The sequence below is a fragment of the Streptomyces sp. NPDC052496 genome, assembly GCF_040679095.1.
Classification (GTDB): domain Bacteria; phylum Actinomycetota; class Actinomycetes; order Streptomycetales; family Streptomycetaceae; genus Streptomyces.
Window position 1 is genome coordinate 295,522 of record NZ_JBFAUH010000003.1, and the last position, 57,388, is coordinate 352,909.

The following is a 57,388-nucleotide window of genomic DNA, read 5'->3' on the forward strand; positions in this document are numbered from 1 at the left end:
CTGGTCTATCTCTACAAGCGCGGCACGTTCTACCCCTTCGCCCCGCAGACAGGGCCGGGCGGGGCGGCCGAGAAGCGTGACAACGTGCTCGAACTGGAAATCCGGGCCATGCTGGCCAGCGACCTGGAGATCGAGTCGGACCTGAGCCGGTGGTTCCCGGTCTGGGGTGCGCCGGGGCTGTGACGTCTTGAGCATGCGGGGGCACGGCGGGACGAGGCGGGATGGGGTGGAATGGGGCGGGATGGGGCGGGGCGGTTCAGGGGCGGTGTACGGCGCCTCCGCCGGAGTCTGGTTCCGGCATGGCGTACCCGCTCGCGTACGTTGGCGGCATGGCTGAGGCAGTGGAGACGGCGGGGACATCCGAGGCACCGGTGAGGCGTCGCCGCGCGCCCGGAATGAGCGCCGACGAGCGCCGGTCGATGATCGTGAAGGCCGCGTTGCCGCTGGTGGCCGAGTACGGCGCGGGCGTGACCACGGCGAAGGTGGCGCGTGCCGCGGGCATCGGTGAGGCGACGATCTTCCGCGTCTTCGAGGACAAGGACGCGCTGCTGGCGGCCTGTGTGGCCGAGGCGCTCCGCCCGGACGCCCTGCTCGCCGCCCTGGCGGCCGTTTCCCTGCACCAGCCGCTCGCGGACCGGCTGGCTGAGGCGCTGGACGCGATGCGCGAGCACCTGTCCCGTATCGGCTCGGTGATCGGCGCGCTGCACGCGACCGGGCACCTACGGGGGCGTGAGGCGCGAGCGGCGGGTGACGCGGACGCGGGTGCGCCCGCACCCGGGAGCCGTGCGGAGGCGCTGGCGGCTCCGCTGGCAGCAGTCACCACCCTGTTCGAACCCGAGCGGGAACGGCTGCGGATGGCACCGGAAGCCTTGGCCAGGGTCTTCCTGGCGCTGAGCCAGGCCACGGCGGCGGAAGCGGGGGACGACGCCGGCAGGCAAGGGGCGCTCGGGACGCGGGAACTGGTGGAGCTGTTCCTGCACGGCGCGTTCGGTGGCGAGGGACGTTAGGACAGTTTGAACCGTCCTGGGTCCGTCCTCGGCCGTCCTTGAGCCCGTCCTTGGGTCCGTTCTGGGGCCCGTCCTTAGGTCCGCCCTTGAGCCCGTTCGGGGGCCGTCCTTGGCTTTGTCCCTGAGGGCTGGCTGGCTGCTCCCCCCGTTCTACTCCCCCTGCCCCTGTTCCGGATCGCCTCCCTGGGCCTGTTCCCTGACTGCCTCCCTGGAGCGGCGGGCCACGTCGGAATTGATCTCCTTGGCCGCCCAGTTGGCCCACTCCTCCACCATGGCGGTCTGGCGCAGCCCGAATTCCAGGGCGATCCGCCCGTACACAGCGATCATCTCTTCGTCCCAGAGGCCGGCGTCCGCCAGTTCCTGGTAACCGGCGTGGGCGCGGGCGGCCCGTTCCGCCTGCTGCAGCAGGTACGTACGTGCCTCCAGCGGTGTCAGGACGCCGAGGAAGAAGACGCGCAGCAGCCCGTCGTGGCGCTGCGGGCCGACCGGCTCCACCTCGATGAGCCAGTGGTGCAGCTCGGCCCGGCCCGCCTTGGTGATGGCGTACTCCTTGCGTCCGCGAGGGCCGTGGGCGACCACCTCGATGAGGCCTGCCGTGGTCAGTTTGTTCAGCTCCCCGTAGACCTGGCTCTGGGTGGCCGGCCAGACGTGCGCGAGCGACGCGTCGAACGTCTTCATCAAGTCGTAGCCGCTGGCGGGGGATTCGGCCAGCAGGCCCAGAACGGCGTGGCGGAGGCTCATGACCGCCACTTTACCTTCCAGTCTTGACACGTCAATGCAGGACGTTCTAGCTTCGACATGTCGAAGTTGGAAGGTCGGACGGTCGGGGGAGTCGAGACTCAATGACGTACTTGCGGGGGTTCTTGCCGTGGATCGCTTACGGGGCCGTGGCCTGGGCATCGTGGCAGTGGGCCGCGCTGCTGGCCCTGGTGCTCGGTAGCGTGCTGCTCTTCATGGACCGTGCCGACGGATGGTCGCCGTCGCTGCGGGTCCTGGAGTACGGCAGCCTCGTGTTCTTCGCGGGCATCACGGTCCTGGCCTTCTTCCGTCCGGACAGTGGCCTCCGGGTCTATGACGGAGCCTTGTCCTCGGGCTGGCTGGCGCTGGTCACCTGGGGTTCCATGGCGGTCCGTCGGCCCTTCACCCTCGCCATAGCCCGCCGCAAGGCGCCGCCCGAGGTCTGGCGGACCCGGCTGTTCCTGCGGATCAATTACGTGCTCACCGCTGCCTGGGCGGCGTCCTTCACGTTCGCCGCGGCAGGGCAGGCCCTGGTCACGGCTTACGGGCTGGGCCTGACCGGCATGATCTGCATCCACGTCAGCACTTTCGTCGTCCCGCTGCGTTTCACCGCGAGCTATCCGGAGCGAGCGCGAGCCCGCTTCCTGGAGAAGGCCGGCGGACACCCCTACGTACAGGAGGCTCGTCCCGCATGACGACACACGCTCCCGGTTCCGCCGTCCCGGCGCCCGGTTCACGTTCCGGTCCCGCTTCCGCAGCGGCCCCGCACCTGGCGGGGAACTTCGCCCCGGTGATGGAGGAGCTCACCACCTACGAGCTGCCCGTCTCCGGCGCGATACCGCCCGAGCTGACGGGCTGGTACCTGCGCAACGGGCCCAACCCCCGGGACGCCGCGTCGGCGCACTGGTTCTTCGGTGACGGCATGGTCCACGGCGTCCGCCTGGAGGGCGGCAAAGCCGTCTCGTACCGCAACCGCTGGGTCCGCACGTCGACCTTCACCGACGGGGCACCGGTCCGCGACGGGCAGGGGCGCGCCGACCTGACCGCCGGGGTCGCCAACACCCACGTCGTCCACCACGCCGGCCGCACCCTGGCCCTGGTCGAGTCGTCCTTCCCGTACGAACTCGACTGCCGTCCGGGGCACGAGCTGGAGACCGTCGGCCCGTACGACTTCGACGGCCGGCTGACCACCGCCATGACCGCCCACCCGAAGACCTGCCCGACCACGGGTGAGCTGCACTTCTTCGGGTACGGTGCCGCGGAGCCGCCGTACCTGACCTACCACCGTGCCGACGCTTCCGGCGCGTTGGTGGTGAGCCGCCCCGTCGAAGTGGGGGCGCCCACGATGATGCACGACTTCCACCTGACGGCCGGGCACGTCGTCTTCATGGACCTCCCGCTCGTCTACGACCGTCAGGCACGCGGTATGCCGTACGGGTGGGACGCGGAGTACGGCGCCCGGCTCGGTGTGCTGCGCCGCGACGACCCACACGGTGACATTCGCTGGTTCGCCATCGATCCCTGCTACGTCTTCCACTCCCTGAACGCTTACGACGACGGCCGGGGCCGCATCGTCCTCTACGTCTGCCGCTACCCGGCGCTCGAACTGAAGTCGCTGCCCACCCTGTGGCGGTGGACCGTCGACCTCACCTCGGGGAAGGTCGTCGAGGAGCAGGTGGACGACCAGTCGGGCGAGTTCCCGCGTATCGACGACCGGCTGGCGGGGCTGGACGCCAGGTTCGGGCACATCACGCGGGCCGGGGGCCCCGGGGCCGGCCCGACACCGGGCGCACTGATCCGGTACGACCTGCACACCGGCACCAGCACCCGGCACGACTTCGGTCCCGGCCGCACACCCGCCGAAGCGGCGTTCGCCCCGGCGGACGACCGGCCGGGCGGCCCCGGGTGGTTGCTCACCTACGTCTACGACGCGTCCAAGGACACCAGCGATCTGGTGATCCTCGATGCGGACGACATATCCGGGGGGCCGGTGGCCACGGTCCACCTGCCCCAGCGAGTGCCCTACGGCTTCCACGGCAACTGGATCGCGGACCCGGCTCGGTAGGGCCTCACCGGGTCTCGCCATCTGGCCTCACCAGGCTTCGCCACGTGGCCTCACCAGGCTTCGCCATCTGGCCTGACCGGGCCTCGCCACCTGGCTTCATCCCTCCCCGGCGGCCCTCGCTCGCCGGCCCCGAGTGGATGCGGCTGAATGGCGGCCGGGGGCGCGGCGGGATCGGATGAGGGAGTCCGTGCAGATGAGGAAAGAAGGCCCCATGCGCATACCTACCGCCACCGCCCTCGGCGCACTGTCTCTGACCGCTGTCGCCGCCCTGTTCACCACCGGCACGGCCGTGGCCGACAGCCACGGTGGCCGGGACGTCGGCGCCGTCACCTTCGGCAAGCACACCTACGCACCGTCCACCGCTTCGTACAACTGGGGAGGGCACAACTGGAACAGCAAGGTCGTATTCGGTGACATGATCCTCGACTGAGCCGGAGCCGGAGCCGCGACCGGAGCCGAAACCGGAGCCGCGACCGGAGCCGGAGCGGGGGAACCCGGCGTTCGGTGGTCAGCGGTCAGCGGTCAGCGGTCAGCGGTCAGCGGTCAGCGGTCAGCGGTCAGTGGTCAGTGGGCTGAGGTGCGGCGGGCGGTCAGCTCGTCCAGGGTGCGGGCGTGGACCTCGCGTTGGGCGGCTGCGGCGATGAAGGCGGCCACGTTCTCGGGTCCGACCAGGTCGCGTACGGCGTGGATGGTCTCGGCGGGGAGCGCAACCATGATCCGGTCGCTCGCGTCGGCCGCCGCACCTGCCCCACCGGCCGCCTCACCCGAGCCCCCATCCGAGCCCCCTCCCGATCCCCCACCCATCGGCCCACTCACGCATCCACCTGTCCGCTGACCGCCCCGTCCGCCCACCGAGCCATCGGCAGACGAAGGCGGCTTCCCCGGTGCTTCCAGTTCGCTGATGTCGCCGAGGTGATGGTGGATGTAGCGGGTGGCCAAGGTGCGCATGGCGCGGGCCAGTTCGGCGTCGACGGTTTGCTGGGCGAGGGGACGGAGGCGGCGTACGAGGCCGGCTGCCTCGGTGGCTTCGGCGTCGGTGGGCTGGTGGTCGAGGTAGGGGTGGAAGACGTACTCGGTGGTGAAGTCGAGGAAGCGGGCCGCTATGTGCTCGACCTGGCCGCGGAGTTCGCGCAGGTGGCCGGAGATGGCGGTGAGGGGGACGCCCGCGGAGTGCAGTTCGGCGGCGACGGCCAGTTCCTGGGGGCTGGGGACGCGGAAGGCGTCGTCGCTGCCGGGGAGGCGTTCGAGGACGCCGAGTTCGACGGCGTCCGCCAGGGCCTCTTCGTCCGGTGTGCCGCCGAACGCGGCGTCCAGTTCCTCGCGAGTGATGCAGGCCGCCTCCTCGTCGCTCCACGGTCCGTCTATCTCGGCGACCAGGCCCAGGACGCCGCCGAGGCCGCGGCCGGTGTCCCAGGCTTCCAGGAGTTCCTTGATGCTGGCGAGGGTGTAGCCGCGGTCGAGCAGGTCGGCGGTGCGGCGCAGGCGCTCCAGGTGTGCGTCGCCGTAGACATTGGCCCGGCCGCGGCGCTCCGGCTTGGGGAGGAGGCCGCGGTCCTGGTAGGCGCGGATGGTGCGGACCGAGGTGCCGCTGAGGTGGGCCAGGTCCTCGATGCGGTACTCGGCCGGCGGCGGCGACTGGTCGGTCAATGCGGTGCTCCTTACGAGATGGCCGCGCGGCCCACCGCACCCGCCGCGGCGCGGGCAGCCGGGGAGGACGCCAGGTATGCGACGGCCTTGCGCAGCGACCCTTCCTGCGAGGGATGGTACGACCGCTTCAGGTAGCGCGGTACGGCGGCGCCCAGCTCACGCCATGTCGGCAGGAGCTGGGCGCGTACGGCCCGGTTGTGCGCGCGCAGGGAGTAGCGCAGGCGGCCGGCGAGCTGCGGGTCGTGGCGTATCAGGTAGGCGGCGCCCCAGGCCCACAGGTACAGCAGGACGGGCGCGGTGACGGCCATGCCCAGGACACGGCGGGCGTAGCGGGGCAGGCCCTCGCCACCGGTGTGCTCGTACATGTCGAAGGCCACGGCGCGGTGCTCGACCTCCTCCGCGCCGTGCCAGCGCAGCAGGTCGAGCATGACCGGGTCGGGGCGGGCCCGGTCCAGGCCCTCGGCGTGCAGCACCCAGTTGCCGAGGACGGCCGTGAACTGCTCGATGGCGGCTATGAGGGACAGCCGGAAGCGCAGCCACTCCTGGGTGGGTATCGGGGCGGCGAAGGGGGGCTGCTCGCCGAGGAGGTACTCGAAGAGGAAGTCGACGTGCTGCGTGTAGGGGGCGGTGTCCAGGCCCTGGTGGGCGAGGTGTTCCAGGACGTAGGCGTGCTGGACGCTGTGGGTGGCTTCCTGGCCCATGAAGCCCTTGACGTCCTTGAGGAGGGCGGGGTCGCGGACCAGGGGCAGGGCTTCCTTGAAGACCTTGACGAACCAGCGCTCGCCGGCGGGCAGCAGCAGGTGGAGCACGTTGATGACGTGGGTGGCGGTCGGTTCGTCCGGTATCCAGTGCAGCGGGGTCTCGCGCCAGTCGAACGAGACCCGGCGGGGTGCGATCGTGTGGTGTTCCTCCGGTTCGGCGGGGTTCGTGCTCACGCTTGGGCTCCTGACGTGGGACGTGAGGGAGGGAGTCGCCGGGGCGGTGGCGCGTCCGCCCCGGTATGCCCGCACCGCGGCGCACGCACTCACACGGGCGGATCGACGCGGGCCAGTGCGCGCAGCGCACGAGGCATGAAGCGGGACAGCAGGTGGGCGCCGCGCGCTTCGGGTGTGACGGGGACGACCGCCTCGTTGCGCACGACCGCGCGCAGGATCGCGTCGGCGACCTTCTCCGGCGGGTAGTTGCGCAGCCCGTACATCCTGGAGACCTTGGCCTGGCGGCGCTTCTCCTCGTCGGCGGTCAGGCCGGTGTAGCGGGCCGTCGCGGTGATGTTGGTGTTCACTATGCCGGGGCAGATGGCCGTGACACCGATGCCCTGACCGGCCAGTTCCGCGCGCAGGCACTCGCTGAGCATCAGGACTGCCGCCTTGGAGGCCCCGTACGCGGACAGGATCTTCGAGGGCTGGAAGGCGGCGGCGGAGGCGGTGTTGACGATGTGGCCGCCCTGGCCGCGCTCGGCCATCTGCCGGCCGAAGAGCCGGGAGCCGTGGATGACACCCCACAGATTGACGTCCAGCACCTTCTTCCAGTCCTCGGTGGTGGTGTCCAGGAAGGCGCCGGACAGGCCGATGCCGGCGTTGTTGACCAGCACGTCGACGGTGCCGTACTCGGCGGCGACCTTGTCGGCCAGCTTCTCCATGGCGGCCTCGTCCGAGACGTCCACCATCTCGGCCCAGGCCTGCGGGGCGCCGACCAGCCGGGCCAGGTCGGCCGTACGGGCCGCGCCCTCGGCGTCCCGGTCGACGGCGACGACGCGCGCGCCCGCCTCGGCGAACGCGAAGGCGGTGGCCCGCCCGATGCCGCTGGCGGCACCGGTGACCAGCACCAGCTGCCCGCCGAACCGGTCGGCGTACGGGCCGGGGGCGACGATCTCCTTGGCCGGGTCGCCCTCACCCTCCTCCTTGGACGTCACGAACTCGCTGATCCAGGCGACCAGCTGGTCCGGCCGCGTGCGCGGCACCCAGTGTCTGGCCGGGAGGGTGCGCCGCACCAGCTGCGGCACCCAGTGGTCGAGATCGTCGTAGAGCCGCTCGGACAGGAAGGCGTCGCCGGTGGGCGTGATCAGCTGTACCGGGCAGTGGGCGTAGGCGTCGGCGCGCGGGCGGCGCAGCCGGGCACGGACGTTGTCGCGGTAGAGCCATGCGCCGTGCGCCGCGTCCGTGGGCAGGGACGGCGTCGGGTAGTCACCCGGCGGCACCTTCTCCACCCGCTGGAGGATCCTCGGCCAGCGCTTGCCGAGGGGGCCCTTCCAGGCCAGCTCGGGCAGGAGCGGGGTGTGCAGCATGTAGACGTACCAGGACTTGGCGCCCTGGTTCAGGAGCTGGGCGGCGCGGCGCGGGGTGGGGCGGGACGCGCGCTTCTTGATCCAGTGGCCGAAGTGGTCCAGCGACGGGCCGGACATCGAGGTGAAGGAGGCGATCCGGCCTTCGGTGTGCCGCACCGTCGCGAACTCCCAGGCCTGCACCGAGCCCCAGTCGTGGCCGACCACGTGGACCGGCCGGTCCGGGCTCACCGCGTCCGCGACGGCGAGGAAGTCGTCGGTCAGCTTCTCCAGTGTGAAACCGCCGCGCAACGGTTTGGGCGCGGTGGACCGGCCGCAGCCGCGTACGTCGTACAGCACCACGTGGAAGCGGTCGGCCAGGCCGCGGGCCACCTCCGACCACACTTCCTTGCTGTCCGGGTAGCCGTGCACCAGCACCACGGTGGGCCGCTCGGCGTCGCCCAACTCCGCGACACACAGCTCCACTCCACCCGTACGGACCCAGCGCTCGCGAGCGCCTGCGAGCCCGCCCTGATCCGCCCCCTGCCCCGGTCCTCGCCCCTGCCCCGGCTTGCTCATGCGGCCTTCTCCTCCTGCCAGCGCCGCACGTGCGGCAGATCGTCGTCCAGCCAAAAGGCGCTTTCCTGCGGGTCGGCGGAGTCCGTCACGACGAGGATCTCCTCGAACTTCGCGCCCGTCCCCCGGAACCCGAGGTGGGGTTCGACCGCCCACAGGCCCGGCTGCGGTGGGTGGTCGGAGAACCTGTACGGGCTCCACAGCGGCGACCAGCCGTCGCGGTGGCCGTGCAGCGCGTCGGAGGCCAGGCCCTTGAGGGACTGCGTGCCGAACCCGAACACGGTGGGGGACCAGCGGCGGGCCTTCACCCGGTCGATCTTGTGGGCTATGACGCCGAAGGGGTAGGCGCGGTGCCGGTTCACATAGCCCTGCCGGACCATGAGCCGTTCGACGTCCTCGTAGATCTCGCGCAGCGGGCGGCGTTCGCGCACCTCGCGCAGGATCAGCTCGCGATGGGCTTCGAGGTCCGCCAGCAGCCGGTCGTGGACCGGGTTGAGGCCCAGGCAGCCGGAGTATCCGATGTCGGCGGTGTATCCCTGGTGGACCGGCGCCATGTCGAGGATGAACGCCATCCCGGGCTCCAGGCGCCGGTCGGTGGGGAAGAACTGGAGCGGTATGCGGAAGCCCGTGAACGCCGTACGGTCGCCGAACCAGGCGAAGGGCAGGTGGAACCAGTCCCGGACACCGCGCTCGCGCAGCCACACGCGCTGCATCCGCGCCGCCTCCCGCTCCGTCACCCCCGGCCTGAGCTGCGCGGCGACCGCCTCGGCGCAGGCGTACGCCAGTCGCTGCACTTCCCTGAACCCCCGCAGCTCGGCGGGGAGTTCACGCCTCCCGCCGCCCCTCCGGGCCGCTGCGGCCCCTGTCGCTGAGGTCATCGCCAACCGTCCGTCCCGTAAACCGTCCATCGCGGTACGTGCCCGTAACTTGACACTGATGAATGTGACAATGCCTGGCGGCGACGTCAAGGGGTCGGTCCGCGCCTGTGGAAAACTCGCGCCTCCCGTCCACCGCGCCCCGGCCCGCACTCCAGGGGGACCGAAAGCAGGACCTCCCCTACGGGCCCCTACGCCTGTGGTCGGACCCCGATCCAGCCGCCAGGTCTGACGACCGCTGTGGTGCGCGCCACTACCGTCGATGACGTGACTGTGATCGTGACCGAAAGCCTGAGCAAGCGGTACCCGCGGGTGACCGCGCTGGACCGGCTCACCGTTGACATCGGCCCCGGGGTGACCGGCCTGGTGGGTGCCAACGGCGCCGGCAAGTCCACCCTGATCAAGCTGCTGCTGGGTCTCGCCCCGGCCAGCGAGGGGTCCGCGACCGTCCTCGGCCTGGACGTGGCCCGGGAGGGCGGCGCCATCCGGGAGCGCGTCGGCTACATGCCGGAGCACGACTGCCTGCCGCCCGACGTCTCGGCCACCGAGTTCGTCGTCCACATGGCGCGCATGTCGGGCCTGCCGCCGACCGCGGCCCGCGAGCGCACCGCCGACACGCTGCGGCACGTCGGCCTCTACGAGGAGCGCTACCGCCCCATCGGCGGCTACTCGACGGGCATGAAGCAGCGGGTGAAGCTGGCGCAGGCGCTGGTCCACGATCCGCAGCTGGTCTTCCTGGACGAGCCGACCAACGGCCTGGACCCGGTCGGCCGTGACGAGATGCTGGGCCTGATCCGCCGCGTGCACACCGACTTCGGCATATCGGTCCTGGTCACCTCGCACCTGCTCGGCGAGCTGGAGCGCACCTGCGACCATGTCGTCGTCATCGACGGCGGCCGGCTGCTGCGCTCCTCCGCCACCGACGACTTCACCCAGCTCACCGCCTCCCTCGCCATCGAGGTCACGGACACCGACGAGCATCCGGACGGCACGGCGGCGCTGCGCGCGGCCCTGACCCGCGCCGGGATCGCGGTGACCACCGCGGCCCCCGGCTCGGAGAGCGGCGCCTCCGCGGCCCACGTGCTGTACGTGGAGGCCACCGGCGAGGAGACGTACGACCTGCTGCGCGACACCGTCGCCGGTCTCGGTCTCGGCCTGGTCAGGATGGAACAGCGCCGGCACCGCATCTCCGAGGTCTTCCAGAGCGGTGACGCGGCGAGCGCGCCGGGTGCGGACGGCGCGCAGCCCACTGCGGCGCGCCCCACCGCACCCCACTCCGCCGCGTCCCACCCCACCGCCTCCGCGACGACCGCCCACCGAGCCACCAAGGACGGAGGCGCCCCCGATGCCGCCTGAGACCAGGAACCCCGCCACCGCCGCAGCGGCGCAGGACGTCATCCACGACATCGGTTACCGGCACTTCGACGGCCCCCGCCTGGGCCGCGCCTACGCCCGCCGCTCCCTCTTCTCGCAGAGCCTGCGCGGTGCCTACGGACTCGGCCGCTCGCCGAAGTCCAAGGTGCTGCCGATGCTGCTGTTCGCCGTCATGTGCCTGCCGGCGGCCATCATGGTGGCGGTCGCGGTGTTCACGAAGATGAAGGACCTGCCGGTGGCGTACACCCAGTACGCGATCTTCCTCCAGGCGGTCATCGGCCTCTACCTGGCCGCTCAGGCACCGCAGTCCGTCTCCCGGGACCTGCGTTTCAAGACGGTGCCGCTGTACTTCTCGCGCCCGATCGAACGTATCGATTACGTGGTGGCGAAGTTCGCGGCCATGGCCAGTGCCCTGTTCATCCTGACCGCCGCGCCGCTGCTGATCCTCTTCGTCGGCGCGCTGCTGGCCAAGATGGACTTCGTCGACCAGACCAAGGGGATGGCCCAGGGCCTGGTCTCGGTGGCGCTGCTCTCGCTGCTCTTCGCCGGCGTCGGCCTGGTGATCTCCGCGCTGACCCCGCGCCGCGGCTTCGGTGTCGCCGCCGTCATCGCCGCGTTGACGATTCCGTACGCGGCGGTGAGCGCCGTCCAGGGCATCGCCGCCGTACAGGGCCAGGAAGGGGTCGTGGGCTGGCTCGCGCTGTTCTCGCCCGTCACCCTGATCGACAGTGTGCAGGCGACGTTCCTCGGGGGCACCGCGTCGTTCCCCGACGAGGTCCAGCCGTCCACCGCGGCCGGGCTGGCGGCCCTCCTGGTCACCCTGCTGGCCATCGCGGGCTCGTACGCCCTGCTGATGCGCCGCTACCGCAAGGCCGGCCTGTGATCGCCCGCCCCGCGCCCCTGAAGGCGCACCCGACGCCCGCCACCAGCCCCCGAAGGAACGGGCCGCGCCCATGACGACCATCCAGATCGACCACGTCTCCCGCTGGTTCGGCAACGTCGTTGCCGTCAACGACATCACCATGACGATAGGCCCCGGTGTCACCGGCCTCCTGGGCCCCAACGGCGCGGGCAAGTCCACCCTGATCAACATGATGGGCGGCTTCCTCGCCCCGTCCGGCGGGTCCGTCACCCTCGACGGACGCCCCATCTGGCGCAACGAACGCATCTACCGCGACATCGGCATCGTGCCCGAGCGGGAGGCGATGTACGACTTCCTCACCGGCCGCGAGTTCGTCGTCGCCAACGCCGAACTCCACGGCCTGGGCCGGGACGCCGCGCGGCGCGCGCTGGCCACCGTCGAGATGGAGTACGCGCAGGACCGCAAGATCTCCACGTACAGCAAGGGCATGCGCCAGCGCGTGAAGATGGCGTCGGCGCTGGTCCACGACCCGTCCGTACTGTTGCTGGACGAGCCGTTCAACGGCATGGACCCGCGCCAGCGGATGCAGCTGATGGACCTGCTGCGGAGGATGGGCGCCGAGGGCCGCACGGTCCTGTTCTCGTCCCACATCCTCGAAGAGGTCGAGCAGCTGGCCTCGCACATCGAGGTGGTGGTCGCCGGGCGGCATGCCGCGTCCGGTGACTTCCGCAAGATCCGCCGCCTGATGACGGACCGGCCGCACCGCTACCTCATCCGCTCCTCCGACGACCGCGCGCTGGCCGCCGCCCTGATCGCCGACCCCTCCACGGCCGGTATCGAGGTGGACCTCCAGGAAGGCGCGCTGCGCGTCCAGGCCGTCGACTTCCCGCGCTTCACCTCCCTGCTGCCGCGCGTCGCCCGCGACCACGGCATCCGCCTCCTGACGGTCTCGCCCTCCGACGAGTCCCTGGAATCGGTCTTCTCCTACCTCGTCGCGGCCTGAAAGGAGCCTGAAAGCGATGTCAGCGACCTCATCGGTCCGGCCGGACCCGTCCCCGGCCCCCGCCACGGGCCCCTCGGCGGCCCCGTCGTTCTTCAACCCCACCGTCGCCCGGCTCACCTACCGGGCCCTCCTCGGCCGGCGCCGCGCGCTGATCCTCTTCGCGCTGCCCGCCCTCCTGATCGTCATCGCCGTCGCCGTACGGGCCCTGGCCGGTGCCGACGATTCCACGGCCAACGGCGTACTGGGCACGTTCGCGCTCGCCACGATGGTGCCGCTGATCGGCGTCATCGCCGGTACGGGCGCGATCGGCCCCGAGATCGACGACGGGTCGGTGGTCTACCTGCTGGCCAAGCCGCTGCGCCGGTCCTCGATCATCTTCACCAAGCTGGTCGTGGCCATCGGTGTGACGGCCGCCTTCTCGGCCGTCCCGATACTGATCGCCGGCTTCGTCCTCAACGGCAACAGCCAGCAGATCGCGGTCGCGTACGCGGTCGCCGCGGCCGTGGCCTCCGTCGCGTACAGCGCGCTGTTCCTCTTCTTCGGCACGGTCAGCCGGCACGCGGTCGTCTTCGGTCTGGTCTACGCCCTGGTGTGGGAGACCCTCTTCGGCAACCTCGTACCGGGCGCGCGGACGCTGAGCGTGCAGCAGTGGGCCCTCGCGGTGGGCCAGAAGATCGCTATGGAGGGCGCGATCACCTCCGAAGTGGGACTGCCCCTCGCGGTGATTCTCCTGGTGGCCGTGACCGGCCTGGCGACCTGGTACGCGGCCCGCAAGCTGCGGTCGCTGACGCTGGCGGGGGAGGAGTAGCCCGCGTTCCGCCTCCGCCGTCCGCTGTCCTGAACAGAGGCCCGGCTGTCTCCCGACGTACGGGGCAGCCGGGCCCCCGCGTTCACGGCCACGCAAGGAACGCGTCAGCTGCCGCTCACACCGCGCAGAACTCGTTCCCCTCCGGATCCCGCATCAGCCACCAGCGCCCGGCAGGCCCCTGATCGACCTCGCGGACGCGCGTCGCCCCCAACTCCTCCAGCCGGTCCACCAGCGCCTCAAGGCCGCCGGGCCCACTGTGGACGTCGATGTGCAGCCGGTTCTTGCCCGCCTTCTCCTCGGGCACCTCCTGGAAGAGCAGCCGCCGCCCACGCCCGACACCACTGGCCGCGTCGAACGGGTCCTCAGGGTGCCGGATGCCGGCATACCCCCGGAACGTCTTGCGGCCACGGTGCACGACAACCGCCTCGTCGCCTATGTGCCCCGCGGCCAGCAACTGCTCGACGAGAACGCTCGGGTTCTCGACCTCGTACTCCAGGGCCGCGGCCCAGAAGTCCGCGAGAGCGGGGGCGTTCGTGCTGTCGATGACCAACTTCCACGTCAGTGCCATGGGGGAGTTATATCCGGTGCCACTGACAACGGACCGTCACTGACGACGGACCGGTGCCCGTCACTGACACCGGGCCGGTGCAGAGAGCGCCCCGACCAGGCCGCCCCGTAACGAAGCGACCCCTCCCCTACGCCCCGATCCGCCGATCCCGCCCCGCGCCCATCCCCAGCAGCACCAGGCCCACGCAGACGGCCAGCAGCAGGACGATCGGCACCGTCCAGCCGTGTGTCGCCTGGTGGACTGCGCCGAGGACCAGGGGGCCGGCGGCGGCCAGGAGGTAGCCCCAGGTCTGGGCCATGCCCGAGAGGCGGGCGGCGGTGTGGGCGTCTCCGGAGCGGAGCACCATCATCGTCAGGGCCAGGCCGAGTGCGCCGCCCTGGCCGATGCCCAGGAGGACGGCCCAGATCCAGGCGCCGGCCACCGGGGCCACCAGGAGGCCGACGATGCCGCAGGCCATCAGGGCGGTGACGGCGACGGCCAGCAGCCGCTGCCGCCGCATCCGGCCGGCGAGCATCGGGACCACGAACGAACCGGCCATCTGCACCAGGGTGCTGAAGGCGAAGACCAGCCCGGCCGTGGCCTTGCTCATCCCGTGGTCGGTGAAGATCGTCGGCATCCAGGCGATCATCACGTACGCGATCAGCGACTGCGACCCCATGAAGAGCGTGACCTGCCAGGCCAGCGGCGTACGGCTCAGGTTGGGCCCGTCCTCGGTGGCGTGCGCCGGCGTCGCGGCGGCCTGGCCGTGCCGCGTACCGCGCCGCGCGATCACGGCCTGCGGGATCCAGACCACGGCGGCGACCGCGGCCAGCAGCGACCAGGAGGCCAGCGAACCCTGCCAGCCGCCCAGTGCGTTCTCCAGTGGCACGGCGGAGGCCGCCGACACGGTGGCGCCCAGGATCATCGCCGTCGAGTACAGGGCGGTCATGCCCGCGGCCTTCTCCGGGAAGTCCCGCTTGATCAGGCCGGGCATCAGGACGTTCAGCAGGGCGATGGACGTACCGACCACAGCGCAGCCGACGAACAGCGCGACGACCGGCGGGGCGATACGCAGCAGGATGCCGCCGCACAGCAGGACCAGCGCGCCGCAGAGCACCGTCTCGGTGCCCCAGCGGCGGGCCAGCCGGGGCGCGGCGATCGAGCCGAGGCCCATGAAGACGAGCGGGATGGTGGTCACGAGGCTGCTCGCGGTGGCGGCCAGGTGGTAATGGTCGCCGATCTCGCTCACAAGGGGGGAGACGCCGGCCAGCGCGGCGCGCATGTTCAGTGAGGCGAGCACGATGCCGAGCAGGACCAGGACCGGGTGGGCGCGCAGCCGGCGGCGGGCCGCGGCGACCGGCGGCGCCGGGGCCAGATCCTCCTCGGCGTCGATCAGTGGTGCTTCGGGCCTGGTCCCTGACATGGGTGGGTGACTCTCCTTGCGTGGGGTGGGGGTGGTTGGACGGGTGCGGTCCTTGGGGCGCGTCATGGGGGCGCGTCATGGGGGCGCGTCATGGGGGCGCGTCATGGGGGCGCGTCATGGGGGCGCGTCATGGGGGCGCGTCATGGGGGCGCGGAAACGTTTCTGCGAGAGGGGGTGGTGCGGGGACGGGCCCGCTCACCGCTCCGCGAGCAGCGCCTCCACCGCCTGTTTCGGCGGCTCCAGCAGCGCGCGGGCGGCCCGTTCGGCGGCTTCCGGGTCGCCGGAGGCGATCGCGTCGAGGACGGCCCGGTGGTCGCCGTGCACGATCCGCGGCATCAGCTCGTCGCCGAGCGAGGACACCAGCGCCTCGCGTACGGAGCTGCTGAACCAGGCGTACGTGGCGGTCAGCGCGGTGTTGTGCGCGGCCTCCACGACGGCCCGGTGGAAGGCGACGTCGTGATCGGCGTACAGCTCCAGGTCGCCGCCGAACGGCTGCCCGCCGGCGGCCTCCAGCGCGGCCTGGGCGTCCAGCGCGGCGCGCATCCGCTCCAGGTCCTCCGGCCGGTGCCGCTGGGCCGCGAGCCGGGCGGCCTCCGCCTCCAGGGCGATACGCAGCTCCAGTACGTCCCGGACCCCGGCCCGCTGGACGCCGCGCATGATGTCGCCCGGGTCGGTACGGGAGAGGACGAAGGTGCCCTCGCCCTGCCGGGAGCGCAGCATGCCGGCGTGCACGAGGACGCGTACGGCTTCGCGGACGGTGTTGCGGCCGACCTGGAGCTGTTCGGCCAGGGCGTGCTCGGTGGGGATGCGCTCGCCCACCGGCCAGGTGCCGGCGGTCAGCTGGGCGCGCAGGGCGTCCACGACGGTGTCCACGAGGGACTGCCGTCCCGCTGCCTGCAGCGCCATGCGTGTCTCCTGGAGTCCGGGCCCGATGTGGGCGGTTCAGGGCCTGATCCCGGGTGGGGGGCGCCCGGTTGCCCCGTCATCCTACAACTGATGAGTGCAGTGTGCACGGAGTTCTGGGCTCCGTGCTCTGTGCGCCGTGTTCTGTGCGCTGTGTTCTGTGCGCCGTGTTCTGTGCTCGTGCACACTGCGTACCGGATACGGACCGTCCGGGTGACTCAGGGCCTGGGCCCGTACGTGCCCCCGTACGGGCCCCGTCCGTCCCCCCCCGTACACGCCCCGTACGGCCTCACAGCCCGATGTCGCGCTCCTGGATGTCCGCCAGCGACTCCCGCCGTACGAGGACCCGCGCGTGCCCGTCCGCGACGGCGACCACCGGCGGGCGGCCGACGAGGTTGTAGCCCGAGGCCATGGACAGGTGGTACGCGCCCGCCACCGGTACGGCGATCAGGTCCCCCGGCCGCACGTCCCCGGGCAGCCGGACGCCGGCGGCGAGCACGTCGCCGGCCTCGCAGTGCCGTCCCACCACGTTCACCGGTTCGGGCGCGGCGGACGACGGCCGTCCGACCAGCCGGGGCGCGTAGCGCACCCCGTACAGCGCGGGCCGCGGGTTGTCGCTCATCCCGCCGTCGACGGCGACGAAGGTGTGCTCACCGGTCCGCTTGACGGACAGCACCCGGTACAGGACGACCCCTGAGGGCCCCGCGATGGCGCGGCCCGGCTCGACGGTCAGCCGGGGCACCGGCAGCCCGGCCGCCGCGCAGCCGCCCGCCAGCTCGGCCCGTACCTTGGCGCCGAGCGCCGCGATGTCCATGCTGTCCTCGCCGGGCCGGTAGGCGACGCCGTGGCCGCCCCCGATGTCCAGCTGCGGCAGCGTGACGCCGTGCTGTTCGCGGATCCGGGCCAGCAGCCCGACCAGCCGCCGTACGGCCGACAGGTAGGGCTTCACGGTGGTGATCTGCGACCCCAGGTGGCAGTGCAGCCCGACCAGGTGGAGCCGCGGCTGGCCCAGGATGCGGGTGATGGCGTGCTGCGCCGAACCGTCGGCCAGGGACAGGCCGAACTTCTGGTCGTCGGTGCCCGTACGGATCTTGGCGTGCCCGCCGGCGGCGATGCCGGGCACCACCCGTACGAGGACCTGCTGCCGGGTGCCGGCGGGCACCGCGGCGGCCAGCCGGGCGATCTCGGAGGTGCTGTCGATGACGATGCGGCCGACCCCGAGGCGCAGCGCGGCGCGCAGGTCCTCGGGGCTCTTCGCGTTGCCGTGCAGCACGATGCGGGCGGGCGGGAAGCCGGTGGTGACGGCGAGTTCCAGTTCGCCCGCGGAGCAGACGTCCAGGCCCAGGCCCTCCTCGCGTACCCAGTGGGCCATGGCGCGGCACAGGAACGCCTTGGCCGCGTACAGCACGTCGGCGTCGGGGAAGGCGCGCAGGTAGGCGCGGCAGCGGGCGCGCACCTCGGCCTCGTCCAGGACGTACGTGGGGGTACCGAAGCGGGCGGCGAGTTCGGTGAGGGGGACGCCGCCGACGGCGAGGTCGGCGTCGGGCAGTTCGGCCGTCGAGGCTGGCCATACGCCCAGGTCGGCGGGGCGGGTGCGCGGCGGATCGGTCCGCCGGCCGGCGGGGGACTGCGGTGTCGTGGTCGTCACGGTCATGGTGGTCGTACGCCCCTTCTCAGACGGCCCGCAGCAGCGGCGTACGGGGAGTACCGGGGGCGAGGCGCGGGTCCACGGTCAGGACGGCGGCGCCGAGCGGTTCGGTGAGGGCGCGCAACGCGGGCTCGGCGAGCCGGATCCACGGCTGGTCGCTGCCGAGCGCCGCGGCGAGCCGTTGCGGGGAGGTGAAGCCGACGGCGGTACGGCCGCCGAGCGGGGTGCGGAACAGGCGGGCCGTACAGCCCGCGGGGCCCGGCCGGACGGGGACGAACAGCAGCCCGGCCGGGACGGGTTCGGCAGGTTCGGGATCTTCCGCGTACAGGTGTTGCTGGGACACGGCGTCGCTCCTCGCGCAGGACTGGCCCCGGACCGGTGGAGTGATGAGAAGTGCCGGGGCTCCTCCTCGACGCTATGCCCGTACCGGCACGCGCACGGCGGCGTACTGACGCATCATTGACGGCCCGTGGACGCCCCTTGACGCGATGCTGGTGCCCCGGCGCACGCACCGGTGCACGGAAACGACGTGCGCCCCGGCGCGGGCCCGTGCATACGCCTGGGCATATGCCGATTCGCGGCACGTCGCCGCCCGGGATCCACGAGGATCGCGCTGACCGCTGACCGCTGACCGCTGACCGCTGACCGCTGACCGCTGACCGCTGACCGCTGACCGCTGACCGCTGACCGCTGACTGACCTGCACACCGTGGTAAGCCCTGTCGTGATCATGGGGCCCTGCACTGGGAGACGTCTTGTTCACCATCGGAGAGTTCGCAGGCCACGGCCGAGTGTCGGCCCGGATGCTGCGCCACTACGACGCCATCGGGCTGCTGCGCCCGGCCCGTACGGACCCGGTCACCGGATACCGCTACTACGAGGCCGGCCAGCTCGCCCGCCTCAATCGCATCATCGCCCTCAAGGACCTCGGCTTCAGCCTCCAGCAGGTGACGGCCATCCTGGACGAACAGGTCAGCGCGGCGGAACTGCGCGGCATGCTGCGGCTGCGCCGGGCCGAACTGGAGGCGGCGGTCACGGCGGCCGGCGCCCGCCTGGCCCGGGTCGAGGCACGGCTGCGGACGATCGAGAGCGAGGGGCGGATGGCCGCCGACGAGGTGGTGGTCAAGCGGGTGGAGGCGGTACGGGTCGCCGAACTGACCGGCACGGCGGCGAGCTTCGGGCCCGAGGACGTCGGCGCGGTCATCCGGCCGCTGTACGACGACCTGTTCCGGCGGCTGGCCGCCGCGGACATCGAGCCGTCGGGCCCCGGAATCGCGTACTACGAGGACGCGCCAGGGGGCGGGGACCGCATCACGGTGCACGCGGCGGTCGTGGTCGAGGCCGCGCCACGGCCGTCCCACGACTTCGCGATCGTGGACCTGCCGGCGATCGGGCAGGCGGCCACGGTGGTGCACCGCGGGCCCATGGAACGGGTGCTGCCGACCGCCCAGGCGCTGGCCCGCTGGCTCGACGACAGCCCCTACCGCTCGGCCGGGTACCCGCGGGAACTGACGCTGGAGTGCCCGGAGGACCGGGAGGGCTGGGTGACCGAGTTGCAGGAGCCGATCGTCGTGGAGTGAAGGGGGCGGGTGGGCTCCGGGGAGGCCCGAGGCCCAAGGGGCCGGAGCCAAGGGGCAGGGGCCGGTGGTCAGGGGCGGGGGCTGGTGGCCAGGGCCGGCGCCGGGGGCCAGGCATCGGGAGCCGCGGGTCACTTCGGCGCCGTATCGTGCGCTCCAGGTGCGCCGGCGCACGTAGGGGCGCGCGTGCTCCCGTGTGCCTCGACCTCCGCAGAACGTCGTGTGCGGGACCTTGCGCCCGAACCGCTGTCCGTTCGGGTAGCTGTACGCGATGCCGCCGTACCCACCGACGCATCCGCCCCGAGTGACCCGGTCACCGTCCCGAGCGTCCCGTTCACCGTCTCCAGCGTCCCGTTCACCGCCCCGAGCGTCCCGTTCACCGTCTCGGCGAACTCCACCGCCACCGGGCTCAGCGCCGCCCACTGCCGTACCGCCCAGCCGGCCGCCAGCGGCGGCAGCCCGGGGACCGGGATCAGCCGCAGTGCCGGATGCCCGGCGCCCCGCCAGCCCGGCAGGTCCGGTACGACCGCGTGCCCGACGCCCAGCTCCGCCAGCAGGATCGCGGTGTCCCAGTCGGCCACGCTGGTGGAGCTGGCGGGCGTGGCGGCCGGCCCGGGCCCGGTCTCCGGCCGCCCCAGGTGACCGTCGAGCCGCATCCGGGAGACGGAGTTCTCCGGCAGCCGGATGTGCCGGATGCCGGACAGGCCGCCCGCCAGCTCACCTGGCTCGATGTGGTCCCGGGCGGCGAGCGGGTCGTCGGACCGTACGGCGAGCACCCACGGCAGCTCCAGCACCGGGTGCTGCTCGATGCCGCGTACGGGCGGGCCGATGGTGATCCAGGCCAGTTCGGCGGTGCCGTCGGCCACCGCCTCGAAGCAGCGGCGGCCGGAGTTCTCGGTCTGGAACTCCAGGTCGACGTGCGGGTGACGGGCCCGGAAGGCGACCACCGCCGCCGACATGAAGTGCCGTACGGTCGTCGCTCCCGTGGTGATCCGCAGCGTGCCGCCGTGGCCCTGGCGCAGGTCGGCCAAGCGGCGCAGGGCGAGGTCCAGTTCGGCGAGCGAGCCGGTCGCGGCGCGGCACAGGATGCGGCCCGCCTGGGTGGGGGCCACGCCGCGCGACTGCCGCTCCAACAGGGCGATACCCGCCTCCCGTTCGAGCCGTTTGACGCGCTGGCTGACCGCCGACTGCGTACAGCCCAGGTCACGGGCGACGGAGCTCAGGCTGCCCGCTTCGCAGACGGCGACGAAGGCACGGAGGTCGTCGAGGGTCACCAACCCAAGGTATAGCTGGGGGGTTTGGAAGAAAACCCGAGGATTGACTTGGGTGCGCGGCCGGGGCGAGGATCGGTACAGGGCCCAGGGCGGCCACCCGGAACCGGTTACGGCGCCGTACGGTTCCGGGGGCCGACCCGACACGGGCCGGCCCCCGGGGCGAGGGTGCCGTACGGACCGGCCGCACGACTCGCCGTACGGGTGGTGCCGTACGGCCCCCGCGTCACTTCTGGCCGGCGCCTACGGGAACCTCGCCGCCTCCCGAGCCCGTGCCCTGCGAGCCGACCGAAACCGGACCCGCCGAACCCGGGTCTTCCGCGCTCGGTCCCGCCGAACCCGAAGCGGCCGGAGCGTTCCGGCCCCCGGCCCGCTCCTCGCTCCGGTTCCGTACGACAGCCAGCACCAGCAGTCCAGCCACCACCGCCACCACACCCGCGACCAGCGACACCCGGGTCAGGCCGTGCACGTACGCGCTACCGGGTGCGGCGTGCGCGCCCGCGGACCGCATGCCCTGGGTGAAGACCGTGCCGAGGATCGCGATGCCGAGCGCGTAACCGAGCTGGCGGAAGGTGTTCACCGCGCCGCTGGCCATGCCGGCGCGCTGGGGCGGGGCCGCGCCGAGCGCCGCCGAGACCAGCACCGGCATCGACATGCCGATGCCGAGGCCGCTGACGAGCAGGCCCGGCACGAGGACCGCCCAGCCGGAGTCGTCGTTCAGCAGCAGGACGTGCAGCAGCGGGCCCGCGCCGATCAGCAGGAGGCCGATGCCGATCGGCAGCCGCGGCGCCAGGCGGTGCAGGAACCGGCCGCCGAACATGCCCACGGCCATCGACGCCACCGCCATCGGCAGCACCGCGACACCGCCCATCACCGGGCTGAGCCCCAGGATGTTCTGCACCCACAGGCCCACGTACGTCAGGTACGGGAACGCCGCGGCCTGGAGCAGCAGCGCGGCCGCCATCAGTACGGCGAAGGTCGGGCGCCGTAGCAGCTTCAGGTCCAGCAGCGGCTGCCGCGCGCGGCGCTCCACGACGACGAAGGCGAGCAGCGACAGCAGGGCCACCGCCAGCGCCAGCAGGGTGCCGGACTCGGTCCAGCCCTCCTCACCGCCGCGCATCAGTCCGTACGTCAGTGCGCCCGCGCACAGCGTGAACGCGCCGGCGCCCGGCCAGTCGATACGCGCCGTGCGGTCGCCGTGCGACTCCTGGACCGACCGCAGGGTGATCCAGACCGCCACCGCCGTCAGCGGCAGGTTGACCAGGAAGATCGCCCGCCAGTCCACGTACTGGGTCAGCACGCCGCCCAGCACCGGGCCGACCGCCGCCGCGGCACCGCTCGTACCGCCCCAGATGCCGAACGCGACCCCGCGGTCACGGCCCTGGTACGCGGCCATCAGCAGCGGCGTGTTGGTGGCGAACATGGCCGCCGCGCCCACGCCCTGCACCGCCCGCGCGGCGATCAGCACGCCCTCGTCGGGTGCCAGCCCGCAGGCGAGCGAGGCCAGCGCGAAGAGCCCGAGGCCCGCCAGGTACAGCTTGCGGCGCCCGAGCAGGTCGGCCGCCGAACCGGCCACCATCAGGAGCGCGGCCAGTGCCAGCGCGTAGATGTCCATCACCCATTGGAGCGAGGTGAAGGAGGCGTCCAGACCGTCGGCGATCCGCGGCAGCGCGGTGTTCACGATCGTGACGTCGACGAGCAACATGAAGTTGCCCAGGGTGATGGCGACCAGTGGCCACCATCTGCTCCGCCCGTTGTGCATCAAGAACCTCTGTGGTCGGTGAGTGTGTCGTGTTTCCGTTCCGTCCCCCGCACCAGAGTCCGGTCCGTGCCCCGCCACTCCCAGCCAGAGCGTCGCGCGCGGCGCGATCCGACACGGGTTAGCCTTTGGTGGTGAAAACCGACGGCTTCGACCAGCTCGACCGGAGCCTGGTCCACGCCCTCCAGCTCGACGGCCGGGCGCCCTTCAGCCGTATCGCCGAGGTCCTCGGCGTCTCCGACCAGACCGTCGCGCGCCGCTACGGCCGGCTGCGCAGCGCGGGCATGATCAAGGTCCTGGGGCTCACCGACCCGGCCGCGCTCGGCGAGACCGAGTGGATCGTACGAGTCCAGTGCACCCCCGACGCGGCCGTCGCGGTCGCCGAGGCGCTGGCCCGGCGCCCCGACACGTCCTGGGTCAGCCTGATGTCCGGCGGCACCGAGATCGGCGTGGTCTGCCGCTCCGCGAGCAGCCAGGACAGCGACGCGCTCCTCCTGCAGAAGCTGCCGCGGACACCCAGCGTGGTCGGCGTCACCGCGCACTGCGTGGTGCACGAGTTCTTCGGCGGTGCGCTCGGGCTGGTCAACAAGTCCGGCGCGCTGACCGAGGAGCAGGCCGGACAGCTGCGCCACCCGGTGTCCGCGATGGCGCGCGCCCGGGCCGCCGACCCGCCCGGACGGACGGTGCCCGTCACGCTCACCGACGCCGACCGGCGCCTGCTGGACAGCCTCGCCGAGGACGGGCGCACCGGCCTCGCCGAGCTGGCCGCCGCCACCGGCTGGTCGCAGTCCACGGTCCGCCGCCGGCTCTCCGAGCTGCGTGCCCAGGGCGCCCTCTATTACGACGTCGACTACGACGCCCGGCACTTCGGGCTCGGCGTCATGGTCTCCCTCTGGCTCTCCGTCGCCCCCAGCGAACTCGCCGCCACCGGCACGGCCCTGGCCCAGCACCCCGAGGTGGCGTTCGCCTGCGCCACCACCGGCCCGCACAACCTCTTCGCGTCGGTCCTGTGCCCGGACGTGCGCTCCCTCTACACGTACCTGACCACCCGGATCGCCGCGCTGCCCGCCGTACGGAACATGGAGACGGCCCCGCTGATCCGCCGCCTCAAGGGCGCCGGGCCGTACGGGTACGGCCGGATCTTCTCCGGACCGCCCGCCTCCGCATCGGTCCCGGGCCGCGCGCGATGAAGCCGGTGCTCCCCTCCTCGCCCGTCGACCGGGTGGCCGCCTGGGTACGGGCCGCCCCCGGTACCCACATCTGGCTGCTGATCATCGGCGTCACCAGCCTGGTGATCGCCGGCGCCAGTGAGGGCCTGGAGGCCTTCCTCCTGCACCGCACCAGCAGCAACATCCACGAACTGGACCGGCACCCCCTCTCCTCCCTCCTCATCAGCGGCTTCTGGATCGAGAACCCGGCCTCCTTCCTCCTCTACGCGGTCCTCTTCGAGCTGGTGCACGCCAACGTCGAACGCTGGCTGGGCACTTGGCGCTGGCTGCTGACCGTCGGCGTCGCCCACATCACCGCCACCCTCGCCAGCCAGGAACTGGTCCTGCTCGCCATCGAGGGCCACCGGCTGCCGCGCTCCATGTCACACGTCGTCGACATCGGTGTCTCGTACGGCCTGGCAGCGGCAGCCGGCCTGCTCACCTACCGGCTGCCGCCGCCCTGGCGGTACCTCTACCTCGCGTCCGTCGCCGGCTTCTTCGGCGTCCCGCTCCTGTCAGGCGCCACGTTCACCGACATCGGCCACGCGATCGCCCTCATTCTTGGTCTCGCCGCTTGGGCCTTGACCCCGGATGCCGGTGCGGGCGGGGCTGGGGACGCGACTGCGGACGGGGCGACGAACCCGGATCCGGACGCGGACCCGAACGCAACTCCCGGACATCCTCCGCCAGATCACTGAGCCGTTCACTCATCGCACACACGACGCGGTTCGTAGCGTCCAGCCGCCGGTCCAGCCGGTCCAGCCGTACGGAGATCCGGCCGATCACCGGTCCCAGGTCCCGCAGGGCGGGCCCGATGTCGGCGAGCGACGACTCCACCCGAGTGACCCGGTGATCGAGCGACTCCAGCGTCGGCGCCGGCCTGGTCTGCCGGGACGACCGCACTTCCTCGACCCGTCCCCGCGCGTCCTCCTCGACGTCCAGGAGGTACGTACGGACCGCCCGCGCGACCTCGCTGTCGCGGAGGAGCATGGCGATGTTGAGGAGGGTTCGGCGGGTGTAGAGGGTGAGGTGGACGCGGCCCTGTGGATAACTTTCCGCTGAAAGCTTCACGTTGGAGCTTTCAAAGATCCGCAGGTCAGAGCCCTTGAGAACGTGCATCCCGTTCTCGGACAGCTCCGCTCGATGCCGCCGCATCAGGCTGTTGACGGCGCGGTCGCCCACCTCGAAATAGTCGGCGACCATCCGCGTCGTGACATGCAGCCCGTCGGGCAGCAGCACCAGCGCCTTCACCTTGTCCAGGACGCCGACGCGTCCCAGCCCCATCACACTGTCGCGCATAGCCCGCGACTCCAGCAGTACAGCTTCGGGTGGCATGTGCATGCCCTCCACTCAGACCAGAACGGCTCCGGAGGGACACTCTGTCCCCCTGGACTGAACGCCCGTATCCAGGGCCCAGGAGCGGAGGCTGCTCACGGATGCCACTACCTCTATGTCCGGTTCTCAGTCGTACGGCTGCACCGCTTCACGACCGTCGCCGGCAAACCCCAGCACTTCACGCACTCTCGACGCCTCGAACTCCAGTTGCCTCCACGCACAGGGGACAACGAGTCGATAAACGTACAGTTACCCCGTCCCGGGCATGACGTCGCGCGTACGTTCCGAAAAGACGATCGACGTGGCCGGGGCGGCCGGGGGCGGCTCAGGCCCCGTACAGCCGCTCCAGGACGACCGCGATGCCGTCCTCCTCGTTGGAGGCCGTGATCTCGTCCGCTACGGCCTTGAGTTCGTCGTGGGCGTTGGCCATGGCTACGCCGTGGGCGGCCCAGCCGAACATCGGGATGTCGTTGGGCATGTCGCCGAAGGCGATGGTGTCGGCGGCCTTCACGCCCAGGCGGCGGGCGGCCAGGGAGAGGCCGGTGGCCTTGGAGAGGCCGAGGGGGAGGAGTTCGACGACGCCTGCGCCGGCCATCATCACGCCGACCAGGTCGCCGGCGGCCTCGCGCGCGGTGCGGGCCAGTTCGTCGTCGCTCAGCGTCGGGTGCTGGATGTAGACCTTGTTCAGGGGGGCTGCCCACAGGTCGCCGGGGTTCTGGATCTCCAGGTTCGGCAGCGGGCCCTCCTGGACGCGGTAGCCCGGGGTGACCAGCACCTCGCCGTCCAGGCCGTCCCGGCTCGCGGCCAGGAACAGCGGGCCGACCTCCGCCTCGATCTTGGCGAGGGCCAGCCCGGCGAGCTGCCGGTCCAGGGTGACCGAGGTCAGCAGCCGGTGTTCGCCGGCGTGGTAGACCTGTGCGCCCTGCCCGCACACCGCTATGCCGTCGTAGTCCAGCGCATCGAGGATGTGCCGGGTCCACGGCACCGCGCGGCCCGTGACGACGATGTGCGCGGCCCCGGCCGCCGTGGCCGTGGCCAGGGCGGCGCGGGTGCGCTCGGAGATCGTGTCGTCGTGCCGCAGCAGCGTCCCGTCGAGGTCGGTCGCGACGAGTCCGTACGGCAGCGGGCGGGCCGGGTCGGCCCGGTGCGCGGGTTCGGGAGCGGTGGTCACCGGGCGACGGGCTCCAGGATCTCCCGGCCGCCCAGGTAGGGGCGCAGCATCTCGGGGACGCGTACGGAGCCGTCCGCCTGCTGGTGGTTCTCGAAGATCGCCACGATGGTGCGGGGCACCGCGCAGAGCGTGCCGTTGAGCGTGGCGAGCGGCTTGACCTGCTGCTTGCCGTCCTTGTTCGTCCGCATCCGGACGGACAGGCGGCGGGCCTGGAACTCGTCGCAGTTCGAGGCGCTGGTCAGCTCGCGGTACTTGCCCTGGGTCGGGATCCACGCCTCGCAGTCGTACTTGCGGGAGGCGGAGGCGCCGAGGTCACCGGTGGCCACGTCGATCACCTGGAAGGGCAGTTCCAGGCCGGTCAGCCACTGCTTCTCCCAGTCCAGCAGGCGCTGGTGCTCGGCCTGCGCGTCCTCGGGGTCGACGTACGAGAACATCTCGACCTTGTCGAACTGGTGCACCCGGAAGATGCCCCGGGTGTCCTTGCCGTACGTACCGGCCTCGCGGCGGAAGCACGGCGAGAAGCCCGCGTAGCGCAGCGGCAGCTTGTCCGCGTCGACGATCTCGTCCATGTGGTACGCGGCGAGCGGGACCTCGGAGGTGCCGACGAGGTAGTAATCGTCCTTCTCCAGGTGGTACACGTTCTCCGCGGCCTGGCCGAGGAAGCCGGTGCCCTCCATGGCGTGCGGGCGCACCAGGGCCGGGGTGAGCATCGGCGTGAAGCCGGCCTCGGTGGCCTGCGCGATCGCGGCGTTGACCAGCGCAAGCTCCAGGAGCGCGCCGATGCCGGTCAGGTAGTAGAAGCGCGAGCCGGAGACCTTCGCGGCGCGCTCGACGTCGATGGCGCCGAGCGCCTGGCCGAGCTCCAGGTGGTCCTTGGGCTCGAAGCCCTCGGCGGCGAAGTCGCGCGGGGTGCCGACGGTCTCCAGGACGGTGAAGTCCTCCTCGCCGCCGACGGGCACGTCGGGGTGGACGAGGTTGCCCAGCTTCAGCAGGAGGGACTGGGTCTCCTCCTTGGCCTGGTCCTGCTCGGCGTCGGCGGCCTTGACGGCGGCGGACAGCTCCCCGGCCTTCTTCAGCAGCGCGGCCTTCTCGTCGCCGGTGGCCTTGGGGATGAGCTTGCCGAGCGACTTCTGCTCGGCGCGCAGCTCGTCGAAGCGGACGCTTGAGGTCCTGCGCCGTTCGTCGGCGGAGAGCAGTGCGTCGACGAGCGCGACGTCCTCTCCACGGGCGCGCTGGGAGGCGCGCACACGGTCGGGGTCCTCACGGAGCAGGCGAAGGTCAATCACCCCACCAGGCTACCGGGGCACGGCCCGGACCTTCGACGCCATATTCTCCGCGTGGCGCTATGTCCGGTTTGTTGTTGTTTATTGTGTTTGGTGCGCTCGATTATTCCGGGCGGTACGGCACGGTAAGGCCGGGCGAGGGGGCACATAAGAGGCGCATAAGGGGTGTGGGGGGGAGTGGGTCGGAGGCGCACGCGGAGTGCGGGAAGTGCGGGCAGGGATCGTACGGGCGGGCGAAAAGTGGCGGAAAAACGCGCTGGGAAAATCTTGCGCCGGCGCCGGTGCCGGGGTAACCGCCTCGTGGGCGGCGGACGCGTTCCCTTGTGGGTGGGCGGAGTTGGCGGGCGGCGCGAGGCGGCGGGTGACGAGAGTTGTACCCAGGGTTGTCCACAGGCGCGGAAGGTTACGGAACTTTATCCACAGGCTGTGTGTGGAATCTGTGGAAGTCGGAAGAGGTGCTTCCGTTTCAAGAATGCGTTGCCAGGGATTCACCGACGAAACCCCGAGTGGACGCTCTTTCGTGTGGGATTTCCTCGCCCTAAAGGATTGTTCGCCCAATTTGCGCTGACGCGGGGCAGGGTTCGGCGCTGTGGAAGGTGCGGGCGGTCGGTAGAGCAATATGTCGACTCTGCCCGGGTTACGATGGCCGCCGTGTCGACTTATCCCCAGGTCGAGAACGGGGGCTGTGGATAACTTTGTGGACAACCTCAAGACCCCAGACCAGGCCCCCGGCGGAGCCCTCCGGATCGCCCTCCGGCCGCTCCGCCGCCCGCCGCGGACGCCTCAGGGACGCCCGCCGCCGCAACGCGTCGGCCAGTCCTGCCGGGCGCCTCAGCCCCGCCCGTCGAGGCAGCGCGTCAGCCAGTCCGCCGCGGACGTGAACGCCTCGTCGACCGTGTCCGGCCGTACGTTCGCCCGCACCTGGTCGGCGCGCGGGTACGAGCCGAGGAAGCGCACCTCGCGGCAGACCCGCTTGAGCGCCATCAGCACCTCGCCCACACGGCGGTCCGTCAGGTGGCCCTCGCAGTCCACCGAGAAGCAGTAACGGCCGATGCCCTCACCGGTCGGCCGGGACTCGATGCGCATCATGCTGACGCCGCGGGCCGCGTACTCCTGGAGCAGCTCCAGCAGCGCACCGGGGTGGTCCTCACGCAGCCAGAGCACGACCGAGGTCTTGTCGGCGCCGGTCCGCGCGGCCGGCCGGGCCGGCCGGCCCACCAGGACGAAGCGGGTGGCCGCGTTCTGCGCGTCGTGGATCTCGGTGACCAGCGGTTCGAGGCCGTACGTCGCGGCCGCGAACTCGCCCGCGAAAGCGCCGTCGTAGCGGCCCTCCTGGACCAGGCGCGCGCCATCGGCGTTCGAGGCCGCCGACTCCCACACCGCCTCGGGCAGGTGCTCCGCGAGCCACTTGCGCACCTGCGGCTGGGCGACCGGGTGCCCGGTGACCGTCTTGATGTCGGAGAGCTGGGTGCCGGGCCGTACGAGCAGGGCGAACGCGATCGGCAGCAGCACCTCGCGGTAGATCATCAGCGGTTCGCCGGCGGCCAGTTCGTCCAGCGTGGTGGTCACTCCGCCCTCGACCGAGTTCTCGATCGGCACCAGCGCGGCCGCTGCCTCACCGGCCCGTACCGCGTCCAGCGCGGCCGGCACGGACACCATCGGGACCAGCTCACGGGTGGCGGACTCCGGCAGCGTCCGCAGGGCCGCCTCCGTGAACGTTCCTTCGGGCCCCAGGTAGGTGTAGCGGCTGACCGACATGTCCCTCTGACTCCCTCACGCTCCGGTGGGGACCGCCTTACCGATCACCCGCTCGCCACGTTACCCGCCCCACCGTCCGGCCCGGCAGGGAAGCCGGAAACCACACACGGCCTGCGCGGCGCATCCGGCATCCGTCCGCCCCGTCACCCCTCCAGCAACGGCTGTCCCACGTACCCGCCCGCCACCGCGGCCGGCGGCACGGCGAACAGCCCGCTCGCCTCGTGCCGCAGGAAGGGCGACAGCGCGTCCCCGCGGTCCAGCTTGCGCTGGATCGGGACGAAGGAGCGCAGCGGGTCGGCCTGCCAGCAGATGAACAGCAACCCGGCGTCCGGGGCCCCGTCGTCGCGGAACCCGTCGTGGTACGAGAACGGCCGCCGCAGCATGGCCGCGCCCTGGTTGGACTCCGGCGCCGCGATCCGCGCGTGCGCGTCGGCGGGGATGACCGGCAGGCCGTCCGGGGCGTTCTTGTCCAGGTCCATCCTGGTGTGCTCGTCGCCGCCGGTCAGCGGCGCGCCGTCGGCCTTGCGGCGGCCTATGACCTTCTCCTGCTTGGCGAGCGGCTGCTTCTCCCAGTCGTCCAGCAGCATCCGGATACGGCGGACGACCGCGTACGAGCCGCCGCGCATCCAGGCGTACGGACCGCTGCCCGCGTCCCGGCCCACGAAGATCCGCTCGTCGAAGTCGGCGTCGGTGGGCTTGGGGTTGTTGGTGCCGTCCACCTGGCCCATCAGGTTGCGGGTGGTCATCGGGCTCGCGGTGGCGCCCGGGGTGCGGTTGAAGCCGTTCATCTGCCACCGCAGCCGTGCGGTGTCCCCGGCCTCCTTCTGGAGGGCGCGCAGCGCGTGGAAGGCGACCAGCGCGTCGTCGGAGCCGATCTGGATCCACAGGTCGCCGTTGCTGCGCCCGGCGTCCAGCACGTCCGAGGAGAAGTCCGGCAGCGGTTCGAGCTGCACCGGGCGGCGCGCGGTCAGCTGCGTACGGTCGAAGAAGGTGCGGCCGAAGCCGAAGGTGACGGTCAGCGAGGACGGACCCGCGTCCAGCGCGACCCCGGTGTCGGAGGCCGGAGTACGCCCGGCCATCAGCTCCTCGGCCGTACGGGACCAGCGGCGCAGCAGCGCGGCGGCCTCCTTGCGCCCCGCGCCCGGCGCGAGGTCGAAGGCGACGAGGTGACCGCGCGCCTGGAGCGGCGTGGTGATGCCGGCCTGCTGCTTGGCGTGTTCGTCGCGGAAGGCGACCGAGGCCGAGCCGACGCTGTTCAGCGCGGCGGGCGGGGTGTCCCGGGCGGCGGTGACACCGATCGCGCCGCCCGCGGCACCGACGACGAGACCTGCCGCGCCCGCGGCGCCGACGGTGCCCAGGAGGCGCCGGCGGGACAGTTCGAGGGTCTCGGGCTCGGTGCGGTCGGGCCCCGTGCCGGTACCGGCACCGGAACTGGAGGACCCGGAGGACCCGGAGGAAGAAGCGGTGGTCGTCATCAGTTGATCTTCACGTTCCTGGTTTCGGTGACCTGGTCGATGTCGGAGGTCCGTACGACCAGGGAGAGCTGCCACTGTCCGGGCACCGGCAACTGGACGTCGCGCGCGCTCCAGTGTCCCTCGCTGACGTGGTCGAGGGTGACCGGCAGCGGCCCGAGGTCCTTCTCCTTCAAGGTGAAGGACATCTTCACCTCGGGGACGTCCCGCGTCCGGCCGTCCGGGTCGGCGATCCGCAGGTGCAGGGCGTTGGCACTGCCGCTGCGGCCGGGGTCCAGATCGACGCGCGCGGTGCCCTTGCCGCGCGGGCCGCCGGTGTCGAACGGGATGTTCAGCACCTGCGGCTGGTTGGCGTCGGCCGACTGCGCGGCCCCGCCGACCGCCTTCACGGCCTCCTCCGTACGCGCCGGTTCGGTGGAGGTGAGCACGGTGGTGACGGCCAGCACCAGCACGGCGACCGTCGCCTCGGCGAGCACCGAGCGGCGCAGCCCGGAACGCTCCGGGTCGGCGTCGCGGATGCGCTTCGTACGGGCGGCGGCCAGCGCGGCGCGCTGCCGGGCGAGTTGCGCGGCCCGCTCGGGGGCGAGGCCGTCGGCCGCGATGCCGGGGGCGGCCGGGGCGCCGGGGGCGGGCGGGGCGCCGGGGGCGGGCGGGGTGTCCGGCGTCGCCGTACTCGCTGCGTGCGCCGTCGTCTCCGTACGGGCCGCCACGCTCTCCAGTACGGCGGTGGCTTCCGCCTCCGGCGCCGGTCTCTCGCTCAGCCGCGCCGTCCAGCGCCGCGAGAACCAGGCGACGCCGACGAGGACGGCCACCAGCACCACCTTGGCCAGCAGCAGCTTGCCGTACGAGGTGTCGGTCAGCGCCCGCCACGTGCCGACCTGCCGCCACGACTGGTACACACCGGTCGCCACCACCACCAGGACGGAACCGAACGCCAGCCGCGAGAAACGCCGGACGGCGGAACGGGGCACGGACGGGCCCCGGGAGAGGGAGACCAGCAGCGCGGTCAGGCCGCCGAGCCAGGTGGCGACGGCCAGCAGGTGCAGGACGTCCACGGGCATGGCGACGGCGGTCTGCAGGCCGGTCGAGGCGTGCTCGGCCATGGCCCAGGTCGCGGCCAGCCCCACGGCGACGACGGCCCCGCCGAGGCAGAGCCCGAAGGCGAGGTCCTTGCGGCGTTTGGATTCGGGCTCGGGGGCGGTTCCGGATTCGGCACCGGGTTCGGCACCGGCCCCGAACCCGACCCCGCCTCCGGTTTCCGTTCCGGCTCCGCCTCCGGTCTCCGATCCGGCTGCGGCACCAACGGAGTCTGGGGCGTCTGGGACGCCTGAGGCGTCCGGGGTGCCCGTCACGCCGTCCCCCGCGCCCCCCGCTTCCGTACGCCCCCCGTCCCGCTGCGCGCGGGCGTACGCGCCGAAGAGGACGGCCACGAACAGGGCCGCGGCGGCGAGCAGCAGCAAGCGGGAGACCAGTGCGGCTCCCGGCTTGGTCTCCAGCACCTGGCGCAGCCCGCCCAGGTCGAAGATGTCGGCGAGGTCGCCGGACGTCGTGTACGGGGTGCGCAGCAGCAGCATCGCGATCGTCGCGGCGGTCAGCGCCGCCCAGCCGCGGGCGACCAGGCGCTGCACGGACCGTACGCGGGCGGCGGCCGGCCGGCAGAGCAGTACGAACGCCGCCCCGCCCACCAGGACGACGAAGCCCGCGTACGCGATGTAGCGGGCGATGCCGTACAGCGCGCCCACCACTCCGCCGCCGGCTTCCTGCTGCGGCAGCGGGGCGCTCGTCCTGGACGGCGCGCCCACGGAGAAGGTGAAGGCGCCGGAGACCGGGTGGCTGTCGGCGGAGACCGCCTGCCAGGCGACGGTGTACGTGCCGTCCGGGAGCCCCGGCGGCAGCCCGACACCGTACTTGACCGTCTCGCCGCTGCACAGGTCACGCAGCTTGCCGCGGTCCACCCGCTTGCCCTGCGGGTCCAGGACCCGCACCGAGTCGTCGCCCATCGCGACGCCCTCGGAGAAGGTGAGCGTGACCTGTTCGGGTGCGCTCTGCACCACCGACCCCTGCGCGGGAGTGCTGCCGGTCAGCGCGGCATGGGCGGAGGCCGGGGCGGCGCCGCCGAGGAGCGCGCCGAGCAGGGCGGCCGCGAGCACCAGGAGGCGCAGCGCGTACGACCGGCCGGCGCGCGGTGCGCCGGCCCGGCGTGCGCTCGGAGCGCGGGCGCCGGAGCCCGGTGCGCAGAGGACGGTGGTGGTCATGGCGAGGCGCTCCCTACTTCTTGGAGTCGTGCTGCGCGTGGTCGTCCATGGATCCTTCGTGCTTCGAGCCGTCACCCTTCGAGCCGTCGTGCGGTGCCGAACCGTGGCCCGCGGAGCCGTGGTCCATCGAACCGTGGTCCATGGCGCCGTGGTCCTTCCCGCTCCCGTCGCCGTTCTTCGCCCCGCCGTTCTTCGGGACGTAGGTCGCGGACTCGACCGGGACCTCGACCTTGATCGGTTCGGCGGTGGCGAAGTGCAGCTCCACGCTGACCCGCTGGCCCTCGGCCGGCTTCCTCTTCAGTCCCATGAACATCAGGTGGTTGCCGCCGCGGGCGAGCCGCAGCTCACCGTTGGCGGGTATGTCCAGGGACGTGACCTGCTCCATCTTGTTGTTCTTGGTGGTGTGGATGGTGACGTCGTCGCTCAGGTCGCTGGTGACGGAGGTGAGCTTGTCGGCCGTACCGCCGGAGTTCTTGATGACCATGAACGCGCCGGCCATGTCCTGGCCGACCGGCTGCGGCAGGTACGCCCCGGAGACCTTCAGCTCGGGTGCGCTGTCCCCGTCGCAGCCCGCGAGGGCGAATCCGGCGGTCAGGGCGAGTACGGCGGCGAGGGTGGTGCGGCGGTTCACGGGTTCTGTCCCTTGACGATCTTCGGAAGTGCCTTGGAGTAGTGGTCGACGCCGGCGTCCTGCATCCCCATCCAGTGGATCTTGTCGTCCTTGGGGGAGCTGAGCAGGACCTGCGCGCCGTGGGTGGAGACCACGTCGCCGTTCTTCTTCTTGACGGGCTTCTCGATGCCGATGTTCACGCTGCGCGCGCCGGCCTGGATGGTGTCGAAGGAGCCGGTCAGGCCGACGAACTTCTTGTTGATGCCGCCGAGCCACTTCTTGAGCGCGGCGGAGGTGTCCCGCTCGGGGTCCGAGGTGACGAAGACGACGCGCAGGTCGTCCTGTTCGGCCTTGGGCAGCTGCCGCATCGCCACGTCGATGTTGTTCATCGTCAGCGGGCAGACGTCCGGGCAGTGGGTGTAGCCGAAGTAGACCAGGGTCGGATGGCCCTTGGTCTGCTCGATCAGGTCGTACTTCTTGCCCTCGGTGTCCGTCAGGACCAGGTCCGGCTTCTCCATCGGCCGGTCGAGCGTGACGATCGGCTCGGAGCGGGTGCCGCCGGAGACGCTGGCGGCGGGCTTGCCGCTGTCGCCGCCGCTGTCGCAGGCGGCCAGGGTCAGGGCCGAGGCCAGCGCGATGCCGGCGGCGGTGAGGTTCCTCTTACGCATGTACGTGTGTCCCGTTTTCAGGAAGGGTGTGCCGGCCCGGCGCCCGGGAGGTCGGGCGCCGGGGGCGGGCACGGGGTCGGATCAGGCGCCGCGGCGCCGGCCGGCGAGCACGCCGAACGCGACACCGATGATGCCGACGACGATGCCCGCGCCGCCCAGGACGCGCGCCGTGGTGTCGCTGCCGTCCGCGGCGGCCTGCTGAGCGTCGCCCGCGTCGCCGCCGGCCTTCTTCGCGTCGGCCGTGCCGGAGCCGTGGCCGTCACCCGACGCGGGGGTCAGTTCGAGCACCGGCGCCGGGTTCTCCGGCTCGGGGCCGCCCTCCTTGGTCGGCTCGATCCACCGTACGACCTCGTCGTTGTCGTACGTCTGGAGGGCCTTGAAGACCAGTTTGTCGGCCTTGGGCAGCTGCCCGACGGAGACCGGGAACTGCTGGAACTGACCGGGTGCGATCTTGCCGCCGTCCGCGGTCCAGGTGATCTTCGAGACGGCCTCGGTGAGCTTCTTGCCGTGCGTTTCGAGCGGCTTGTCGAGCTTGGACTTGGTGACCTCCACCTTCCAGCCCGGGACCGGCTGCGGCATGGCGGACGCCAGCGGGTGGTCGGCCGGCAGGGTCACTTCGAGCTTCACGGTCGAGGCGTTGTCGCGCTCGTTGGGGACCTTGAAGTTGATCGTCGCGTAGCCGCCCTGCTCGGCCTTGCCCGGCTGCACGCTGACGTGCGCGAAGGCGGGGCCGGCGAGCAGCAGTACACCGCCCGCGGCGAGGCCGCCGAGGACGGGCAGGCGGCGGGCGAGCCGGCCGCGGCGGGCGGGACGGCCGGGGAGGCCGGGGTGGCTTGCGTCCGGGGCCTGTGCGGCGCTCGGTGACGCTGCGGCAGGGGAGGGTGACGGTACGGCGGTGGTCTCAGACATGGCGGAAATGCACTCCACAGGCAGGAGGAACGGGGAAGGAACGGCTGGCGCGCGTGCGGTGACGACGGCGCACGCCGCCTCCGCCCGTGCGCCGGGGCGTGCCCGGTCGTGCTGCGGGGAGTGCGGTGCGTGGTCGTCAGGCCGCGAGGGCCAGGGCGGGCGGGCCCCGCCTGACGACACTGTGCTGGAGCGCGAGTTCCTTCGGGCGGGCTTGGTCATCCCCGTACGAAAAACGCGCCACGGGGCGTGCGTCCGCCGTCAGGAGCCCGGCGCACAGGGCGCGTACGAGCGCGAGCGCGCCGCGCAGCGCGCCCACGAGTGCTTCCGCCACCACCGACGCCTCGCGCGCCGCGGGCGCCGAGAGCCGTACCAGCCGCCACAGGGCCGCCTCACCGCGGCGCAGCAGCCAGCCGGCGGCGAGCGCCGCGAGCAGGTGCGCAAGCAGCATCGGCAGCGAGGGCAGCAGCCCGTGCGCGGCCGTGGAGGCCGAAGCGGCCATGGCGGCCGGGTCCATGGCGTGCCCGGCACCGCCACCCGCCGATGCGGGGCCGCCCGGGCCGACGACCGAGGTGTCCAGGATGCGGCGCGCTTCGGCGCCGTCCAGCTGCCCGGCGCCGAGGCCGCAGGTGATGTGCCGTGCGAGGGAGATGGCCGCCTGGTCGGAGAGCCCGCCGCCGGCCGGTGCGCCGGCGGCCTCCGCGGGCGTGGCGGCCAGCGGTACGGCCGCCATGCGGTGCTGCCCCAGCGCGAAGACGGTGTGCAGCGCGAGCTGGCCGACGGCCAGTGCCACGGCGATGCCGGGCAGCGAGCGTTCCCGCCCGGCCAGCGGCGCCGCGACGGCGAACACCGCCGCGCAGCCCACGCCCAGCGTCCACAGCGGGACGGCGGCGCAGGACCCGATCATGTGCCCGGCCGCGGACAGCGCGACACAGACCGCGGTGAACACCGCGGCCCTCAGCAGCCGCAGGTCCGCGGCGGCGCGCTCTTCGGGGTCGGACGGGGCAGTCATGGCCGCGCCATCATCCCACTGCCCCCATGGCCCGCATACGGCAGGTCCGCCGCCCGGCACCCGCCGGATCGCGCCATTCCGGTCCGGGCAGGTCAGCGTGGGGCGTGCGGAGGTGCCCGGCGCGGGGGAGGGTGCGGGGAGGGCGGGCGGACGGGGGCGGCGCCGGAGCACTGACGCCGCGCGCCGGGGCGTACGCGGGCGCACGCATGTCCCCGATACACCGGCGGGCGGCAGGGGCGCATCCGCCGAATGAGCGGAGTCACGCCCGGGGCACGCTTACGGACCATGCGCCCCGGCAATACGTATCGGTATGTCGAGCCGCGACCAGGAGGCTGCAGCGATGAGCATCTGGTGGTCCCTGCATCTGCGGCGCGAGGCCGCGAGCGTGCCGCTCGCCCGGCGGCTCCTGCTGGGAACGATGGAGACGGCCGGGGTCGACCCGGATGTCTCCCACGACCTGTCCGTCGCCCTCTCCGAAGCGTGTGCGAACGCCGTCGAACACGGTGGTGACGCCGCTACGGAGGACTACCGGGTCACCGCCTTCATCAACGGCGACACCTGCCGTATCGAAGTCACCGACTCCGGTCCCGGGTTCCGGGAACGGGCCCGCAGGTCCAAGCGCCCCGGGCGGAGCGCGCTGCCCGATCACGCGCCGCCCCCACCCATGGCAGCCCCCGCCCCGGCCCAGGCCGAGCATGGACGGGGGCTCTTTCTGATCGAGGCCCTGACCGACCACGTCCGCTACCGTAACCGCACCGGGCGGCGCGGCGCGGTGGTCAGCTTCGACAAGATCCTGAAGTGGAAGGAGGAGGTGCCGCTGATGGCGTCGTGAACGGGTGCGGGCGCTGCACGACGGACCGGTCAGCGGGCCCGGATCACTGTTTCCCGTACTTCGCCACCGCCTGCGCGTACGCCACCCGGTGGTCGAGACCGTCACCCGGGACGCGGAAGCGTCCCCGCGCGGACTCGGTCATGACCACCCGGCCGAGGAGGCCGCCCGGCCGCTTCCAGGCCGTCCGCAGGGGGGAACCGACCTCGTCGGCGGGCATGTCGGAGAGGGCCAGACCGATCAGGTGGACAAGGACGAACGGCAGCATCACCAGCCACAGGAGCAGGGACGGCACGGTTCCCTCCCGTCCGCGCAGCACCTCCCCGCCGGGCAGGCGGATCTCGTACAGGGGCCGCCGCAGCTTCTTGCGTGGTGACAGACGGAGCTCGGCCAGGTGCTCGTGATCCGGAGCGAGCACGGCGAGGTGGCCGTCGCGCTTCCTCCGGACGACGATGGCGAGTGGCCTGGCACCGGCCGGGTCGGCGGCGAGGGTGAAGCGCGGCTCGCACCCCTCGGGAAGGGGACGGCCGTCGGGAGCGCCAGGGTGCACGTGGACGGGGGCGGCGCCCTGCGGGCGCAGTTCGTAGCGCTCGGCTTTGCGGTGGCGGGTGAAGGTGAGCGTCATGGAGTGTCCGGTCTCCCCTCTCGTCAGGTCGGGCCCCTAACTGAACACCGCGCGCACCGTCGAGCGAGTGGCGGGTGCGTCTTGGGACGCACGATCAGGGCACGATGCGCCAGAAGGCTTTGCGCATCAGTGAGAACCACCGAGCGCATCGGCAGAGGCGGGCCGCGGACTCGTAGACGCCCTGCAGGGGCGGGGGTGACACGCCCGAGGCCCGGGTGGCGGCGGCGAATGGCGGCGTACGTGCCGGTACCGACCTGCCGAAGAAGCATCCGGTACCGGCAGCAGGCCGACTGCCGTCCCGGTGCCGGATTGCGCGGTCCCGCAGGGGAAGGACGTCCCCCGCCGCGTCCCCGACTGCCGCGGGACCTACGCACACCCGGCCTAACGCGAAGCGACTCGCGTTAGCGTGTTCTGGACGATACGTGGCCTGAACCCGCACTGCAATACGGAGCCGCCGTGAGCACAGCGCAGCACCCTCCCGGAGCGTCCCGCCCGGGAGGACGTACCGCGCGTACCAGACAAGCCGTACTGGATGCGGTCCGCCAGGAACTGGGCGAGGGCGGATACGCCGCGCTCACCATGGAGGGGATCGCCCGGCGCTCCGGCGTCCACGTCGCGACGATCTACCGCCGCTGGCGCTCCGTCGAGGGGCTCGTCTGCGAGCTGATGGCCGACCTGAGTGGCGGGATCCCGCTCCCGGACACCGGAACGCTCCGCGGCGACCTGCGCGCGCTGTCCCGTTCGATCGCCGCCTTCTACAGGGAACCGCGGCACTACGGGCTGCTGGAGGCGATGGTGTCCGCGGCGGCCCGCCAGGCGGAGGCCGCCGACGTACTGCGGCAGTTCTTCCACCAGCGGCTGCGGCTGGCCGGCAGCATGGTGATCCGCGCCGAGCGCCGCGGTGAGCTGCCCGCAGGAGCCGACCCGGACGAGGTCGTGGCCGCCCTGGGCGCGCCCTTCTACTACCGGCTGCTGATCGCCCGCAGGCCCGTGGACCACCGGCTGGCCGACTGCGCCGCTGAGGCCGCCTGGGTGGCGGCACGGGACGGGGTCTTCGCACCCGCCGACGAGAACGCCGAAGGCGGCCGGCAGCTCCCGTAGGAGCCGTCGGCCGCCTCCTGGCGACTGGGATCAGGCGCGGTGCCCCGGTACCGCGGTGCCGCGGTGCCGCGGTGCGGAGCCTGGCTCAGGTTCGGCTCAGGGCCCGGCTGAGGTCCGGCTCAGGCCCGGCGCCCGGTCAGCTCCGCCATCCACGCCTCGACCTCGTCCGCGCGGCGCGGCAGTGCCGCGGAAAGGTTTCGGTTGCCGTCCTCGGTGACGAGGATGTCGTCCTCGATACGGACGCCGATGCCCCGGTACTCCTCAGGGACGGTCAGGTCGTCCGCCTGGAAGTACAGGCCGGGCTCGACGGTCAGCACCATGCCGGCCTCCAGCGTCCCGTTCACGTACGCCTCCGTACGGGCGGCGGCGCAGTCGTGGACGTCCAGGCCGAGCATGTGGCCGGTGCCGTGCAGGGTCCAGCGGCGCTGCAGCCCCAGCTCCAGCACCCGGTCCACCGGGCCCTCGACGAGGCCCCACTCGATCAGCTTCGCGGCGAGCACCCGCTGGGACGCGTCGTGGAAGTCGCGGAACGCGGCGCCCGGCTTGACCGCCGCGATGCCCGCCTCCTGCGCCTCGTACACCGCGTCGTAGATCTTGCGCTGGAGGTCGTTGTACGTACCGTCGATCGGCAGCGTACGGGTGACGTCGGCGGTGTAGAGGGTGGTGGTCTCGACGCCCGCGTCCAGCAGGAGCAGGTCGCCGGAGCGCACCTGGCCGTTGTTGCGGACCCAGTGCAGCGTGGTGGCGTGCGGCCCCGCGGCGCAGATCGAGCCGTAACCGACGGCATTGCCCTCGACGCGGGCGCGCAGGAAGAACGTTCCTTCGATGTAGCGCTCGCTGGTCGCCTCGGCCTTGTCCAGGACCTTCACGACGTCCTCGAAGCCGCGCACGGTCGAGTCGACCGCCTTCTGCAGCTCGCCGATCTCGAAGTCGTCCTTCACCAGGCGCGCCTCGGAGAGGTACACCCGCAGCTCTTCGTCGCGCTCGGCGGTGACCTTGTCGGCCAGCGCCGCCTCGATACCGGCGTCGTGGCCGCGTACGACACGGACCGGGCCGGTCGCCGCGCGCAGCGTGTCGGCCAGCTCGCGCACGTCCGCGCAGGCCACGCCCAGCAGCGTCGCGGCCTCGGTCAGGCTGTTGCGGCGGCCGACCCACAGCTCGCCCATGCCGTCCAGCCAGAACTCACCGTTCTCGCGGTCGGAGCGGGGCAGCCGGTAGACCGTCGCGTCGTGGCCCTCGCCGTTCTCGCGGGGCTCCAGGACGAGCACGCTGTCGTCGGTCTGGTCGCCCGTGAGGTAGACGAACTCGGTCGAGGCGCGGAAGTCGTACTCGGTGTCGTTGGAGCGGGTCTTCAGGTTGCCCGCCGGGATCACCAGGCGCTCACCGGGGAAGCGGCGGGACAGCGCCGCGCGCCGCCGGGCCGCGTGCGGGGCCTGCTCGATCGGCTCCAGGTCACGCAGCTCGGTGTCGGCCCAGCCCGACTTCATGTTCTCCGCAAGCTCGTCCGACACGCCCGGGTAAAGGCCGTTCTTGCGCTGCTTGATCGGCTGCTCGTCGTCGCCCGGGGTCTCCGGCGTGAGCTCGTCGGTCACTATGCCTCCTTGTAAGACTGCACCGCATTCCATCGTAAGTGCGGACGGAACAGGGTCCAGGGGCCCGAAGCGGTGAGGTATCAGACAGTCCGGGCGGAGGGCGGAGGGCGGAGGGCGGGGTGCGGGGGCGGGAGCGGGGGAGGTGGGGGCGCGGGGACGGGTACGCGTGCTGCCGCCGCCCCTACTCGAAGTACGCCGCCAGCAGCACCACGTCCTCCGGGGACTCCGGGTCGTCGAGCCCGTCGGGCAGCAGGGTGCGCAGCAGGTGGTCCGTCAGCGCCTCCGGGTCGTGGCGGGCGGCCCGGGGGACGCCAGCGGCGGCGGCGTGCAGCCGGGAGAAAGCGCGGTCCATCGGCTCGCCGGTGCGGCGCAGCAGCCCGTCGCTGTACAGCAGAAGGGTTTCTCCTGGCACCGGCCGCAGCTCCATGCTCGGCGCTTCCCAGCACGCCAGCATGCCCAGCGGCGCGGACAGCGAGGTCTCCACGTACTCGGTACGGCGGTCACCGATGATCAGCGGCGGGCAGTGCCCCGCCCCGGCGAGCACGATCCGGCGCGCGGCCGTCCTCCCCGGGAGCCCGGACGCGCCCGCGTACGTACCGGGCCCTGAACCGGCACCTGGCCCCATGCCGCCGCCTTGCCCCATGCCGCCGCCCGGCACCCCCGGACCCCCCGGCACCCCCGGTGGCGCCTCCGCGAAGGCGAACAGGGCCGTCGCGCTGCGGGCGGGTTCGGTCAGCCGCAGCAGCAGTTCGAGGTCGGAGAGGACCGCGACCGGGTCCTCGCCCTCCATCACCGCGTACGCGCGAAGCGAGGCACGCAGCCGCCCCATGGCGGCCACCGCGCCCGGCCCGGAGCCGGTGACGGAGCCGACCGCCAGGCCCAGCGCGCCGTCCGGCAGCGGGAGCGCGTCGTACCAGTCGCCGCCGCCGAGCGGCCCGGAGCTGTGCCGTATCGCGAGCCGTACGCCGGGAACCCTGGGCAGCCTGCTGGGCAGCAGCTCTTCGCGCAGCGTCGCCACGGTCTGCCGCTGGCGGTGCAGTTCGAGGAGGCGGGCCAGGTGTTCGGTGGCGTACGCGAGGTAGCGGTCGATGAGATGGCGCTGCCGCTCGGCGGGCTCGGCGGGTTCGTCGTAGAGCCAGACCGCGGCGCCGAACCGGCCGACGGACCCGGCCTCCAGCGGTACGGCGTAACTGGCCGCGTACCCGAGGCGCGCGGCCACCTCCCGTAGGCGGGGGTCGAGACCGGGCTCTCCGGGGATGTCGGGCTGGGCGATGTGGCCGTGGCCGCAGGCGACGCAGCCGGAGCCGTCGGCGCGCCCGCTGGGTGCCGGCGGGCCGCCGGCACAGGCCCGGCACCGCTCATGCCCGTTCGCGGTGTCCACGGCGTTCGCGGTGCCCGTGCCGTTTGTGCCGTCCGTGACATCCGTGTCGCCCGTGACGTCCGCGACGGGCAAGCCGTCGAGGATCCGGCCGAAGGACAGCGCGCGGCGCGGCACGGTCTCGATGTGGCCGATGTCCGCCTGTCCGAGCCCGAAGCCGATGGTGGTGTCCGGCCCGTGCCCGTCGGACGGTTCGAGGACGACGAGGCCGCGCCGGGCGCCCACGAGGGAGGCGCCGGCACGCAGCAGTTCCTGGAGGGCGGCTTCGAGGGTCCGCGTACGGGCCAGCTGCTCGGTGAGGTCGTGCAGCGTCGTGAGGTCGGAGACCCAGCCGGCGAGGCGGTCCTGTACGGCCGTGGGGCGGGTCTCGGGCGGGGTGTCCGCAGGGGCTGCTGTGGTTGCGGACTCGGCAGTGTGAGTGGGGGCGGGAAGTGCTGGTTCGATTCCAGCCACTTTCGGAACGTGAGGGGTGGTCATGGCCGACGGCTTACGTAGCGCCGGGTGAATCCCCAGGTCAGGCCGCATGTTGAGGCGGGCTGCGGCGTTTTGTTGAGTGCTGTTGAGTAGTGTGCCGAACTGCGCATTTTCCTCAATAGCATCGCAAACCCCCATGTCATGCTGCTCCGCTATCAATGCCTCCACATGTACACGCCCCGGTGACACGATGTCCAGCATTGTCCCCATGGGGTTTGTGGTGTCAACGGGGTGAGGAAGTTGGCCGGAAAATATCCCCCCGAACGTCAATTTGAGGTCGACTGGCGGCGTTCGACAGTGCGTCATCACCACCATGGCGGGTACGTACTCGGAAAGGCGCGGAGTCAGTCGGGCCGCGCCGGAACTCTCCGACGGGCACGGGCGTCTAACACGGCGACGACCGCGCCGCACCGCACCCCCAAGTGGCGGATCTGCTTCACGGGACAGCAAGCGCCATGCGTGCGCCACCCTCCGCCACGTTCCACGCTCGGCGTATGGCGTGATGCGCTGCTCCGTACACGCAGTGACCAGAGATCCACGTGGCGTCAGGGGTTCGCAGGAGCCACCGAAGAACGCCACGCAGCGGCATGAACCGGCATGTAGTGCGATGGACATAGCCCTCGGCGTTAACGGAAAGGAACGAGCGCTCATGCGCGAGATCCTCGGAAGGCGACGCAAGCTCCAGCTCCGGCGCGGCGGAAGGTCGGCGCTGCTCGGTGCGGCGCTCCACTGCGCCACCGAGTGGCAGTGGCCCGTACTCCCGGGTGTCGGGCTGCGGACCGGCGGGAAACCGGCGGGCGGCAAGCCGTCCGGCGGGTGGGGCCGCGCCGAGCGCGGCACGCGCCCGTGCAGTTGCCCGGACCCGGACTGTGTGGTGCCCGGCGCGCACCCCTTCGACCCCGGCCTCTTCGCCGCCACCACCGACGCCCGCATGGTGCGTTGGTGGTGGACAAACCGGCCGACCGCGCCCTTGTTGCTGGCCACCGGCGGCCGGGCGCCCTGCGCGCTGAGCCTGCCGGCCGTCGCCGGGGCGCGGGCGCTGGCCGCCCTGGACCACTTCGGCGTCCGCACCGGCCCGGTCGTCGCCACCCCCACCCGCTGGTCGTTGCTGGTCGCCCCGTACTCCCTCGCGGAACTGGGCGAGTTGCTGCACTCCCGGGAGTGGGTGCCGAGTTCGTTGCGCTTTCACGGTGAGGGCGGTTACGTCGTGCTGCCGCCTTCGCAGATCGGTGCGGGCAAGGTGCGCTGGGAGCGGCCGCCGGGCACGGGTCCGGCCGCGCCCTGGCTGCCGCAGGTGGAGACGATCGTGGACGCCCTGGTCACCGCCAGCACCAGCGCGCCGGACGGCGGCAGCCGGCTCGCCTACTGAAGCGCCCGGGGCCTGCCCGCCCGCCGTCCGCCGCGGACGAAGAACGCGCGGGCGGTTCACTCGTACGGGTGTGAGCTGCCCGGTGGTGGCAGGGGTCCGGGGGTCCGCGCCCGGAATGTGCCCGTTCCGGGCAGATATGTTCGGCGCACCGTCAATCCGGCGGTCAACTCCGTCGTTCTGACACCCCAGGTGGTCCCATGGAGCGTGCGCCGAATCTCCGCATGATCGCGCTGGCGAGCACGGTCGCGCTCGCCGTCGCGCTGCCGCTGGCCGCCGCGACCGCCGGTCCGGCCGAATCCGATCGGTCGGCGGCCGATGGCTCCGCGAGTGCTCCACATCCGGAGGGTGATGTTCCGGTCGGTACGGGGGCGTCCGCCGGGTCGGGGGCGTATGCGGGGCCGGGGTCGTACGGGGGCGCGCAGACGGGTTGGTCCACGGGTGCGGCGCGTGCGGATGCGCGTACGGGCCCACATACGGACCCACATACGGGAGCGCGTACCGACGGCCGTACGGACGGCCGCTCCGGCAACCGCACGGATGGCCGCACCCGCAACCGCACGGACGGCCGTACCGGCAGCCGCATCGACGGCCCTCCTGGTAGCCGTACCGACAGCCGTACGGACAGCCGCGGTGCCGACAGCCGCCGTGCCGCCCGCTGCGGGCCCGAACTCGCATCACCCGAAGGGGTGGAAGCCCAGACATGCGTTCTCTTCGAGGGCGGCCGGTCCTGGGGGCGTACGTACTACCGCAACGCCTCCGGCAAGCCCCTGCACGCCGTCCTGACCCTGATGCGGCCGGACGGCCGGACCGTGCAGGCGCACTGTGACCTGCCGGCCGGCGACGAGCCCGGGACCTGCGAAACCCCGCGCGAGGCGGTGGTCGGCGGCGGCCCGGCGTCGTACGTCGCGGTGGCGGAGGTCGCCGACGCGCGGGGTGAGCGCAAACTGCTGCGCTCCGGCAGCAACCCCGCACCGGGGGAGGATGGTTCGGACCAATGACGGTGTGGGAGGGGCGGTCACGCGCCGCGGGCCCCGCGCGGTGACGGGTCGCTGAGGCGGCCGGCGGAGCCCGTACGGGGGCGTGGGAGCCGTCGCGGCAGGCGGGCCGACGGGAATGTGTGCGGCGGGCCGGGAACGGCGGGAGGCGGGCTCTCAGGGGCTGCGGCGGGCCGGTCGCGCCGGGACGGTGTCCTCGCGGCGTTCTCGTGCGCTGTTCCGGCTGCGGTCTCGTGACGTTCACGCGGCGCCGGGGCCGTCCGCCCGGCCGTACGGACGCGGGCATGGAAGCGCCCGGTCGCTGGCGACGGGGGATGCACCAGCGACCGGGCTCCTAGAACGGTAACAAGAGATCCGCGGTTCGCAAATTCGATCGTGGAATTCCGGACGCGTATTTACCGGTCGGCACCGTGACTTGTGACCGGAGTCACGCCCGGCGGGCCGTTCCGCGCCCCGCGGGTCACGGTCAGCTCAGCGTCACCTGACGGTTGGTGAGGCCGCCGCGGGCCCGGCGCTCCTCCGGCGACAGCGGGGTGTCCGCGGCGAGCGCGGTACCGAGCCGCTCCGCGAAGGCGGCGGCCGGCTTGGCCACGTCGTCGGCGCTCATCCCGGAGGGCAGGTCCCAGACCGGCACGACCAGACCGTGCGCACGGAACGAGCCGACCAGACGGGTGCCTTCACCGAGGGAGGACGTACCGGCCGCGTGCAGCCGGGCCAGCGCGTCCAGCAGCTTCTCCTCCGGGTGGGCCATCACCCAGCGCAGGTGGTTCTTCTCGGGCGTCTCGCACCAGTAGGCGCCCTCCAGGCCGTCCAGCCGCGCGGTCGGGATGGCGGCGGCGTTCGCCCGCTCCAGGGAGGCGGCGACCTCACCCGTCGCGTTCTCGGCGTCCTCCACCCAGAACTCGAAGCCGCTGTGCACCTGCGGCTCGAACGGCGCGGCCGGATCCAGCAGGTCCTGAAGGCGCGGGCCGTCCACGGCGGCGCGCTCGGCGGCGACCGGCGTGCCCGGCTCGGCGGCCAGCGCGCGGCGCAGCGTGTCGGCGAGGTCGCGGCTGAGGTCACCCGAAGCGGTGTCGTTCTGCAGGCCCAGCAGGACGGCGCCGTTGTCGCGGCGCAGCGCGGGCCAGGCCATCGGCAGGACGGTCGCCAGCGTCACCGACGGCACGCCCTCGGGCAGCCCGTCCTTCAGCGTCAACTCGACGGTGGCGGCGGGCACCAGCTCACGCAGCGCCACCCAGTCGCACTCGCCCTGGAGGCCCTCGAAGGGGCGCTGCACCAGCTCGGTGGCGGCCTGCACCGCGCTCCGGCCGTGACACGCCTTGTAGCGGCGGCCCGAACCACAGGGACAGGGCTCGCGCGCCCCGACGACGGGAATCTCGCCGTCCTTGATCTGCGGTGCTGCGGCCTTGGTCTGGGGACGGCGTTTCTTGGCCATGGCGAGGCTTTCTCCTGGTCGATCCTGGGCGTACGGACGCGTTCCGGCGCGAGCCTAGACGACTGCGACCTGCCCTGTGCCGCGCGCTGCGGCCCGGCCCGCCGTCGCCCCCACGCGGCCGTTCACCGTCCGCGACCGCGCGGGCCGACGGAATTGGCCCCGCACGACCGCTCGCCGCCGTATGGCCGTGCGGGCGCCCCGGACAGCGGGGGTACGGCTCGCACGCGTACGGGCGACTGCGGGGCGCGTAGGCGGGGCGGAGGCGGGAGGGAGACGGGGCGGAAGCGGGAGGGAGGTGCGGCGGAAGCGCGGCGGAAGCGCGGCGGAAGCGGGGCCGCGACGGTGGGCGTCGGCCGGCTCCTCCGGGGCGGGGCTTCAGGCCGTGGTCCACCGCCCAGGACCGAGGGCGGCGACGCGGTCTTCGCGGCCGTATCGTCCTCCCGGGTCAGCCGGTTCCCGGGGCAGCCGGTTCCCGGGCCAGCCGGTTCCCGGGCCGGTCACACCCCGCCCTCGGCCCCACTCCGCCTCAGCCGACCGACCGGTCGAACTCCACCAACGACAGCTCCGGCCGGCCCGCCGTCTCCCGCCCGGAGACCGGCTCGCCGGCCCGTCCCGAAACGGAAGCCGGAGCCGGAGCCGAGGCTGAAGTCGGGGCCGGGACCGGAGCCGGCACCGAAGCCGGCCCCCGTTCGGCCCTCGGCAGGCTGGAGGCGTGCCCCGGTGCGACGCCGTTCGACCGCCCCGTGAGCGGGCCGTGCGCCGCGCCGGAGAAGTCGGCGGCCAGCTCCACCGGGAGGTCCACGCGCGTAGCGAACGTGCTGCGAAGACCGTGCAGAGCCAGCAGGGCCCAGACCGTGACCTCGCCCTCCGTGTCCTCGACGCCCCACTCCTTGGCGAGGGACCGGATGATCGCCAGTCCGCGGCCCCCCTTGGCGGTGACCGACGGAGTGGCCGGTTGTGGCCGGGTCGGGCCGCCGCCGTCGGTGACCGAGATGGTCAACTGGCCGTGCCCGTCGATGCGCCACGCGGCGCGTATCGCGTCCGGTTTCGCGGCCGGTGCCCCCTCACCGGCGGTGCCCCGTACGGAACCCGGCGCCTCCAGCACGCATATCGGACGTGCGTGCCGGCATGAATTGCTCAGCAGTTCGGAAAGAATGAGTACCGCGTCATCGACGACCGTGTCCTGAACGCCGCTTGCCAGCAGTTCGGCCCGCATGCGCCGCCTGGCCGAGCCGACCCCCGACGGACCATGGGGTACGGCCATGACCGACGCCGTCGGCACCTCTTGTGCCACCATCAACGCCACCCCCGAGACCTCCTTCGCCCCACGCCACGGGATGGATGCCCCAATGGCCTGGACCGGAAACCGGCCAATCCCGGTGCGGTGACGCACTCGTAACGATCGAATACGGGTCGAATGCGCCGGTGCACTCCCTGTGACGGCCGCTACCCCAGCCCGAGTTGGGCTCGTACCTGTTTGGGGCGGTTGGTGATGATTGCGTCCACTCCCAGGCGTTCACACAGCTCGACGTCCGCCTCATCGTTCACGGTCCAGACATGCACCTGATGGCCCGCACGGTGTGCTCTGGAGACGTACTCGGGATGCGCGCGCAAGATCCGGACGCCCGGTCCGGCGATGCCCACACCGGGCGGCAGCCGGCCGTCGCGGTGGCGCGGTGTCAGGAACTGCATGAGGTAGACACCAGGGATGTCGGGGGCCGCGGCCCGTACCCGGTGCAGCGACCGGGCCGAGAAACTCATGACGCGGACGGGCGGCGGCCCCTCGGCCGAAGCGCGGGTATGGCCGAATGTCTCCAGTAGGGCGACCAGTCGCTCCTCCACCTGGCCGGCCCAGCGGGTGGGGTGCTTGGTCTCGATGGCCAGCTCGACACGGCGCCCGGCATCGGACGCGAGTTCGAGAAGTCGCTCCAGGGTCAGGACGGACGTGCGTTCCGGGTCCTCGTGCTGGCGGTCCGGTGCCTCCCAGGTGGCGTCCTCGTCCTCCTTCCAGGAGCCGAAGTCCAGCGCGGCCAGGTCGGCCAGTTCCAGGGCGGAGACCGCGCCGCGCCCGTTGGAGGTGCGGTTGACCCGGCGGTCGTGCACACAGACGAGGTGGCCGTCGGCGGTGAGCCGTACGTCGCACTCCAGCGCGTCGGCGCCGTCCTCGATCGCCCGGCGATAGGCGGCCAGGGTGTGTTCCGGCGCGTCCTCGGACGCGCCACGATGGGCTACGACGGAAATGGGGGAAGCGCCCGGGGCGCGGTCCCCGAGCGGGTACGCGGTGGTCACCGGGTTATCGTGCCATCGCTCGCGGGAGGGTCGCCGTGTGCACTACCTGATCCGCATAACATCAGATGCGCCGCTTTTGTCCGGCATAAAGGATGGGGGGACAGTCACAGCCTTGGCTTACGGCGCCCTGACGCGTGGTGGGAAAGGCTTGCGCCTGTGACAGTCGCCGGTACCGCCTGCCCGTCGCCCGTACGCCAGGGTCCTACGCCGCATCCTGGACACCGGACCGCATCCTGAAGGAGAGGCCGGGCTGTGGCCCGGCACCGTCGTGAAGCTGAGGAGAGAGCCGTGAGCACCGAGAACGAGGGCGCCGCCGTCCCGCCGGAGGCCCAGCCGCCGTCGGCGCCCCAGGCGTCGGACAGCGCACCCGAGTCCGGTGCGCGTCCTTCGGACGGCGCGGGTGCGCGGGACGCGGCGGGCACGCCGGAGGCGAAGGGCGCCGCGGAGGCAGCGGGGGCGCGTGACACATCGGCCGCGCCGGGCGCGCGCGACGCGCAGGACACCCCGAGAGCCGCCCCCGCGCCCGCTTCCGCCCCGGTGCCCGCGCCCGCCTCGACGCCGCCGTCCGCACCCCCGCCGCCGGAGTTCGCACCGACGGCCGGCCACTCCCACCCCCACGGCGAAGGCACCCCTCCCACCGCCTCTCCCACCGCCCCCTCCCACCACACCACGCCGCCTCCGTACGGGACGGCGGCTCACGACGCCTCCGCGGGCGGCTGGGGTGGCCCCCCGCCCGGTTACGGAGGCGGCGGCGCGGGCGGCCCGGACGGCGTGTGGGGCGCCCCGGGTGCGCCCGCGCCCAAGAAGCGCCGCAACGGCGGCCTGATCGCCGCCGTACTCGTCGCCGCGCTGGTGGCCGGCGGCATCGGCGGCGGCATCGGCTTCTGGGCCGCCAACCGCAGTGACGCGAACTCGACGACCGTCTCCGCCTCCGGCGACCCCGAGGCGCTCAACCGCAAGCCCACCTCCGTCTCCGGGATAGCGCAGAAGGCGCTGCCCAGCGTGGTGACGATCGAGGCGCAGGGCGCGTCCGGCGAGGGTGGCACCGGCACCGGCTTCGTCTACGACAAGCAGGGCCACATCCTCACCAACAACCACGTCGTCGCCAGCGCGGCCCAGGGCGGCCGGCTGACCGCCACGTTCTCCAACGGCAAGAAGTACGACGCCGAGGTCATCGGCCGGGCCCAGGGCTACGACGTCGCCGTCATCAAGCTCAAGAACCCCTCGGACGCCAACCTCGTCCCCCTCCCGCTCGGCAAGTCCGCCAACGTCCAGGTGGGCGACGCGACCATCGCCATCGGCGCGCCCTTCGGCCTCTCCGGCACGGTCACCACCGGCATCATCAGTGCCAAGAACCGCCCGGTGGCCTCCAGCGACGGCGGCGGCGCCACCCCCTCGTACATGAGCGCCCTCCAGACGGACGCCTCGATCAACCCGGGCAACTCCGGCGGCCCCCTGATGGACGCCACCGGCAGCGTCATCGGGATCAACTCGGCCATCCAGTCCGCGGGCAACGGCGGCGGCGGATTCGGCGGCGAGAGCCAGTCCGGCAGCATCGGCCTCGGCTTCGCCATCCCGATCGACCAGGCCAAGCGGGTCGCGGGCGACCTGATCAAGAAGGGCCAGCCGGTCTACCCGCAGATCGGCGCCCAGGTCCTGATGCGCGACACCGGCGACGGCGCGACCATTCCTCAGAACGGCGGCGCCGACGGCTCCGCCGCGATCGTCCCGAACGGCCCCGCCGACAAGGCCGGCCTGAAGCCCGGCGACACGATCACCAAGCTCGACAACACCATCATCGACAGCGGCCCGACCCTGATCAGCACCATCTACCAGCACAAGCCGGGCGACAAGGTCACCCTCACCTTCAAGCGCGGCGGCAAGGAGCAGACCGCCCAGGTGACCCTGGGCCAACGCACAGGCGACAAGTGACGCGCTAGTCTGATCCCCGCGCCACCGTCCACGCGGTGCGCGGGGAGGCTTGCCCGAGCGGCCTAAGGGAACAGTCTTGAAAACTGTCGTGAGGTAACCCCTCACCGTGGGTTCAAATCCCACAGCCTCCGCAGCTCCCAGTGTGAGCGAAGCGCCCCCGACCAGGAATTCCGGTCGGGGGCGCGGTGCGTTGTGGTGCGGACGGCGTCCTTCGTACGGCTGGTCGGGTTCGTCGGGAACCGGTGGAATGTCGTTCCCCTCTTGATCTACGGAGCTGTATCGAGACGAGGAGACACCGGTGGCGGGCGCGACCCCTGACACGTCGAAGAAGCGGGACGAGGAGTCGGAGGGGGCGCCACCGGGGGAGCGCGGTACGCGGGCGGTGAGCGCGGGGCCGGCAGGGTTAAACGGGGCGGAGGCGGTCGCTGGGCGTGAGGCTGAGTCCGAGGGCCCGTCGGGTGACAAGCCGGGTGATGAGCCTGTAAGCGAGGGCTCGGGCGCGAAGGCTGAGGAGACTGAGGAGAAGGCTGACGCGGGGGGTGAGGGGAAGGCTGAGGCGGCGGTTCAGGTGAAGACCGAGGCGGAGGTCGAGGCGGAGGTCGAGGCGAAGGCTGAGACGAAGGCCGAGGTGGAGGAGGCGGCTGTTGGGGTGAGGCCTGCCGGGGGTGCGGGTGCTGGCACGGCTGAGCTGGTCGTTGCCGCTGTTGCTCCCACGAAGGCTGTTTCCGATTCCGGCCCTGCTCCTGCTCCTGTTCCGGCCTCTGCCCCCGCCTCCAAGCCCACCCCGGCGCCCGGCTCCGCCGTTCCCCTGCCCGCGTCTGAGCGGACCAAGCAGCAGCCGTTGCCGCCGGTTCCGCCGGTGCCGCCGTTGGAGTTGTTGGCGGAGTTGACGAATACTCCGCCGCCGCCTGAGACGCCGCTGCGGACGGTGGGCCGGCGGGTCAAGATCTGGGCACCGTTGGTGGTGCTGCTGTTGATCGTGGTGGTCGTCGTTCAGCAGGTGCGGCCGTTGCCCGATCCGACGCTCGCGCTGGGGGAAAAGGCGTCGTACAGCTTCGCGGGCGGCAGGTTCCAGGTGCCGTGGCCGGGGGAGGGGCAGGCGGCCGTACGGGTCGTCGGTGTGGGTGACGTGGGGGTGTACGGGGAGCAGAAGCCCGTGCCGACGGCGAGTGTGGCGAAGGTGATGACGGCGTACGTCGTCCTGAAGGACCGCCCGTTGAAGGCCGGTGAGCAAGGGCCGAAGATCGCGGTGGACACGCAGGCCGCCAAGGAGGCGGCGGCCAAGGATCAGTCGCGGGTCGATGTCCGTAAGGGACAGACGTTCAGCGAGTTCCAGATGTTGCAGATGGTGCTCATACCGTCCGGCAACAACATCGCGCGGCTGGTGGCACGTTGGGACGCGGGGTCCGAGGCCGCCTTCGTCGCCAAGATGAACGCCGAGGCCAAGGCCCTGGGGATGACGAACACCACGTACACCGACCCCAGCGGGTTCGCGGAGAGCACGAAGAGCACGGCGGCCGATCAGCTGAAGCTGGCCGAGGCCGTCATGCGGAACGAGGTCATCCGCAAGATCGTCGCGATGCCCAACGCGGAGGTCCCCGGCCTGCGTGAGCGGCTGGAGAACAACAACAGCCCGTTGCTGGTCAAGGGAACCGGAGTGCTGGGCGTCAAGACGGGGTCGAGCAGCCCGGCCGGTGGCGCCCTGATGTGGGCGGCGCGGCGGACGGTCGACGGGAAGCCGCGGACCGTTGTCGGCGTGACGATGGACCAGCACTTCAAGGGGCTGGACCCCAACGCCCAGAACAGTCTCGACCTCGTACTCGACCGGAGCTACACCATGATCCGGGCGGTGCAGGACGCCCTGACGTCGGCCACCGTGGTCAAGAAGGGCGATGTGGTCGGTCATGTCGACGACGGTCTCGGCGGGCGGACGCCCGTGGTCGCCACCGAGAGCCTGACGGCTGTCGGGTGGCCCGGGATGAAGGCGGAGTTCTCGGTCGACGCGGGCGACCGCTCGGCCGTACCGCACGAGGGGAAGGCCGGTACCGTCGTCGGCCGGCTGAGTGTGGGGAGCGGTGCGGACAGCGGTGCGGGCCGGGCGACGGTCCCGGTCGCGTTGCAGAAGGACATGGCGGGGCCGTCGTTCGGGGCCCGGTTGACGAGGGTCGGTTGAGCGGAGACTCCTGTGACTGTGGGGGCGTGGGGGAGCTCTGGTGGCGGTGTGCTGCCAGAGCTCACCCGTAGGGGCAGGGGCGGGCGGGGCGTAGCGGTTCAGTGGCGGGCGGCCGAGGCGATGGTGGCGCGGGCTTCGCGTTCGGTGAGGCCGGTGTGGAGGGCGGCGGTGGTCAGGGCGGTGGCCATCTCCTGGCCCAGGCCCGACTCGTAGGCGCGGCAGGCGGCCCAGAAGAGGCGGGCGTTGCGCTGGCCGTCCGGGGAGGTGCGGACGAAGCGGAGCAGCGCGGGAGCCGGGTGGGGGTGTGGCGGAGGGGACGGCTGGGCTGACGGGTGGTGGAGGGAGTGGGGGTGTGGGTGGGGCGGCGTTTGGGGCGGGAGGAGGTCGATGAGCGCGGCCGGGGCGGGTGCGGGGGTCCGCGGGGTGCCGGGGGCGAGGTGATACGTGCCGCGGGAGGTACGGGAGCCGGGGCCGACCAGGTAGCCGCCGGTCCCGCGGATGTCGATGCCCGGGGCGAGCCGGCCCGCGGAATTCGGTACGGGCGGTGCGGGCGGGCCGGAGAAGTAGAGGTGGCGGCCGCCGCTCGGGGTGTGGACCGTGACGGTGGGCGGGAGGGTGAAGTGGTGCTCCGCGGCGAGCAGCCGTAGGGCGGTGAGGCCGTCCGCGCCGTGCTTGGTGTCCAGGTCGATGCCGATGAGGTGGTGCGGGGGGACGCCGCAGGCGATGCCGTACGCGGTGGCCCAGGGCGCGGCCGCGAAGAGGCGGCGTACGGCGAGCGGGTCCGAGGTCGCGTCGTGTATGCCGTGCCCGGGACGGCCGCAGGCGCCGCGGCAGGGGTGCGGGGACCGGTCGGCGTGGTGGGGGGAGCGTACGGCGGGGAGTTTGGCGCGGGTGAGCGGGATGACGGAGTAGCCGCGGCCGGCGGCGACGAGGGCGTGGGTCAGGGCTGTGGCGTGGTCGTCGCTGCGGTGGGTGGTGCGGGGACTGTTGGGGCTGCGCCGGGCGGGTTGTTCGGCGGGCCTTCCGGCGGGGTGTTCGACGGGCTGTCCGGCGGGTTGCTCGGCGAGCTGGGTGGGATGGCTTCCGGTGGCGGTGATGTGGGGAGAGGCCATAGATCTATTTTCGTATGTGCGTTCGATTCAGGGAAGGGGGGACGGAGAGATCGGCCGGGAAAGGCTGTAACGGGGCGAGCTGGGGATGGGGGTGGGGACGGGGATGGGGGCGGGGCGGATGCCGGATGTCGGGAGGCTTTAGCCGCCTCTTGACTGGGTGAGCTTCCTGACGGACAGTCAGAAGCTCTTCGTGCCTTCTTGTACAAGCCGGCAGCCGGAGTGGGGGCCGACAACGTGGCTGAGGACGTGGCCGAGAACCTGACCGGGAACGTGGCCGTGGACGGGACCTCACGCATGCCCGCACCCGCCGCCGACGACGATCTGTACGTACGGCTGAAGGCCCTCGAAGGCCAGGCCGCCGTCACCGCCGGCGAGGGCAAGGACCCCGTGAACGCACCGATGATCCGGCACTGGTGCGAGGCCATGGGCGACACCAACCCCGCGTACCAGGGCCCCGACGCCATCGCCCCGCCCACCATGCTGCAGGCGTGGACCATGGGCGGTCTCTCCGGGCACCCGGGCCGTTCGACGGCGCACGAGGCGCTCTTCGCCCTGCTGGACGAGTCCGGCTGCACCTCCGTCGTCGCGACCGACTGCGAGCAGGAGTACCTGCGCCCGCTCCGCCCCGGCGACCGCGTCACCTTCGACTCCGTCATCGAGTCGGTCTCCCCGCGCAAGGCCACGAAGCTGGGCACCGGGTACTTCGTCACGACGCGCATGGACGTACGGGCGAACGGTGAACCGGCCGGGCTGCACCGCTTCCGCATCCTCAAGTACGCCCCCGCCGCCCGCACCCGGCACGGAGAAGGCCCTCCGGCCCCGCCCGCGCCCCGTGACCGGCCTCGCCGTCCCCGCCCCGTGATCAACCGTGACAACGCCGGTTTCTGGGACGGAGTTGCCCGCCACCAGCTGCTCATCCAGCGCTGCACCGACTGCGCGACGCTCCGTTTCCCCTGGCTACCGGGGTGCAACCGCTGCGGCGGCACGGGCTGGGACACCGTGGAGGCCGCCGGTTCCGGCACGGTCTTCTCGTACGTCGTGCTGCACCACCCGCCCTTCCCGGCCTTCGACCCGCCGTACGCGGTCGGGCTCGTCGAACTCGCCGAGGGGGTACGGGTGGTGGCCGAAGTGGTCGGAGTGCCGCCGGATGAGGTGCGCGTCGGGATGCCCGTACGGCTGGAGTTCCGGACGGTGGAGGAGGGGCTGGTGCTGCCCGTCTTCAGCGGCGACGGCAATCATGGCGGCCACCAACACGGTGCCGGCCAGGTCGCCAACGATGACGACGCCAACGACGCCAACGACGCCAACGACGCAGACGACGACACCAACCACACCGCCCCTCACCCCCCACCTCCCCAAACAGACACCCCCCTCCCCCCACTCACCACCCCCATCACCCGCACCCTCATCGTCGCCGGCGCGATCGCCTCCCGGGACTACCAGGACGTGCACCACGACGCCGAGGCGGCCAGGGCCAAGGGCTCCCCCGACATCTTCATGAACATCCTGACCACGAACGGTCTCGTGGGCCGCTACATCACCGACTGCTTCGGCCCCCGCGCCGTGCTCCGCAAGGTCGCCATCCGGCTCGGCGCGCCGAACTACCCGGGGGACGTCATGGAGTTACGCGGCACGGTCCGCACCCAGGAGGGTGACACGGCTGTCGTACGCATCGTGGGCACCAATCGCCTCGGCCACCACGTCACCGGCACGGTGACCGTCCTGGTGCCCGGTACGGACCCGGGGGCCACGCCATGAGCCTCCGCCGCGCGGACACTCTCGGCGGCCGGGCCGCCATCGCCGGGATCGGCGCCACCGAGTTCTCCAAGGACTCCGGCCGCAGCGAGCTGAAGCTGGCCGTCGAGGCCGTACGGGCCGCCCTGGACGACGCCGGGCTCGGCCCAGGGGACGTCGACGGCATGGTCACCTTCACGATGGACACCAGTCCCGAGATCACCGTCGCCCAGGCGGCCGGGATCGGTGAGCTGTCCTTCTTCTCCCGCATCCACTACGGCGGCGGCGCGGCCTGCGCGACCGTCCAGCAGGCGGCCCTCGCGGTCGCCGCCGGGATCGCCGAGGTCGTCGTCTGCTACCGGGCGTTCAACGAGCGTTCGGGCCGCCGCTTCGGCGCCGGCGTGCAGCGGCGCGAACCGTCCGCCGAGGGCGCGGCGCTCGGCTGGAACCTGCCCGCCGGGCTGCTGACGCCCGCCTCCTGGGTGGCCATGGCGGCCCAGCGGTACCTGTACGCGTACGGGCTCACCCCGGAGGCGTTCGGGCAGGTCGCGGTCGTCGGACGGCGGCATGCCGCGCGTAACCCCGCCGCGTACTTCTACGGCAGGCCGATCACCCTCGCCGACCACGCCGCGTCCCGCTGGATCGTCGAACCGCTGCGGCTGCTCGACTGCTGCCAGGAGACCGACGGCGGCCAGGCCCTCGTCGTCACCTCGCTCGAACGGGCCCGCGGCCTGCGGCGGCCGCCCGCTGTGATCCGGGCCGCGGCACAGGGCGCGGGCCGCGCCCAGGAGCAGATGACCAGCTACTACCGGGACGGCCTGACCGGCCTGCCGGAGTCGGCGGTCGTGGCGCGGCAGCTCTGGCGGACCAGCGGACTGCGCCCGGCGGACATCGACGTCGGCATCCTGTACGACCACTTCACGCCGTTCGTGCTGATGCAGCTGGGGGAGTTCGGTTTCTGCGCGCCGGGCGAGGCGGCGGACTTCGTCGCCGAGGGCGGCCTGCCGCTCAACACGCACGGCGGGCAGCTGGGTGAGGCGTACCTGCACGGCATGAACGGGATCGCGGAGGCGGTACGGCAGCTCCGCGGCACCTCGGTCAATCAGGTGCCTGGCGCCGCGCGCGTACTGGTCACCGCCGGTACGGGCGTACCGACCTCCGGCCTGCTGCTCGGATCCGACCACTGAGCCCAGCCCGCCCCCTTCCCCCCCTGCTCACCGGGACCTGCCCCCCCACATCGCCCCCCACATCGCCCCCCACACCGCCCCCCACATCGCTCCCTCCCCCTCCCCCTCCCCCTCCCACAGCCCTTCGAACACCACCCCGAAAAAAGCACCCGGAAGATTGAATGCACGCGGCCAGTGGCGTGTCCGGCGCGCGGCGCCCCTGGACCGCACTTTGACTCCGGGTATGGGATCGACAAAGAGGATCATCCGACGGAGCGCCCAGCGCCCCACCGTCCTGCTCACCGCCCTGACCGGCCTCACCGGCCTGCTCGGTCTGCTGGCCACACTCCTCGCCCCGGCCGCCGGCGCGGAGCCCGACCGGGCCGGTCCACGCGGCCCGAACGTGTTCCAGGGCTGGGCGTTCGACACCTGCAAGACGCCTTCGCAGAGCACGCTCCAGGCCTGGAAGGGCTCCAAATACCGGGGCGTCGGCATCTACTTCGGCGGACGCGGCCGGGCCTGCCCCAACCAGCCCAACCTCACCCGCGACTGGGTACGCGCGGCCCACGACGCGGGATGGCGGCTGCTGCCGCTGTACGTCGGCTCGCAGGCGCCCTGCGTCGTCAACAAGCACAAGCGCAAGGTGACCATCGGCAGCCGCCCGGCGGAGACCGGCACGGGCGAGGCGCAGGACGCGGTACGCCGCGCCAAGGCGCTGGGCATCGCCCCGGACAGCGCGCTGTACCTGGACATGGAGGCGTACAGCCTGCGCGACGCGGCCTGCACCCGTACGACACTGGCCTACATCCGGGCCTGGAACCGGGAGACCGCCCGCCAGGGCTACGTGCCGGGCTTCTACAGCAGCGCCGACTCCGGCGTACGGCACATGGAGCGGGCGCGGCAGGCCGGGACGCGGGACCTGCCGACGGTGATGTGGTTCGCGCGCTGGCACACCAGGCCGAACCTGTACGGCGAGCCCGAACTGTCCGGCAAGGCGTGGCGCCCGCACCGGCGGATCCACCAGTACGCGGGCAACGTCGCCGAGACGCACGGCGGCCGCAGGATGGTCATCGACCGCAACCAGGTGGACGCACCGGTCGCCGTGATCAACTAGATCGGCTGAGCGGCCATGCCGCCCAGCGACGGGGCCCCGGCACCCGCCCG

The 57,388-nt window shown here is 72.4% G+C and carries 46 protein-coding genes, 1 tRNA gene and 3 pseudogenes (1 of these 50 cut by a window edge); 22 read left to right on the forward strand and 28 right to left on the reverse strand.

The window, feature by feature from the left end:
- Together AB0L45_RS06725 and AB0L45_RS06730 are read left to right on the forward strand one after the other, a co-directional pair.
- Window positions 1–183 carry the final stretch of a hypothetical protein gene (locus tag AB0L45_RS06725; RefSeq protein WP_365836828.1) on the forward strand. It extends 390 nt beyond the left edge of the window, so only the last 183 of its 573 coding nucleotides appear in the window; the start codon falls outside the window, past its left edge; its stop codon occupies window positions 181–183.
- A 146-nt stretch (window positions 184–329) separates the two neighbouring features.
- Window positions 330–1,007: a helix-turn-helix domain-containing protein gene (locus tag AB0L45_RS06730; RefSeq protein WP_365836830.1), complete on the forward strand. Its 678-nt coding sequence runs from the start codon at window positions 330–332 to the stop codon at window positions 1,005–1,007.
- Between the two features lie 150 nt (window positions 1,008–1,157).
- Here AB0L45_RS06730 and AB0L45_RS06735 read toward each other — a convergent pair whose 3' ends face one another.
- On the reverse strand, window positions 1,158–1,748 hold the full coding sequence (locus tag AB0L45_RS06735; RefSeq protein WP_365836832.1) for a PadR family transcriptional regulator: 591 nt from the start codon (window positions 1,746–1,748) through the stop codon (window positions 1,158–1,160).
- Between the two features lie 101 nt (window positions 1,749–1,849).
- Here AB0L45_RS06735 and AB0L45_RS06740 point away from each other — a divergent pair, with 101 nt between their 5' ends.
- From AB0L45_RS06740 to AB0L45_RS06750, 3 genes are all read left to right on the forward strand, one after another.
- Window positions 1,850–2,440, forward strand: coding sequence for a hypothetical protein (locus AB0L45_RS06740; protein WP_365836834.1), 591 nt, complete (start codon window positions 1,850–1,852; stop codon window positions 2,438–2,440).
- A gap of 98 nt (window positions 2,441–2,538) precedes the next feature.
- Window positions 2,539–3,810 (forward strand): carotenoid oxygenase family protein, encoded by a 1,272-nt coding sequence (locus AB0L45_RS06745; RefSeq protein WP_365837060.1) that lies wholly within the window; start codon window positions 2,539–2,541, stop codon window positions 3,808–3,810.
- Between the two features lie 211 nt (window positions 3,811–4,021).
- Window positions 4,022–4,240: a hypothetical protein gene (locus tag AB0L45_RS06750; protein WP_365836836.1), complete on the forward strand. Its 219-nt coding sequence runs from the start codon at window positions 4,022–4,024 to the stop codon at window positions 4,238–4,240.
- 134 nt (window positions 4,241–4,374) lie between these two features.
- Here AB0L45_RS06750 and AB0L45_RS06755 read toward each other — a convergent pair whose 3' ends face one another.
- From AB0L45_RS06755 to AB0L45_RS06770, 4 genes are all read right to left on the reverse strand, one after another.
- The gene (locus tag AB0L45_RS06755) at window positions 4,375–5,457 is read right to left on the reverse strand and encodes a MerR family transcriptional regulator (protein ID WP_365836838.1); all 1,083 of its coding nucleotides are present in this window, start codon (window positions 5,455–5,457) and stop codon (window positions 4,375–4,377) included.
- A gap of 11 nt (window positions 5,458–5,468) precedes the next feature.
- Window positions 5,469–6,392: a metal-dependent hydrolase gene (locus AB0L45_RS06760; RefSeq protein ID WP_365836839.1), complete on the reverse strand. Its 924-nt coding sequence runs from the start codon at window positions 6,390–6,392 to the stop codon at window positions 5,469–5,471.
- Between the two features lie 89 nt (window positions 6,393–6,481).
- Window positions 6,482–8,296: an SDR family oxidoreductase gene (locus AB0L45_RS06765; RefSeq protein ID WP_365836841.1), complete on the reverse strand. Its 1,815-nt coding sequence runs from the start codon at window positions 8,294–8,296 to the stop codon at window positions 6,482–6,484.
- Complete coding sequence (locus tag AB0L45_RS06770) at window positions 8,293–9,171, reverse strand: M24 family metallopeptidase (RefSeq protein WP_365836843.1); 879 nt, start codon at window positions 9,169–9,171, stop codon at window positions 8,293–8,295. The genes AB0L45_RS06765 and AB0L45_RS06770 overlap by 4 nt, the downstream gene beginning before the upstream one ends.
- Before the next feature lie 264 nt (window positions 9,172–9,435).
- Between AB0L45_RS06770 and AB0L45_RS06775 the strand changes: the two genes are divergently transcribed.
- The 4 genes from AB0L45_RS06775 (at window position 9,436) to AB0L45_RS06790 (ending at window position 13,215) form a co-directional block, all read left to right on the forward strand.
- On the forward strand, window positions 9,436–10,524 hold the full coding sequence (locus AB0L45_RS06775; protein ID WP_365836845.1) for an ABC transporter ATP-binding protein: 1,089 nt from the start codon (window positions 9,436–9,438) through the stop codon (window positions 10,522–10,524).
- Window positions 10,514–11,425, forward strand: a complete 912-nt coding sequence (locus tag AB0L45_RS06780) for an ABC transporter permease subunit (protein ID WP_365836847.1) — start codon at window positions 10,514–10,516, stop codon at window positions 11,423–11,425. Before AB0L45_RS06775 ends, AB0L45_RS06780 begins: the two co-directional genes overlap by 11 nt.
- A gap of 70 nt (window positions 11,426–11,495) precedes the next feature.
- Complete coding sequence (locus AB0L45_RS06785) at window positions 11,496–12,407, forward strand: ABC transporter ATP-binding protein (protein ID WP_365836849.1); 912 nt, start codon at window positions 11,496–11,498, stop codon at window positions 12,405–12,407.
- 16 nt (window positions 12,408–12,423) lie between these two features.
- Complete coding sequence (locus AB0L45_RS06790; protein WP_365836851.1) at window positions 12,424–13,215, forward strand: ABC transporter permease subunit; 792 nt, start codon at window positions 12,424–12,426, stop codon at window positions 13,213–13,215.
- 115 nt (window positions 13,216–13,330) lie between these two features.
- Here the strand turns inward: AB0L45_RS06790 and AB0L45_RS06795 are convergent, their stop codons facing one another.
- From AB0L45_RS06795 to AB0L45_RS06815, 5 genes are all read right to left on the reverse strand, one after another.
- Window positions 13,331–13,783 carry a VOC family protein gene (locus tag AB0L45_RS06795; RefSeq protein WP_365836854.1) on the reverse strand — a complete coding sequence of 151 codons (453 nt, stop codon included), beginning with the start codon at window positions 13,781–13,783 and terminating at the stop codon, window positions 13,331–13,333.
- Window positions 13,784–13,910: 127 nt separating this feature from the next.
- Window positions 13,911–15,185: an MFS transporter gene (locus AB0L45_RS06800; protein WP_365836856.1), complete on the reverse strand. Its 1,275-nt coding sequence runs from the start codon at window positions 15,183–15,185 to the stop codon at window positions 13,911–13,913.
- Between the two features lie 195 nt (window positions 15,186–15,380).
- Window positions 15,381–16,091, reverse strand: a complete 711-nt coding sequence (locus AB0L45_RS06805; RefSeq protein WP_365836858.1) for a FadR/GntR family transcriptional regulator — start codon at window positions 16,089–16,091, stop codon at window positions 15,381–15,383.
- Window positions 16,092–16,377: 286 nt separating this feature from the next.
- Window positions 16,378–17,742, reverse strand: a complete 1,365-nt coding sequence (lysA, locus tag AB0L45_RS06810; RefSeq protein ID WP_365836860.1) for a diaminopimelate decarboxylase — start codon at window positions 17,740–17,742, stop codon at window positions 16,378–16,380.
- A 19-nt stretch (window positions 17,743–17,761) separates the two neighbouring features.
- Complete coding sequence (locus AB0L45_RS06815) at window positions 17,762–18,079, reverse strand: SAV_915 family protein (protein ID WP_365836862.1); 318 nt, start codon at window positions 18,077–18,079, stop codon at window positions 17,762–17,764.
- Window positions 18,080–18,490: 411 nt separating this feature from the next.
- Here AB0L45_RS06815 and AB0L45_RS06820 point away from each other — a divergent pair, with 411 nt between their 5' ends.
- The gene (locus AB0L45_RS06820; RefSeq protein ID WP_365836864.1) at window positions 18,491–19,315 is read left to right on the forward strand and encodes a MerR family transcriptional regulator; all 825 of its coding nucleotides are present in this window, start codon (window positions 18,491–18,493) and stop codon (window positions 19,313–19,315) included.
- Between the two features lie 128 nt (window positions 19,316–19,443).
- Here AB0L45_RS06820 and AB0L45_RS06825 read toward each other — a convergent pair whose 3' ends face one another.
- Together AB0L45_RS06825 and AB0L45_RS06830 are read right to left on the reverse strand one after the other, a co-directional pair.
- Window positions 19,444–20,586, reverse strand: a complete 1,143-nt coding sequence (locus tag AB0L45_RS06825; protein ID WP_365836866.1) for a LysR family transcriptional regulator — start codon at window positions 20,584–20,586, stop codon at window positions 19,444–19,446.
- Between the two features lie 223 nt (window positions 20,587–20,809).
- A complete protein-coding gene (locus tag AB0L45_RS06830) occupies window positions 20,810–22,345 on the reverse strand; it encodes an MFS transporter (RefSeq protein ID WP_365836868.1) in 1,536 nt (511 codons plus the stop codon).
- A gap of 131 nt (window positions 22,346–22,476) precedes the next feature.
- Here AB0L45_RS06830 and AB0L45_RS06835 point away from each other — a divergent pair, with 131 nt between their 5' ends.
- Both AB0L45_RS06835 and AB0L45_RS06840 read left to right on the forward strand, forming a co-directional pair.
- On the forward strand, window positions 22,477–23,532 hold the full coding sequence (locus AB0L45_RS06835; protein ID WP_365836870.1) for an Lrp/AsnC family transcriptional regulator: 1,056 nt from the start codon (window positions 22,477–22,479) through the stop codon (window positions 23,530–23,532).
- Window positions 23,529–24,248 (forward strand): rhomboid-like protein, encoded by a 720-nt coding sequence (locus tag AB0L45_RS06840; protein WP_365836872.1) that lies wholly within the window; start codon window positions 23,529–23,531, stop codon window positions 24,246–24,248. The genes AB0L45_RS06835 and AB0L45_RS06840 overlap by 4 nt, the downstream gene beginning before the upstream one ends.
- A 962-nt stretch (window positions 24,249–25,210) precedes the next feature.
- On the opposite strand, the gene AB0L45_RS06845 is transcribed toward AB0L45_RS06840, so the two are convergent.
- From AB0L45_RS06845 to AB0L45_RS06885, 9 genes and pseudogenes are all read right to left on the reverse strand, one after another.
- Window positions 25,211–26,056: an HAD family hydrolase gene (locus AB0L45_RS06845; protein ID WP_365836874.1), complete on the reverse strand. Its 846-nt coding sequence runs from the start codon at window positions 26,054–26,056 to the stop codon at window positions 25,211–25,213.
- Window positions 26,053–27,342, reverse strand: coding sequence for a serine--tRNA ligase (gene serS / locus AB0L45_RS06850; RefSeq protein ID WP_365836876.1), 1,290 nt, complete (start codon window positions 27,340–27,342; stop codon window positions 26,053–26,055). The genes AB0L45_RS06845 and serS overlap by 4 nt, the downstream gene beginning before the upstream one ends.
- Window positions 27,343–28,170: 828 nt before the next feature.
- Window positions 28,171–29,097 (reverse strand): prephenate dehydratase, encoded by a 927-nt coding sequence (gene pheA, locus AB0L45_RS06855; protein ID WP_365836878.1) that lies wholly within the window; start codon window positions 29,095–29,097, stop codon window positions 28,171–28,173.
- A gap of 143 nt (window positions 29,098–29,240) precedes the next feature.
- Complete coding sequence (gene efeB / locus AB0L45_RS06860; protein WP_365836880.1) at window positions 29,241–30,572, reverse strand: iron uptake transporter deferrochelatase/peroxidase subunit; 1,332 nt, start codon at window positions 30,570–30,572, stop codon at window positions 29,241–29,243.
- On the reverse strand, window positions 30,572–32,824 hold the full coding sequence (locus AB0L45_RS06865; RefSeq protein ID WP_365836882.1) for a copper resistance protein CopC: 2,253 nt from the start codon (window positions 32,822–32,824) through the stop codon (window positions 30,572–30,574). The genes efeB and AB0L45_RS06865 overlap by 1 nt, the downstream gene beginning before the upstream one ends.
- 190 nt (window positions 32,825–33,014) lie before the next feature.
- Window positions 33,015–33,455, reverse strand: a pseudogene (locus AB0L45_RS06870) (copper chaperone PCu(A)C); the annotation flags it as partial.
- A complete protein-coding gene (locus AB0L45_RS06875) occupies window positions 33,452–34,102 on the reverse strand; it encodes an SCO family protein (protein WP_365836884.1) in 651 nt (216 codons plus the stop codon). The pseudogene AB0L45_RS06870 and the gene AB0L45_RS06875, both read right to left, overlap by 4 nt.
- Before the next feature lie 81 nt (window positions 34,103–34,183).
- Complete coding sequence (locus AB0L45_RS06880) at window positions 34,184–35,011, reverse strand: YcnI family protein (protein ID WP_365836886.1); 828 nt, start codon at window positions 35,009–35,011, stop codon at window positions 34,184–34,186.
- A 136-nt stretch (window positions 35,012–35,147) separates the two neighbouring features.
- Window positions 35,148–36,020, reverse strand: coding sequence for a hypothetical protein (locus AB0L45_RS06885; RefSeq protein ID WP_365836888.1), 873 nt, complete (start codon window positions 36,018–36,020; stop codon window positions 35,148–35,150).
- 340 nt (window positions 36,021–36,360) lie between these two features.
- Between AB0L45_RS06885 and AB0L45_RS06890 the strand changes: the two genes are divergently transcribed.
- Window positions 36,361–36,852 (forward strand): ATP-binding protein, encoded by a 492-nt coding sequence (locus tag AB0L45_RS06890; RefSeq protein ID WP_365836890.1) that lies wholly within the window; start codon window positions 36,361–36,363, stop codon window positions 36,850–36,852.
- A 43-nt stretch (window positions 36,853–36,895) separates the two neighbouring features.
- Here the strand turns inward: AB0L45_RS06890 and AB0L45_RS06895 are convergent, their stop codons facing one another.
- Window positions 36,896–37,474 carry a hypothetical protein gene (locus AB0L45_RS06895; protein ID WP_365836892.1) on the reverse strand — a complete coding sequence of 193 codons (579 nt, stop codon included), beginning with the start codon at window positions 37,472–37,474 and terminating at the stop codon, window positions 36,896–36,898.
- Window positions 37,475–37,930: 456 nt separating this feature from the next.
- Between AB0L45_RS06895 and AB0L45_RS06900 the strand changes: the two genes are divergently transcribed.
- On the forward strand, window positions 37,931–38,575 hold the full coding sequence (locus tag AB0L45_RS06900) for a TetR/AcrR family transcriptional regulator (protein ID WP_365836894.1): 645 nt from the start codon (window positions 37,931–37,933) through the stop codon (window positions 38,573–38,575).
- A 119-nt stretch (window positions 38,576–38,694) separates the two neighbouring features.
- Here AB0L45_RS06900 and AB0L45_RS06905 read toward each other — a convergent pair whose 3' ends face one another.
- Window positions 38,695–40,167, reverse strand: a complete 1,473-nt coding sequence (locus AB0L45_RS06905; protein ID WP_365836896.1) for an aminopeptidase P family protein — start codon at window positions 40,165–40,167, stop codon at window positions 38,695–38,697.
- A gap of 181 nt (window positions 40,168–40,348) precedes the next feature.
- Complete coding sequence (locus AB0L45_RS06910; RefSeq protein WP_365836898.1) at window positions 40,349–42,220, reverse strand: PP2C family protein-serine/threonine phosphatase; 1,872 nt, start codon at window positions 42,218–42,220, stop codon at window positions 40,349–40,351.
- Window positions 42,221–42,668: 448 nt separating this feature from the next.
- Here AB0L45_RS06910 and AB0L45_RS06915 point away from each other — a divergent pair, with 448 nt between their 5' ends.
- Entirely contained in the window at window positions 42,669–43,388 is a 720-nt protein-coding gene (locus AB0L45_RS06915; protein WP_365836900.1) for a bifunctional DNA primase/polymerase, read from the forward strand.
- A 686-nt stretch (window positions 43,389–44,074) separates the two neighbouring features.
- Window positions 44,075–44,386: a hypothetical protein gene (locus AB0L45_RS06920; protein ID WP_365836902.1), complete on the forward strand. Its 312-nt coding sequence runs from the start codon at window positions 44,075–44,077 to the stop codon at window positions 44,384–44,386.
- 463 nt (window positions 44,387–44,849) lie between these two features.
- Here the strand turns inward: AB0L45_RS06920 and AB0L45_RS06925 are convergent, their stop codons facing one another.
- The 3 genes and pseudogenes from AB0L45_RS06925 to AB0L45_RS06935 form a co-directional block, all read right to left on the reverse strand.
- The gene (locus AB0L45_RS06925; RefSeq protein ID WP_365836904.1) at window positions 44,850–45,818 is read right to left on the reverse strand and encodes a DUF5926 family protein; all 969 of its coding nucleotides are present in this window, start codon (window positions 45,816–45,818) and stop codon (window positions 44,850–44,852) included.
- Between the two features lie 835 nt (window positions 45,819–46,653).
- Window positions 46,654–47,211 (reverse strand): annotated as a pseudogene (locus tag AB0L45_RS06930) (ATP-binding protein); the annotation flags it as partial.
- Window positions 47,212–47,264: 53 nt separating this feature from the next.
- Complete coding sequence (locus AB0L45_RS06935) at window positions 47,265–48,107, reverse strand: glycerophosphodiester phosphodiesterase (protein WP_365836906.1); 843 nt, start codon at window positions 48,105–48,107, stop codon at window positions 47,265–47,267.
- Between the two features lie 288 nt (window positions 48,108–48,395).
- On the opposite strand from AB0L45_RS06935, the gene AB0L45_RS06940 reads away from it, so the two are divergent.
- The 3 genes from AB0L45_RS06940 (at window position 48,396) to AB0L45_RS06950 (ending at window position 52,212) form a co-directional block, all read left to right on the forward strand.
- Window positions 48,396–50,039, forward strand: a complete 1,644-nt coding sequence (locus AB0L45_RS06940; RefSeq protein ID WP_365836908.1) for a trypsin-like peptidase domain-containing protein — start codon at window positions 48,396–48,398, stop codon at window positions 50,037–50,039.
- Between the two features lie 43 nt (window positions 50,040–50,082).
- Window positions 50,083–50,170: transfer RNA gene (locus AB0L45_RS06945), tRNA-Ser, on the forward strand.
- Between the two features lie 755 nt (window positions 50,171–50,925).
- Window positions 50,926–52,212 (forward strand): hypothetical protein, encoded by a 1,287-nt coding sequence (locus AB0L45_RS06950; RefSeq protein ID WP_365836910.1) that lies wholly within the window; start codon window positions 50,926–50,928, stop codon window positions 52,210–52,212.
- A 98-nt stretch (window positions 52,213–52,310) separates the two neighbouring features.
- Here AB0L45_RS06950 and AB0L45_RS06955 read toward each other — a convergent pair whose 3' ends face one another.
- Window positions 52,311–53,324, reverse strand: a complete 1,014-nt coding sequence (locus AB0L45_RS06955) for a bifunctional DNA primase/polymerase (protein WP_365836912.1) — start codon at window positions 53,322–53,324, stop codon at window positions 52,311–52,313.
- A gap of 294 nt (window positions 53,325–53,618) precedes the next feature.
- On the opposite strand from AB0L45_RS06955, the pseudogene AB0L45_RS06960 reads away from it, so the two are divergent.
- The 3 genes and pseudogenes from AB0L45_RS06960 to AB0L45_RS06970 all read left to right on the forward strand — a co-directional run.
- Window positions 53,619–54,545: pseudogene (locus AB0L45_RS06960) on the forward strand (OB-fold domain-containing protein); the annotation flags it as partial.
- A 533-nt stretch (window positions 54,546–55,078) separates the two neighbouring features.
- On the forward strand, window positions 55,079–56,245 hold the full coding sequence (locus AB0L45_RS06965; protein WP_365836914.1) for a lipid-transfer protein: 1,167 nt from the start codon (window positions 55,079–55,081) through the stop codon (window positions 56,243–56,245).
- A 223-nt stretch (window positions 56,246–56,468) separates the two neighbouring features.
- A complete protein-coding gene (locus AB0L45_RS06970) occupies window positions 56,469–57,338 on the forward strand; it encodes a DUF1906 domain-containing protein (RefSeq protein WP_365836916.1) in 870 nt (289 codons plus the stop codon).
- The last annotated feature ends 50 nt before the right edge of the window (window positions 57,339–57,388 follow it).

Coding starts and splice junctions, on each gene's coding strand:
- AB0L45_RS06730 (WP_365836830.1), top strand. CDS start 330: ATGGCTGAGGCAGTGGAGACGGCGGGGACATCCGAGGCACCGGTGAGG.
- AB0L45_RS06735 (WP_365836832.1), bottom strand. CDS start 1,748: ATGAGCCTCCGCCACGCCGTTCTGGGCCTGCTGGCCGAATCCCCCGCC.
- AB0L45_RS06740 (WP_365836834.1), top strand. CDS start 1,850: ATGACGTACTTGCGGGGGTTCTTGCCGTGGATCGCTTACGGGGCCGTG.
- AB0L45_RS06745 (WP_365837060.1), top strand. CDS start 2,539: ATGGAGGAGCTCACCACCTACGAGCTGCCCGTCTCCGGCGCGATACCG.
- AB0L45_RS06750 (WP_365836836.1), top strand. CDS start 4,022: ATGCGCATACCTACCGCCACCGCCCTCGGCGCACTGTCTCTGACCGCT.
- AB0L45_RS06765 (WP_365836841.1), bottom strand. CDS start 8,296: ATGAGCAAGCCGGGGCAGGGGCGAGGACCGGGGCAGGGGGCGGATCAG.
- AB0L45_RS06770 (WP_365836843.1), bottom strand. CDS start 9,171: ATGACCTCAGCGACAGGGGCCGCAGCGGCCCGGAGGGGCGGCGGGAGG.
- AB0L45_RS06780 (WP_365836847.1), top strand. CDS start 10,514: ATGCCGCCTGAGACCAGGAACCCCGCCACCGCCGCAGCGGCGCAGGAC.
- AB0L45_RS06785 (WP_365836849.1), top strand. CDS start 11,496: ATGACGACCATCCAGATCGACCACGTCTCCCGCTGGTTCGGCAACGTC.
- AB0L45_RS06790 (WP_365836851.1), top strand. CDS start 12,424: ATGTCAGCGACCTCATCGGTCCGGCCGGACCCGTCCCCGGCCCCCGCC.
- AB0L45_RS06795 (WP_365836854.1), bottom strand. CDS start 13,783: ATGGCACTGACGTGGAAGTTGGTCATCGACAGCACGAACGCCCCCGCT.
- AB0L45_RS06800 (WP_365836856.1), bottom strand. CDS start 15,185: ATGTCAGGGACCAGGCCCGAAGCACCACTGATCGACGCCGAGGAGGAT.
- AB0L45_RS06805 (WP_365836858.1), bottom strand. CDS start 16,091: ATGGCGCTGCAGGCAGCGGGACGGCAGTCCCTCGTGGACACCGTCGTG.
- lysA (WP_365836860.1), bottom strand. CDS start 17,742: ATGACCGTGACGACCACGACACCGCAGTCCCCCGCCGGCCGGCGGACC.
- AB0L45_RS06830 (WP_365836868.1), bottom strand. CDS start 22,345: ATGCACAACGGGCGGAGCAGATGGTGGCCACTGGTCGCCATCACCCTG.
- AB0L45_RS06840 (WP_365836872.1), top strand. CDS start 23,529: ATGAAGCCGGTGCTCCCCTCCTCGCCCGTCGACCGGGTGGCCGCCTGG.
- pheA (WP_365836878.1), bottom strand. CDS start 29,097: ATGTCGGTCAGCCGCTACACCTACCTGGGGCCCGAAGGAACGTTCACG.
- efeB (WP_365836880.1), bottom strand. CDS start 30,572: ATGACGACCACCGCTTCTTCCTCCGGGTCCTCCGGGTCCTCCAGTTCC.
- AB0L45_RS06865 (WP_365836882.1), bottom strand. CDS start 32,824: ATGACCACCACCGTCCTCTGCGCACCGGGCTCCGGCGCCCGCGCTCCG.
- AB0L45_RS06875 (WP_365836884.1), bottom strand. CDS start 34,102: ATGCGTAAGAGGAACCTCACCGCCGCCGGCATCGCGCTGGCCTCGGCC.
- AB0L45_RS06880 (WP_365836886.1), bottom strand. CDS start 35,011: ATGTCTGAGACCACCGCCGTACCGTCACCCTCCCCTGCCGCAGCGTCA.
- AB0L45_RS06885 (WP_365836888.1), bottom strand. CDS start 36,020: ATGACTGCCCCGTCCGACCCCGAAGAGCGCGCCGCCGCGGACCTGCGG.
- AB0L45_RS06890 (WP_365836890.1), top strand. CDS start 36,361: ATGAGCATCTGGTGGTCCCTGCATCTGCGGCGCGAGGCCGCGAGCGTG.
- AB0L45_RS06895 (WP_365836892.1), bottom strand. CDS start 37,474: ATGACGCTCACCTTCACCCGCCACCGCAAAGCCGAGCGCTACGAACTG.
- AB0L45_RS06910 (WP_365836898.1), bottom strand. CDS start 42,220: ATGCTGGACATCGTGTCACCGGGGCGTGTACATGTGGAGGCATTGATA.
- AB0L45_RS06915 (WP_365836900.1), top strand. CDS start 42,669: ATGCGCGAGATCCTCGGAAGGCGACGCAAGCTCCAGCTCCGGCGCGGC.
- AB0L45_RS06925 (WP_365836904.1), bottom strand. CDS start 45,818: ATGGCCAAGAAACGCCGTCCCCAGACCAAGGCCGCAGCACCGCAGATC.
- AB0L45_RS06955 (WP_365836912.1), bottom strand. CDS start 53,324: ATGGCCTCTCCCCACATCACCGCCACCGGAAGCCATCCCACCCAGCTC.
- AB0L45_RS06965 (WP_365836914.1), top strand. CDS start 55,079: ATGAGCCTCCGCCGCGCGGACACTCTCGGCGGCCGGGCCGCCATCGCC.
- AB0L45_RS06970 (WP_365836916.1), top strand. CDS start 56,469: ATGGGATCGACAAAGAGGATCATCCGACGGAGCGCCCAGCGCCCCACC.